We start from the raw sequence: 56,181 nt of genomic DNA, 5'->3' as shown, positions 1-56,181 counted from the left end.
AGCTTTGCCGGTCAAAAGGATAAGCATGCCGTGACCGAACAGTGGCTTTGCGCCCGCGTGCCCGGCAATGCCATGCCCGATTTAAGCAAATTTGAGCTTGAGGGCTGTAAGGTACTGGAGTATGCCCGCCACAAACGCAAATTGCGTCCGGGAGCGTTGAAAGGCAACGATTTCACGCTGGTGCTGCGTGAAGTGACCGACCGCGATGACGTTGAAAAACGCCTGAAGGCCATTACCGAACGCGGCGTGCCAAACTATTTTGGCGCACAGCGCTTTGGCATTGGTGGCAGCAACCTGCTGGGCGCGCTGCGCTGGGCGCAAAGCAGCGCGCCGGTGCGCGACAGGAATAAACGCAGTTTTTGGTTGTCGGCAGCCCGCAGTGCGTTGTTTAATCAGATTGTGAGCGAACGGCTGAAAAAACCGGACGCGAATCAAGTTGTTGTCGGCGATGCGCTACAATTAGCGGGACGCGGAAGCTGGTTTGTGGCAACGGCCGATGAGATGGCCGATGCCCAGTCGCGCGTGGACGCTAAATCGCTGATGATTACCGCCGCCTTGCCGGGCTCAGGCGACTGGGGAACTCAGGGCGAGGCGCTGGCCGCTGAGCAGTCAGCGGTGGCGGATGCGCCAGAATTACAATCATTGCTGGTGCGGGAAAAAGTCGAGGCGGCGCGCCGTGCGATGCTCCTCTACCCGCAACAGCTGAGCTGGAACTGGTGGGATGACGTAACCGTCGAGTTACGCTTCTGGCTGCCGGCAGGTAGCTTTGCCACCAGTGTTGTCAGGGAACTTATCAACACGTCGGGTGATTATGCGAATATTGCTGAGTAACGATGACGGGATCCATGCGCCAGGTATTCAGACGCTGGCGAAACACCTCCGCGAATTTGCGGATGTGCAGGTCGTGGCTCCCGATCGTAACCGCAGTGGCGCGTCTAACTCATTGACGCTGGAGTCTTCACTTCGAACCTTTACCTTTGAGAATGGCGATATTGCCGTCCAGATGGGGACGCCGACCGACTGCGTGTTTCTGGGCGTAAATGCGCTGATGCGCCCGCGGCCGGATGTTGTGGTCTCCGGCATCAATGCCGGGCCGAATCTTGGCGATGATGTGATTTACTCCGGCACCGTGGCCGCGGCGATGGAGGGGCGTCACCTGGGGTTCCCGGCGCTGGCGGTCTCGTTAAACGGCCACACCCACTATGACACTGCCGCCGCGGTAACCTGCTCTATTCTCCGTGCGCTTGGCCGCGAGCCGCTGCGTACCGGACGTATCCTCAATATTAACGTGCCGGATCTCCCGCTGGACGAGATCAAAGGGATCCGCGTGACGCGCTGCGGCAGTCGCCATCCGGCCGATCAGGTTATTCCCCAGCAGGATCCGCGCGGCAATACCCTGTACTGGATCGGCCCGCCGGGAGATAAATGCGATGCCGGGCCAGACACCGACTTCGCTGCGGTGGATGAGGGTTACGTTTCCGTTACGCCGTTGCACGTAGATTTAACCGCTTATAGCGCGCATGATGTGGTGTCGGACTGGTTAGATCGGGTCGGAGTGAACGCGCAATGGTAAGTAAACGTGTACAAACTCTTCTGGAACAATTACGCGCACAGGGGATCGCCAACGAGCAGGTGCTGGATGCGCTTGCCCAGGTTCCCCGTGAGAAGTTTGTAGATGAGGCGTTTGAACACAAAGCGTGGGAAAACGTGGCGCTGCCCATCGGGCAAGGCCAGACGATTTCGCAGCCTTACATGGTGGCGCGTATGACGGAGCTTCTGGAGTTAACGCCAGACTCCCGGGTGCTGGAAATTGGCACCGGTTCAGGGTATCAGACCGCGATCCTGGCCCACCTTGTGCACCATGTCTGTTCCGTGGAACGGATTAAAGGCTTGCAGTGGCAGGCGCGCCGTCGCCTGAAACAGCTTGATTTACATAATGTATCGACACGCCACGGCGATGGATGGCAGGGTTGGCAGGCTCGCGCCCCGTTTGACGCCATAATAGTCACGGCCGCGCCACCTGAAATTCCCGCTGCACTTCTCTCGCAGCTGGACGAGGGCGGCATTCTAGTTTTGCCCGTCGGCGATGAGCAGCAGCTTTTAAAGCGCGTTCGTCGACGCGGCGGCGAGTTTATTATCGATACCGTGGAAGCCGTGCGCTTTGTGCCCCTGGTTAAGGGCGAGCTGGCCTGAGACTCGGATTTTTCCAGGGTTATTGAGGCAAATTCAGCGTATGGTGTGGCGCGATAGGTTCGTGCCATCACGGTTATTTTTAAGTCACTGGTAGTTAACACATTCCTGGGGGATAAATGAGCGCGGGAAGCCCAAAATTCACCATCAGCCGTGTTGCGGCATTATCACTGGTTTCGCTCTGGCTGGCAGGCTGTACAAGTTCTGACAATGCACCTGCGCCCGTCAGTTCCGTCAATGGAACCAGCGGCTCGGGTAACACGTCCAGCGGAATGTTGATTACCCCTCCGCCTAAAATGGGCACGTCCACGGCGCAGCAAACTCCGCAGATCCAGCCGGTTCAGCGTCCAGTTACGCAGCCTTCGCAGATTCAGCCAGTGGATCAGCCTGTTCAGACCGAAAATGGCCGCATAGTGTATAACCGCAAGTATGGGAACATTCCGAAAGGTAGCTATACCGGCGGCAGCACCTATACCGTGAAGCGCGGCGATACGCTGTTCTATATTGCCTGGATCACCGGGAACGATTTCCGCGATCTGGCACAGCGAAACAACGTCCAGGCCCCGTACGCTCTGGAAGTCGGGCAAACGCTTCAGGTTGGCAACGCGACGGGGACACCGCTTACGCCAGGCAACACCGTTTCAGCGGCCGACGTAACTGCGCAAAATAACAGCGTCACCCCTGCACAAAAAACCACCACGGTGGTTGCTTCACAACCTGTAATTACGTATTCTGAGGATTCAGGTGATCAGAGTGCTAACAAAATGTTGCCGAATAATAAAGGTACTGCGACTGTTGTCACAGCACCGACTACGGCACCTGTGGTTAGCTCTACTGTACCGACTGCAAGCAGTCAGAATGCCAGCTCGTCAATCACCACCTGGCGCTGGCCAACTGACGGCAAGATTATCGAGAACTTCGCTACCTCTGAGGGGGGCAACAAAGGGATCGATATCGCAGGCAGTAAAGGACAGGCAATCATCGCGACCGCAGACGGGCGCGTTGTCTATGCCGGTAACGCACTGCGCGGTTACGGTAATCTTATTATCATCAAACATAATGATGATTACCTGAGTGCCTACGCCCATAACGACACTATGCTGGTCCGGGAACAACAAGAAGTTAAGGCGGGGCAAAAAATCGCTACCATGGGTAGCACCGGAACCAGTTCTACACGCTTGCATTTTGAAATTCGTTACAAGGGGAAATCCGTAAACCCGCTGCAATATTTACCGCAGCGATAAATTGACGGGGCATGCCAGCCAGGGTGTCTCGTCCAGGGATCACGGGTAGGAGCCACCTTATGAGTCAGAATACGCTGAAAGTTCATGATTTAAATGAAGACGCGGAATTTGATGAGAACGGAGCAGAGGCTTTTGACGAAAAAGCCTTAGTAGAAGAGGAACCCAGTGATAACGATTTGGCTGAAGAAGAGCTGTTATCGCAGGGTGCCACACAGCGTGTGCTGGACGCGACTCAGCTTTACCTTGGGGAGATTGGTTACTCCCCACTGCTAACGGCCGAAGAAGAAGTCTATTTCGCACGTCGTGCTTTGCGTGGTGATGTTGCCTCGCGTCGTCGCATGATCGAAAGTAACCTGCGACTGGTCGTGAAAATTGCCCGCCGTTATGGCAATCGTGGTCTGGCTCTGCTGGATCTGATTGAAGAGGGCAACTTAGGTCTCATCCGCGCAGTTGAGAAGTTTGACCCGGAACGCGGGTTCCGTTTCTCAACCTACGCGACCTGGTGGATTCGTCAGACCATCGAACGGGCTATTATGAACCAGACCCGTACGATTCGACTGCCGATCCACATCGTCAAAGAGTTGAATGTTTATCTGCGTACCGCGCGCGAGTTGTCCCATAAACTGGACCACGAGCCAAGTGCGGAAGAGATTGCAGAGCAACTCGACAAACCGGTTGATGACGTAAGCCGTATGCTGCGTCTCAACGAGCGCATTACCTCGGTTGACACCCCGCTGGGTGGCGACTCCGAAAAAGCGCTGCTGGACATCCTGGCCGATGAAAAAGACAACGGCCCGGAAGACACCACGCAGGACGATGACATGAAACAGAGCATCGTCAAATGGCTGTTCGAACTGAACGCCAAACAGCGTGAAGTGCTGGCACGTCGTTTCGGTTTACTGGGGTATGAAGCTGCGACACTGGAAGACGTCGGCCGTGAGATTGGCCTGACCCGTGAACGTGTTCGTCAGATTCAGGTTGAAGGACTACGCCGCCTGCGTGAAATCCTGCAAGGGCAAGGTCTGAATATCGAAGCGCTGTTCCGCGAGTAAGCAACCATTCGTCAGAAAAGGCCCGTCGTGAGACGGGCCTTTTTTATGCCTTACGGCTGCGCCGTTTCGTGCAGCAAACGCCAGGTGATGTTATCCCCTTCCTGATTAAGCACTGCGGTTGACCAGCGCACGTTGACGGGCTGGCCTGGCCGGGTTTGCGTCTCCCGGTAATGGAGCACTGCGCCGTTGTCCCATGTCTGAAGCGTTGTTAACGCATCAATGTCGATCCTGAGCCCGGGTCGGGTTCCCCGCTGCGCATATAAAAATTGGGCAAGCGCGTGATGATCTAAAGGGTTGCCACTCGGTGGAACCATCAGAAAATCCGGACGGAAACGGGCGAGCAGGGCGTCCCGATCGCCTTCGCCTGCACCTAACCAGTTTTCAAGGGCGACGTGAATGTCGAGGATCTCTTGTTCGAAATGGGTCATGGTTGCTCCTGTTGCAGTTGCGCAAGTAACTGCGTGTTGTTAAGACGGTAGACGTACAGTACGGGCAGCAGGGTGATGACTGCGGCAAAAACAAACATCCCGTGCCAGGCGGCCAGCGGCGCGAGATAATCCTGCATGAAGCTCAGCGCCTGCGCCAGCAGCAGAGCGCCCGCAAAAAAGCTCAACTGACGATTCAGATTCCATAGCGCGCTGGCATCGGGCATATCTTCCGGTCGCATCGTCAAAAACGCGCTGCTCTGAGCCGTACTGCTGCAAAGGCTTCCCCCCGCGCCCATCAGCGCAAACGCAACGGCAGGTAGCAGCATTGCCGGGCCGACGTTAACTAAAAGCAGAATGCCCGTCGCCTGCAAAAGGCAACCGATGACCACCAGCGGCCGGGGGCCGATACGGTTGAAATAGCGTCCTGTCGCGGTGATAGCCAAAAACGAAGCCACAGACCACGGCAGCATAAGCATGCCCGTTGCGGCGGGTGTCATATTGGCCTCGCTCTGGAGGTAATACATGCCCGTTACGTTCACGCCGATAAAAATGCCGGGTACGCACACATAGATAAGCATGGATAAGCGCAACAGCGGATCCGTCAGCAAAGACAGGTTTACTGTCCTGGTGGTGTTTATCGGCGACGGTTCTGTTTTAAGCCACGCGCAGGCCAAAGCAAAGGTGACAATGGCGACGGGCAGGGTGGCAAAAAATATCCAGCGCCAGCTGAATGTCTGAACCAGCATACCGCCCACAGCCGGTGAGCACGCGGGGGCAAGCAGTGCGACCAGCATCACCGCCGAGGAGAGTCTGGCCCGCTCATGAGGCTTAAATTGTTGCCAGGTCAGAGCCTGACCAACCGGGATCAGTAAACCCCCTCCGGCGCCCTGTACGACTCGCCAGGCAATCAGACTTTCCAGCGAAGATGAGAGACCCGCCGCAACGGAGGCCGCGCTAAAGAGAAGCAGTGAGAGCAGGATAACGCGCTTCGGCCCGACGCGGCGCGTCAGGATACTGCTGAAAGGGATGACTAGCGTCAGCCCGGCAATGTATCCGTTACTTACCCAGGCAAGCGCGGAAGGTGTGGTATTGAAAGCACGAGCCATCGCCGGAAAGGCGATACTGGCAATAAACATGTTTATCAAATCAAGGAAAAAGCCGAGCAGAAAGACGACGGCGATTTTGCTGCGATACGTCATGGAAGTTCCTCCGGTGAGGTGGCGTATCGTATCGGCCCGCGCGTTACGGATAAACGCGACAAAGCACGATATACTGTCAACATTATTTTGACAGTTAACCAGGCAAGCGATGCTTAATTTACAGCGTACGGCGATGTTTATCGCCGTAGCGGACACCGGCAGTTTCACCGCCGCGGCGGAGGCGATGGGGCTGACAAAAGCGGTGGTCAGCTTTCATATTCGTCAGCTTGAAGAGGAGCTGGGCGTCACCCTGTTGCTGCGAACCACCCGACGCCTGACGCTGACCGAAGCGGGGAAGCTCTTTCATCAACGAAGCGTGATGCTGTTACGGGATGCAGAGCGATTGCAGGATGATGTTCGCGCCAACCACGCCGGGCTGACGGGAGAACTGCGGATCACCACCACGCCCGAATATGGCTCGCAGGTGGTGGTGCCTTTGCTGGCTGAATTTAGCCAGCTGCACCCGGACCTCCGCGTGCGGCATGTCTCGTCCTCTTTGCATGCCGATCTTATCGCCGAGCGCTTCGATGTCGCTATCCGGCTCGGCACGCTTGCAGATTCGCGCTACCACGCCGCGTTGATGACCTCCTTCACCATCCTTCCCGTGGCAACGCCAGGCTGGCTGGCAAACCATCCGGTTAACTCGCTGGAGCAGCTGGCGGAAGCGGACTGGATCATTCATGAGCGTTTAACGTCGCCGCTGCGCTGGCAGGTGAGAGGTGTTGATGAGCAGCCGGTTTCCTTTGAGATCAAGAAAGCGCCGCGCCTGTATGCAGACAGCGCCCAGGCGCTGATGGCTTTTGCCCTCGCGGGATGTGGAGTGGCGCTGCTGCCGGAGTGGCTGGTGCGAAACGCACTGGATGCAGGGGAACTGGTCTCGCTGTTACCGGCGTACACGTTCGCTCAGCAGGGCATCTATGCCGTTTATCCTGATGCCCGGCATGTGCCCGCGAAAGTGCGAACATTTATTGATTTTATGCGCGTCAGGGTTACTTAATCCTGCATCATCTTTTTAATGAGCGCTGAAAATTGCTCTCGTTCCGCGCCGTTAAGGCGCCCTAAAAACGCCTCATCCACCTCATTTCCAATCGGTTTACTGCTCTCAAGCAGGGCCTCACCTTCGGCCGTCAGAAAGACAAACCGACGGCGCTTGTCCGCCGGATCGTGCTCGCGCCTGACCAGGCCGCGTGCTTCCATGCGGCTCAGCATTTCTGCCAGCGTCGCTTTGGTGCTCACCGCGACTTCAGTCAGGGCAACCTGCTCAATGCCAGGATTTTCAGCAATTGACCGCATCACCGCATACTGTGGCTTTGTCAGTTCGGGCAATGCGTGCTGCCACTGGGCGGTATGCTGTTGAAAAAGCTGACGTAGCAGGTGGAAAGCTTCTTGTCTTAACTCCATGGACACTCCGACGGAAAAATACTCCCTCTATGATAGCCGCTCTCGGGCTGAATTTTAACGCGAGAGTTTTTTAGCGATTAGTGTGATCGTATACGAACGATCTTGTCAGCAGCAGGATCAAGGCGTAGTTTAATTAATATGTTCGTATACGAACAAACTTATTGAGGTGCTGAATGAGATTGATTGTGGGAATGACGGGCGCAACGGGTGCGCCATTAGGCGTGGCGTTGTTGCAGGCGCTGCGGGAAATGCCGGAGGTGGAAACGCATCTGGTGATGTCGAAGTGGGCAAAAACCACGATTGAGCTGGAAACGCCCTTCACTGCGCATGACGTTGCTGCCCTGGCGGATGTCGTCCATAGCCCGGCCGATCAGGCTGCCACCATCTCCTCCGGCTCGTTTCGCACCGACGGCATGATCGTCATCCCGTGCAGCATGAAAACGCTGGCGGGTATCCGCGCGGGCTACGCCGAAGGGCTGGTAGGGCGTGCGGCAGACGTGGTGCTGAAAGAGGGACGCAAGCTGGTGCTGGTTCCCCGTGAGACGCCGCTCAGCACCATCCATCTCGAGAACATGCTTGCCCTTTCCCGCATGGGCGTGGCGATGGTGCCGCCTATGCCTGCGTACTACAACCACCCGCAAACCGCCGATGACATTACCCAGCATATCGTGACCCGCGTTCTCGACCAGTTCGGTCTGGAGCATAAAAAAGCCCGACGCTGGGAAGGTTTGCAGGCAGCGAAACATTTTTCACAGGAGAATAAAGATGGCATTTGATGATTTGAGAAGCTTCTTGCAGGCGCTCGATGAGCAAGGGCAGCTGCTGAAAATTGAGGAAGAGGTAAACGCTGAGCCGGATTTAGCGGCGGCCGCCAACGCTACCGGGCGCATTGGCGATGGCGCGCCTGCGCTGTGGTTCGATAATATTCGCGGTTTCACCGATGCCCGTGTGGTGATGAACACTATCGGCTCGTGGCAAAACCACGCTATTTCGATGGGGCTGCCGGCGAATACCCCGGTGAAAAAACAGATCGACGAGTTTATTCGTCGCTGGGACAAATTTCCCGTCGCGCCAGAGCGTCGTGCAAACCCGGCCTGGGCGCAGAACACGGTGGACGGGGAAGACATTAACCTGTTCGACATTCTGCCGCTGTTCCGCCTGAACGACGGTGACGGGGGCTTTTATCTCGATAAAGCATGCGTTGTCTCCCGCGATCCGCTCGACCCCGATCACTTCGGCAAGCAGAACGTCGGGATCTATCGTATGGAAGTGAAGGGCAAGCGTAAGCTCGGCCTGCAACCGGTGCCGATGCACGATATTGCGTTGCATCTGCATAAGGCAGAAGAGCGCGGCGAAGACCTGCCAATTGCCATTACGCTGGGTAACGATCCGATCATCACCCTGATGGGCGCCACGCCGCTGAAATACGATCAATCCGAGTATGAAATGGCCGGTGCGCTACGTGAAAGCCCGTATCCGATTGCGACGGCTCCGCTGACCGGTTTCGATGTGCCGTGGGGGTCGGAAGTGATCCTGGAAGGGGTGATTGAAGGCCGGAAACGTGAAATTGAAGGGCCCTTCGGTGAGTTTACCGGTCACTACTCCGGCGGGCGCAACATGACGGTTGTGCGTATCGACAAAGTTTCTTACCGCACTAAACCGATTTTCGAATCTCTCTACCTGGGCATGCCGTGGACCGAAATTGATTATCTGATGGGGCCCGCCACCTGCGTACCGCTCTATCAGCAGCTGAAGGCGGAATTCCCGGAAGTGCAGGCGGTGAACGCCATGTACACCCACGGTCTGCTGGCGATTATCTCCACTAAAAAGCGTTACGGCGGTTTTGCCCGTGCGGTCGGGCTCCGCGCCATGACCATGCCACACGGTCTGGGTTACGTGAAGATGGTGATTATGGTGGATGAAGATGTCGATCCGTTTAACCTGCCGCAGGTGATGTGGGCGCTGTCATCGAAGGTCAATCCGGCAGGCGATCTGGTACAGCTACCGAATATGTCTGTGCTCGAGCTTGACCCCGGCTCCAGCCCGGCGGGGATCACTGACAAGCTGATCATTGATGCCACCACCCCTGTTGCCCCGGACAACCGTGGTCACTACAGCCAGCCGGTACAGGATCTCCCTGAAACCAAAGCCTGGGCCGAAAAACTGACCGCGATGCTGGCGGCACGTCAATAAGGAGGAAAAAATGATTTGTCCACGTTGTGCCGATGAACATATTGAAGTGATGGCAACATCACCGGTGAAAGGTGTCTGGACGGTATACCAGTGTCAGCACTGTCTGTATACCTGGCGCGATACCGAACCGCTGCGCCGTACCAGCCGCGAGCATTACCCGGAAGCGTTCCGCATGACGCAGAAGGATATTGATGAGGCGCCGCAGGTGCCGACGATCCCGCCGCTGCTGTAAAAAAAGCCCGGTGGCGGCTGCGCTTACCGGGCGATAATATTGTGCGGTCCTTTGCCCGGTGGCGCTACTGTATGACCGGATACATAGGTGACAGATCAGACCGGGAACATAGGTAACACTTTTCAGTCTATCCGGAGCACACTCTGGGTTTTTCGGTCGTAGTACGCAAGCGTTATTCCGTTAAAGATGATGGCCTCAAGGCCATCATCCTGTTCTTCCAGCATGATGTACTCATCAGTCAGCGCTTCACTCAGGAACACCGTCCCCTTTTTCCCCATATAGAGTGTCCCCCTTGATTTCACCCTGTAGACCGTACCTCCTTCCGGATAAGCATATTCAGGAACCCTGCCATCCCAGTGTCGGCCTGAGGGCTGCCATACCGTTCCGGGCGTTGCACCCGCCAGGGCTTCATGCGGCCTTTCGTAGTTAAACTCTTCCCGGTAGTCACTGAACCACCGCTGTTGTTCTTCCATCGTCATAAAGGTGTTGCCCTGTTTTACTGCACTTTTCAGCGAACGGTGCATTCTCTCATGACGGCCGTTTTCTTCCGGATGCCCCTTTCTGATACGTTCCGGTCTGATGCCCAGCTTTATCAGCCAGACTGCAAGGCGACTTAACCCGGCGATACCTGTTCCTGCGAAAGGCTGTCCATTATCCGTTCTCAGGACTTCCGGCAGACCGTACTCCAGGAACGCATCCGTCAGGCACTGCCTGACGAAGGGCTCGCTCTCCCGGTCCGTTCCCCGGCAGCTCAGAAGATACCGGCTGTGATTGTCGGTCAGGGTGAAGGGATGACAGTATTTCCGGCTCAGCAGCCTGAACTTGCCTTTAAAATCAGCGCTCCAGACCTGATTGTTCTCACTGATGATGGTCAGGGGCTGGCGATTGCCCGGGGTTCTGCGTTTTCGCTTTTTATCCGGAACCAGGCCTTCACGCTTGAGGATATCGCCGATAGTGCTGGCAGCGGGGACGGTAAAATCGACGTGATGATTGAGCAGCCACATCCGCAGTTTTTTGGGGCCCCAGTCAGGGTGTTTCTGCCTCAGGGCCGTAAGCTGCCCGGCGATATCATCAGGAACTGTACGGGAGTGGGAGTGCGGAGCACGCGACCGGTCAGAGAGAGATGACAGGTCAGAGGGGTCAAAACGCTGAAGCCATTTGTAACCGGTTTTTCGGCTGATGCCGAAGAGACGGCAGAGGGCTGAAAAAGAATCCGTACCTGCATGGCAGGCACGGATAAAATCAAGGCGTTGCATAGGTCGGGTCTCAGTCCAGGGCATAGCGAGTCTCCTCTTCTATGCCAGTTATAACTGTTACCCATGTATCCGGTCTAAAGTGTTACCCATGTTTCCGGTTCATACCCTACGCTTACCGGGCCTACGGGTTTTGTAGGCCGGGTAAGGCGAAGCCGCCACCCGGCAAAAAAGACCGCAGAGAACTAAACCAGACTCTTCAACCGATAAATCCACTCCAGCGCCTGTCGCGGCGTCAGGGTATCCGGGTCGAGATTTTCCAGCGCTTCCACGGCCGGAGAGGTCTCTTCCGGGACCGCCAGCAGTGACATCTGCGTACCATCTATCTGCGTCGCCGCCGCATTCGGTGACAAACTTTCCAGTTCACGCAGTTTCTGACGCGCGCGCTTGATCACCTCTTTTGGCACGCCCGCCAGCGCCGCGACGGCCAGGCCATAACTCTTGCTTGCCGCGCCGTCCTGCACCGTGTGCATAAAGGCGATGGTGTCGCCGTGCTCAAGCGCATCAAGGTGGACGTTAGCCACGCCTTCCATTTTCTCTGGCAGCTGTGTCAGTTCGAAATAGTGCGTTGCGAACAGCGTCAGCGCCTTGATTTTATTTGCCAGACTTTCCGCGCACGCCCAGGCCAGGGACAGGCCGTCATAGGTGGAGGTACCGCGTCCTACTTCGTCCATCAACACCAGACTGTTCTCTGTCGCGTTATGCAGAATGTTGGCGGTTTCGGTCATCTCGACCATAAAGGTAGAGCGACCGCTCGCCAGATCGTCCGCAGCACCCACACGGGTGAAGATACGGTCGATAGGGCCAATCTCAACCTTCTGCGCCGGAACGTAGCTGCCGATGTAGGCGAGCAGCGCGATAAGGGCTGTCTGGCGCATATAGGTACTTTTACCGCCCATGTTGGGACCGGTAATGATCAGCATTCTTCGCTGCGGTGACAGGTTCAACGGGTTGGCAATAAACGGCTCGTTCAGCACCTGCTCAACCACCGGGTGGCGGCCTTCGGTAATGCGAATGCCGGGTTTGTCAGTAAAGGTCGGACAGGTGTAGTTCAGCGTATCGGCGCGCTCGGCCAGGTTTACCAGGACATCCAGCTCGGCCAGCGCAGCGGCGCTCAGTTGCAGGTCAGCCAGGTGCGGCATCAGGATGTCAAACAGCTCGTCATACAGCTGTTTCTCCAGCGCCAGCGCTTTACCTTTCGACGTGAGCACTTTGTCTTCGTACTCTTTCAGCTCAGGAATAATGTAGCGCTCGGCATTTTTCAGCGTCTGGCGGCGAACGTAGTGAATCGGCGCCAGGTGACTCTGCCCACGGCTGATCTGGATATAGTAACCGTGTACCGCGTTGTAGCCGACTTTCAGGGTGTCGAGCCCCAGACGTTCACGCTCGCGGATTTCCAGCTTATCCAGATAATCCGTCGCGCCATCGGCCAGCGCACGCCATTCGTCCAGCTCTTCGTTATAACCTGGAGCAATAACCCCGCCATCCCGCACCAGAACAGGCGGCGCATCAATGATGGCGCGTTCCAGCAGTTCGCGAAGCTCGGTAAATTCGCCCATGGTTTCGCGCAGCTTCTGCACTGGCGCGCTGTCGATCTCTCCCAGCTGAGCACGCAGTTCCGGCAACTGCTGGAACGCGTGACGCATACGGGCAAGATCGCGTGGACGCGCGGTGCGCAGTGCCAGGCGCGCCAGGATACGCTCAAGATCACCCACCTGACGCAGCACCGGCTGCAAGTCGGTGTAACGATCCTGCAATGCGGCAATGGTTTGCTGGCGGCCGATCAGCGTGTCGGTATTGCGGATCGGCATATGCAGCCAGCGTTTGAGCATACGGCTGCCCATGGGGGTAACCGTGCTGTCGAGAACCGACGCCAGCGTATTTTCCATGCCGCCAGCGAGGTTCTGAGTGATCTCCAGGTTGCGGCGCGTGGCGGCATCCATGATGATGCTGTCCTGCTGACGCTCCATGGTAATGGAACGGATATGGGGCAGGGCGGTACGCTGCGTATCCTTAACGTACTGCAACAGGCAGCCTGCGGCACACAGCCCGCGCGGGGCGTTTTCTACGCCAAAGCCAATCAAATCTCGCGTGCCAAATTGCAGGTTCAGCTGCTGGCGCGCGGTATCAATTTCGAACTCCCACAGTGGACGACGACGCAGGCCGCGGCGACCTTCAATCAGCGCCGTCTCGGCGAAATCCTCTGCATAAAGCAGTTCTGCCGGATTGGTGCGCTGTAGTTCAGCCGCCATGGTTTCACGGTCAGCCGGTTCACTCAGGCGAAAACGACCGGAGCTGATATCCAGCGTGGCGTAGCCAAACCCTTTACCGTCCTGCCAGATCGCCGCCAGCAGGTTATCCTGGCGCTCCTGAAGCAGGGCCTCATCACTGATGGTTCCCGGCGTCACGATGCGTACGACTTTGCGCTCAACGGGGCCTTTCGACGTGGCCGGGTCGCCAATTTGTTCGCAGATAGCGACAGACTCACCCTGGTTCACCAGCTTCGCCAGATAGTTTTCAACCGCGTGATGCGGGATACCTGCCATCGGGATGGGCTCGCCTGCTGACGCGCCACGTTTCGTCAGGGAAATGTCGAGCAGCTGAGACGCACGTTTCGCATCGTCATAAAAAAGCTCGTAAAAATCGCCCATACGGTAAAACAGCAAAATTTCCGGATGCTGTGCCTTCAGCTTCAGGTACTGCTGCATCATTGGCGTATGCGCGTCGAAATTGTCGATTGTGCTCATGGAGTTATGATATCCATTTCTTTGAAAATATTACGCTTTGAGCGGCTCAATGGCCGATTGTTCCTTCTATTGTCGCATGAAAAAAAGGTGCGGCGCAGAAAAAAGTCACGACTTTACGAGGCATCTTCCACCATTAATTCAATGATGATTTTCCCGTGCTCGACGCCCACCCGAACCTGCGAGTTGGTGGTAAATCCCGCTTGCTCAAGCCAGTCGCCTTTCAGGCTCAGCGCTGCGTGTACGCTGTAGCGTTTTGGAATTTTCGTTTTACGGTCTTCATGACGTTTTCTGAAGTAACCCACTTTCAAGTGACGATAGGGTTTGGCGATCGCGATCTCTTGCATAAGCTCTCCGGTGAATGCGGTCAAAGGTGGTTATTTATGCCTGTATAAAATACCAGTAAAACGCAGCGGGGGGCGGGGTAATTCTGGAAGGGCGCTTCAGAAAATGGAATGCAATGACTGAAAATGTGCGGATAAAAGGGTATTATAAATGCACTTTATTGTTGAGGACGACGTTATGTCCGGTAAACGTATTTCACGAGAAAAAAAGACGATCGCCAGAATGATCGCCCTGTACGAAAACAGGTGTCCGCACGCCATAAAAGAAGAGGGGCACTATTCGGCGCTCAAGGCTTATGCCGATAAGCGGCTGGATAAATGCGTGTTTGGTGAGGAAAAACCTGCCTGCAAACAGTGCCCTGTGCACTGTTATCAGCCCGCCCGACGGGAAGAGATGAAGCAGGTGATGCGCTGGGCAGGGCCACGTATGTTATGGCGCCATCCGATTCTGACCATCCGTCATCTGATCGACGATCGCCGTCCGGTTCCGGAATTACCCGAAAAGTATCGGCCCAAAAAATAACCGGCTCCGCGCCGCAGTGGGCGACAAATTACGCGCAGGGCGACGTCGCCGGAATGACGGGTTAATTCAGGCTCTCTTTATCGATTCCCAGACGCTTCATGCGCGAGAGCAGGGTGGTACGCTTCAGACCCAGCCGTTGCGCCGCACCTTTCGGTCCGGCTACCACGCCGTTGGTCTCCTTCAGCACTCGCATAATGAGCTGATATTCATCTTCTCCCTCTTTCGCAAGCTCGGTTGCGGTCACGGTCGTTTCAGAAGGAGTAACCTCTGGCAGGGAGAGCTGGAGCACGTTCCCGCGGGTCAGCAGGACCGCGCGTTCAATGACGTTTTCCAGCTCGCGCACGTTCCCCGGCCACTCCATCGCCGAGAGTGTGCGTAGCGTTTCGGCAGGAATACTGTCGATATTTCGCCCCATCCGGCGGGCAATCTTCGCGGTAAAGGCTTTCACCAGCAGCGGAATATCTTCCGGGCGCTCGCGCAGCGGCGGCAGGCAGATCGGGAAGACGTTCAGGCGATAGTAAAGATCGCTGCGAAACTCGCGGTCGGCGACCATTTTTTTCAGATCGCGATTGGTGGCGGCAATCAGACGCACGTCGGTCTGGATCAGCTTGTTGCTGCCGAGGCGCTCGAACTCCTGCTCCTGCAAAACGCGCAGCAGCTTGGGCTGAAGCTCCAGCGGCATATCGCCCACTTCGTCGAGGAACAACGAGCTTTTATCCGCCAGTTCAAAACGGCCCAGCCGCTGGCTGCTGGCGCCGGTAAAGGCGCCGCGCTCGTGGCCGAACAGGTCGCTTTCCAGTAAGCCCGCAGGCATCGCCGCGCAGTTCATCTTCACCATCCGGCGGCTATTGCGGTTGCTCAGATTGTGGATCGCCCGGGCAATCAGCTCTTTCCCGGTACCGGTTTCACCGAGGATCAGCACCGTGCTGTCGCTCTGCGCCACCATTTCCACCTGCTTAAGGACGCTGTACATGGCATCGCTGCGCCCGATGATTTCGCCAAACTCGCTGTCCACGTTGTTGAGCTGCTCGGTCAGCGCCAGGTTTTCGTCCACCAGCCTCTCCTTCAGGCGGTGGATCTCCTGATAGGCGAGGGCGTTATCCAGCGCAATGGAGATACGCTCGGCGATCTGGCGCAGCAGCTTCAGGTTAGCGGTGGTAAATACGGCTTCATCGCACTGCGCCAGTTTAAGCACGCCGAGCATGGTGTTGCCGGACATCAGCGGCAGCAGGCACAGGGTCTGGATCTTGTTGCCCCAGGTGTTGAACAACATCCGCTCGTAGGGGGCTACCGGATCCTGTTCATTGAGATTGAGCAGCAGGATCTCTTTGCTTTTAAATACCCGCTCGGACAGCGTTCCCGCTTCGTCCACTTCGCTCTGCTCGTGCGCCGGGTTGGCTTCATCAAGGTAGTGGGTGGAGTAGATGTTGAGCTTGCCTTTCCGGTTGCCGCGTAGCGCAATGCTGATGGCATCGATTTTAAAATAGTGATGGATCTCTTTTGACACTTCGCTGACCAACTCATCCATGTCCAGGCGGGAGAGCACGGCGTTGGTGATGGCAACCAGAATGCGGAAGTTATCGCGCTCGCGGCTCAGCAGGTCGTAGTCCACATTATTGGTGACGCGGCTTTGGATCTGCTCCGCGACAACGGCCACAATCTGGGTAAAGGTGTGCAGGCGTTCGTACTCCGCCTCGCTCCAGGGCTGGTCGGTATCGCGGATAAACTCGCAGCCGCCAAAAATTTGCCCTTCCACCGCCAGCGGCAGCATGCTGTAGTGGCCGAATGGGTGGTAAAGATTGCTCTCTGCCAGCTTCGGCCAGGCCTGGCGAAACTGGTCAAAATTGCAGTGCAGCGCTTCCGGGCGGGAGAGGATACGCCGCACCGGGCCGTGGGCCAGAAACGTTTCATCTTCATATTCGAAGATTTTGCCGTTATCACGCGTTGAGAAATAGCTCGCGCGGTGGGTTGCGCTATGCCAGAGCACAATGGCGGCGCTGTCCGCCAGCGCTGATTGCCTGACCAGCCGCGTCAGGGCATCGCTCAGCGCGCCGAGATCGGGCTGTTGTAAAAGTGTGCGCGTGATGTCAAACAGGCCCTGCTGTCCAAGATCGCTCATCGGTGTATACGGCATTGTTGCTTTCCAATAGAAACTGGCAAAAAGAGAAATTCAGCGCTGACCGCTTTTGGCGCGGTCTAGCAAATTCGGGGTAACGGTTCAGCGTGCGGCAGATCCAGCGTGCGCTTCACGCCGTAAAGCCCGGTCAGGCGCACCCCTTTGCGCTCAACCACGTCGCCGATGATGGCCGCGTCTTTCCCTAAAGGATGCGTGCGCAGCTGTGCAAGTACGGCTTCCGCCGCCGCGCGTTCCACGCCGATCACCAGCTTGCCCTCATTGGCAAAGTTAAGCGGGTTTAGACCTAGTAGCTCGCACAGCCCGCGCACGGCGGGCTTAACGGGCAGGCCGCGCTCGGTCAGCTCAATCCCGCAGCCGCAGCTTGCCGCGAACTCGTGCACGACGGCATTCACGCCGCCCCGCGTGGCGTCGCGCAGGGCTTTTACGCCCGGCATGTCGCGCAGCGTCTGGATCAGCGGCGTGAGTACCGCGCAGTCACTGCGCAGCTCGCCATCCAGCCCCAGGCCTTCGCGCAGGTTCAGGATGGTTGCCCCGTGGCAGCCCAGCGTGCCGCTGACAATCAGCACGTCGCCTGCGCAAAGCTGCTGCGCGCCCCAGTGAATGTCGGCAGGGATCGCGCCCATCCCGGCTGTGTTGATGAAGAGCTTATCCGCCGCGCCGCGCTGCACCACCTTGGTATCCCCGGTGACGATGGCGATCCCCGCCTCGCGTGCGGTGTGCGCCATGCTGTTGACCACCGCCGTGAGCGTCTCCATCGGTAACCCTTCTTCGAGGATAAACCCGCAGGAGAGGTAGCGGGGGATCGCGCCGCTGACGGCGACGTCGTTTGCCGTGCCGCAGACGGCGAGCTTGCCGATATCGCCTCCCGGGAAGAACAGCGGGTCAATCACGTAGCTGTCGGTAGAGAACGCCAGCCTGTCACCGTGGGCGGTCAGGGCCGCGAGGTCAATACGCGCCTGATCTTCCTGCTCGGCGAGCCAGGGGTTATTAAAGGCTTCCATAAACAGCCGGTTAATCAGCTGCTGCATCGCCTGTCCACCGCTTCCGTGCGCCATTTCCACCGTGTTCATGCTTCACACTCCTGGTTGCGATAGTGATACCACGCGGCGCATGCCCCTTCGGAAGAGACCATCAGCGCGCCAAACGCGGTTTGCGGGTTACAGGCGTTGCCAAATAACGGGCAGTGATGAGGTTTGCATTTGCCGGTGAGTACGTCGCCACAGCGGGCGCGGGGATCGTCGCACACCTGCTGCGGCTGCGGGCGGAAATGCGCTTCGGCGTCGAAGGCGCGATACGCGGGCGTCAGGTGTACGCCGGATTCGGCAATCAGCCCCAGTCCGCGCCACTCGCTGTCGCCTTCGACGCTAAACACGTCGGCTATGGCCTGCTGTGCCCGTCTGTTACCTGCATCGGGCACCACGCGACGATACTGATTTTCCACCGCACTCAGGGCCGCTATTTTCTGCTCAACCAGCATGGTCACGCCTTGCAGTAGATCAAGTGGCTCGAAACCAGCCACCACTAACGGACGATTGTACTGTTCAGCGATAAAACCGTAGGCTTCTGTGCCGATCACCATGCTGACGTGGCCCGGCGCCAGAAACGCGTCGATACCGTTATCCGGCGCTTCAAGCAGGCTGCGCAGCGTGGGAATAAGCGTGATGTGCTGGCAGAAAAAGTAAAAGTTTGTGACGTTGCGGGCTTTAGCCTGCTGGAGGGTAATGGCGGTGGCGGGCATGGTGGTTTCAAAACCCAGCCCGAAAAAGACGACCTTACGCTCAGGATTAGCCATCGCCAGCGTCAGGGCATCCATCGGTGAGTAGACGATCCGCACGTCTGCGCCGCGCGCCTTCGCCTGGAGCAGCGAGCCATTTTTTCCCGGTACACGCATGGCGTCGCCAAAGGTGCAAAAAATCACACCGGGGCGGCTGGCGATGTCGATACAGCTGTCGATGCGCCCCATCGGCAGCACGCACACCGGGCAGCCGGGGCCGTGGATAAACTCGATGTTCTCCGGCAGCAGCTGGTCGAGGCCAAATTTAAAGATGGCGTGGGTGTGTCCGCCGCACACCTCCATGATCCGCAGCGGTTTTTCTTTCGTGTAGTCCAGCAGCGAGGCGCGGGTCTTCAGGCGATCGATAAGCTGCAACACCTGCTCAGGCGCGCGATATTCATCAACGTAACGCATGTGTTAACGTTCCTCCCCATACAACAGGGCGCCCACGTCCGGCTCGACATCGAACATATTCTGTAGCGCGTCCAGCGTGTCGCGGGCTTCTTCCTCATTAATCACGCTCATGGCAAAACCCACGTGGACCAGCACCCACTGGCCGAGACGCGATGCGCCGGTCTCATCGTGGCTGCCTACCAGCGTCAGGTCGACATCGCGCAGGATGCCGCAGACCTCCACTTTGGCCTGATTGCCGTCGAGGGAATGAATTTGTCCGGGGACGCCTATGCACATCGTTCGTTCTCCAGCCAGTTCAGCCAGGCGTCCATCCCGTCGCCACGCGTGGCGGAAACCAGCAGGATCTCAATGTCCGGGTTCACTTCCCGGGCGTAAGCCAGGCACTTATCCACGTCGAAATTCAGGTACGGCAGCAGGTCGACCTTGTTCAGCAGCATGACGGAGGCGGCGGCAAACATATGCGGATATTTAAGCGGCTTGTCTTCCCCTTCGGTCACGGAGAGCACCGCCACTTTATGCCGCTCGCCGAGGTCGAAGCTTGCCGGGCAAACCAGGTTGCCGACGTTTTCAATAAACAGGATACCGTTATCCGCCAGCGGCAGGCGCGGGGCGGCGTCGGCAATCATCTGCGCGTCCAGGTGGCACCCTTTCCCGGTGTTGACCTGAATCGCAGGCGTACCGGTTTCGCGGATGCGCGCGGCGTCGTTTACCGTTTGCTGGTCGCCTTCGATTACGGCGCAGGAGACGTGTTCGTTCAGCCGTTTGAGGGTTTCGGTCAGCAGCGTGGTTTTACCGGAGCCGGGGCTGGAGACCAGGTTCAGCACCAGCTGTTCGCGCGCGGCAAAGCGGGCGCGATTGCGGGCGGCGAGCTGGTTATTTTTGTCCAGCACGTTGATCTCCACCTCCAGCATCTGGCGCTGGCTGATGCCCGGCGCGTGCGTACCCGCTTCGCCGTGGCCGTAATGGAGGTCGCCCGCGTCGGAACGCTGCGGGGCAAAGGTGATGCCGGTCAGGGCCGCCGCGGGACGTGGGGCAGGAGAAAAGGGCGCGGAGCGAAACGCGGAGTGGGGACGGTGTTCATCCCCTTCTATATACAGGTTGCCTTCAGCGCAACCGCAGGTACTACACATACATTACTCCTTCTCGATTTCGAGGCGTTGGATCTGCATACCGTCATCCGCCACGATGCGCAGCCCGCTGCTCTGGCACTGCGGACAGCGCTGTACCTTCGATGACAGCAGCGTGACGTACTCCTGACACTGCTCGCACCAGCACTCTGCCTGCTGCTCTTCAATATGCAGGTCGCAGCCTTCCGCCAGCGTGCCGCTGCACACCAGCTCAAAACAGAAGGTGAGGGCGCTGGTCTCGACGCAGGAAAACGCCCCGACCTTCAGCCAGACGCCGGTGACGCGTTTCGCGTGGTTTTGCACTGCCTGCTGTTCGATAAGTTCCAGTGCCCGCTGGCAGAGGGTGATTTCGTGCATGACGCCTCCTTAATGAATTGCCCCTTCAATGCAATAACGGTGCCAGCTTGATTTGCGTTACGGCGTGACGATGTCAACACTGTCGAAATGACACGTCGACACCGCGGCGGTGACAGTGCGCATCTCTTTAAAATCCATTTAAATCAACAAATTAAAAACTGGCACGAAATCTGCTTAACAGCCGCTAACTCCATTAACCGGATACCTTTTATGACTATTTGGGAAATTAGCGAAAAAGCGGATTACATCGCACAACGTCATCAGCAGCTCCAGGAGCAATGGCACCTGTACTGCAATTCACTGATCCAGGGGATCACGCTGTCGAAGGCCCATCTGCATCACGCCATGAGCTGTGCGGCGCAGGGGGATATGCGTTTTGTACTGTTCGGTCACTTTACGATTTACGTCACCCTGGCGGAGACCTTCAACAGCCACACGATTGAGTACTACGTCGAGACGAAAGAGGGCGACAGGCACTGCATCGCCCGGGCGCAGCTGATGGCGGACGGCATGGTGGACGGTCACGTCAGCAACCGCGATCGCCAGCAGGTGCTGGAGCACTATCTGGAGAAAATCGCGCCGGTTTACAACGGCCTCTACGCCGCCGTTGAGCATGACAGGCCAGTCAACCTGAAACAGCTGATCGACGGAAAATCCTCCGCGAACGTGGCCTGAAAAACGAGTGTCGAGAAGTGTCGATAAGACAGTTTTTTTTCGTCAAAAATGACCATCACCAGAGGATGACCCGGTGAACCGTTTTGTAATTGCTGACTCGATGGTCTGTATTGGCTGTCGGACCTGTGAGGCGGCGTGTTCGGAAACGCACCGCCTGCACGGGCTACAGTCCATGCCGCGCCTGCGCGTCATGCGTAATGAGAAAGAGTCTGCCCCGCAGCTCTGTCACCACTGTGAAGACGCCCCGTGCGCGGGCGTCTGTCCTGTCAATGCCATCACCCGCGTTGACGGCGCGGTACAGCTGAACGAAAGCCTGTGCGTGAGCTGCAAGCTGTGCGGCATCGCCTGTCCGTTCGGCGCTATTGAGTTTTCCGGCAGCCGTCCGCTGCATATTCCGGCGAATGCCAATACCCCAAAAGCGCCGCCTGCGCCACCAGCTCCGGCACGCGTGAGTACGCTGCTGGACTGGGTGCCGGGCATTCGCGCCGTTGCGGTGAAGTGCGATCTGTGCAGCTTCGATGAGCAGGGTCCGGCCTGCGTGCGGACCTGCCCGACCCGGGCGCTGGTCCTGGTCAACATCCGCGACATCGCTCGCACCAGCAAACGCAAGCGCGAGCTGACCATCAATACCGACGTCGGCGATCTTTCGCTGCTGCGGGCGCTTAACGAGGGGGCGAAATGAACGCGATAGTTATGATGACCAGCGGTGTGGCCTGGTTTGCCGCCGCCGCTGTCCTGGCGCTGCTCCTCTCCTTCCATAAAACGCTGAGCGGGGCGATCGCCGGTATCGGTGGGGCGGTCGGCAGCCTGATGACGCTGGCGGCGGGCGGGGTTGTCCTGATCGACGGCCAGTCCGTCGACACCCTCATCCCGCTGATTCACCACGCCGTTGAGCTTACGCCGCTGAACGCCATCTGGCTGATAACCTTTGGCCTGTGCGGGCTGTTTATCAGCCTGTTTAATGTCGACTGGCACCGACATCAGCACACCAAAGCCAACGGCCTGCTGGTTAACCTGTTGATGGCCGCCGCGGTCTGTACCGTTATCGCCAGCAACCTCGGCGCGCTGGTGGTGATGGCAGAAATCATGGCCCTGTGCGGCGTGTTCCTGACCGGATGCAGCGCCTCCGGCAAGCTGTGGTTTGCGCTCGGACGTCTCGGTACGCTGCTGCTGGCGCTGGCCTGCTGGCTGGTGTGGCAGCGTTTCGGCACGCTGGATTTTGCCGCGCTTAACGGTCAGCCGCTGGGCAACGACGTCTGGCTGTTGGGCGTAGTCGGTTTTGGCCTGCTGGCCGGGATTATCCCGCTGCACGGCTGGGTGCCGCAGGCGCATGCCAATGCCTCAGCCCCGGCCGCTGCGCTGTTCTCCACCGTGGTGATGAAGGTCGGTCTGTTCGGCATCCTGATGATAACCCTGACGGGCGGTCAGCCGCCGCTGTGGTGGGGCGTGGCGCTGCTGATTGCAGGGATGATCACCGCGTTCGTCGGCGGGCTCTACGCGCTGATGGAGCACAACATCCAGCGTCTGCTGGCGTACCACACCCTGGAGAACATCGGGATTATCCTGCTCGGCATGGGCGCGGGCGTCACCGGGCTGGCGCTCAACCAGCCGGCGCTGATTGCCGCCGGGTTTATTGGCGGTCTGTATCACCTTATCAACCACAGTCTGTTTAAAAGCACCCTGTTCCTCGGTGCGGGCAGCGTCTGGTTCCGCACCGGGCACCGCGATATTGAAAAGCTCGGCGGGATTGGCAAAAAAATGCCCGTCATTTCGCTGGCGATGCTGGTCGGGCTGATGGCGATGGCTGCGCTGCCGCCGCTGAACGGCTTTGCCGGCGAGTGGGTGATTTATCAGTCCTTCTTCGCCCTCGGCCAGAGCGAGGCGTTTATCGGGCGTTTACTCGGCCCGCTGCTGGCGGTGGGCCTGGCGATCACCGGCGCGCTGGCGGTGATGTGTATGGCGAAGGTTTACGGCGTCACCTTCCTGGGCGCGCCGCGCACCCGCGAAGCGGAAAACGCCTGTTGCGCCCCGGTACTGATGGCCACCAGCGTGGTCGCACTGGCGCTGTGCTGCATCGCGGGCGGGGTTGCCGCGCCGTGGCTGCTGCCGCTGCTGGGCCACGCCATTCCGCTGCCGCTGGTCACGGCGCATACCGTCGTTTCCCAGCCGATGATGGCGCTGCTGCTGATTGCCGCGCCGCTCCTGCCGTTCGTGCTGATGCTGTTCTTCAGACGCGACCGTCTCGCCTCCCGCTCGCGCGGCGCGGCGTGGGCCTGCGGCTACGAACACGAGCAGTCGATGGTCATCACCGCCCACGGTTTCGCCATGCCGGTGAAGGAAAACTTTGCCGCCGTGCTGAAGCTGCGCCACTGGCTGAACCCGGTGGGCTGGGTGCCGGGCTGGCAGGGTGCCGCCGTGCCCGTGCTGTTCCGCCGCCTGGCGCTGATCGAGCTGGCGGTGCTGGTGGTGATTGTCATTTCACGAGGAGCCTGACATGAGTCTGTTACTGGCAATTCTTCAGGCGCTGGTGCTGTTCGCCGTCGCGCCGCTGCTGTCGGGCATCACGCGCGTGGCGCGCGCCCGGCTGCACAATCGTCGCGGACCTGGCGTGCTCCAGGAGTACCGCGATCTCTTCAAACTGCTCTCCCGTCAGAGCGTCGCGCCGGATGCCGCAGGCTGGGTGTTCCGCCTGACGCCGTTTGTGATGGTGGGCGTGATGCTGACCATCGCCACCGCGCTGCCGGTAGTGACGGTGGGCTCGCCGCTGCCGGTGCTGGGCGATCTGATTACGCTGATCTACCTCTTCGCCATCGCGCGTTTCTTCTTTGCGATTGCGGGTCTGGATACCGGCAGCCCGTTTACGGGTATCGGCGCCAGCCGCGAGGCGATGCTCGGCGTGCTGGTTGAGCCAATTCTGCTGCTGGGGCTGTGGGTTGCCGCACAGGTTGCAGGCTCGACCCATATCAGTTTTATCACCGACACCGTTTACCACTGGCCGGTTTCACGTTCTCTCCCGCTGGTGCTGGCGCTCTGCGCCTGCGCGTTCGCCACCTTTATCGAGATGGGCAAGTTGCCGTTCGATCTCGCGGAAGCGGAGCAGGAATTACAGGAGGGGCCGCTCACCGAATACAGCGGCTACGGCTTTGCGGTGCTGAAGTGGGGCATCAGCCTCAAGCAGCTGGTGGTGTTGCAGATGTTCGTCGGCGTTTTCTTCCCGTGGGGGCAGATGACGCACTTCTCTGCGGGCGGCCTGCTGCTGGCCGTGGTGGTGGCTGTGCTCAAGCTGCTTATCGGCGTGCTGGTGATTGCCCTGTTTGAAAACAGCATGGCGCGCCTGCGTTTTGTTGAAACGTCACGCATCACCTGGGCCGGTTTTGGTTTTGCATTTTTAGCGTTCGTCTCCTTGCTGGTGGCGTGATTAAAGAGAGTGTTTATGTCTGAAGAAAAGAAAGGTCAGCAGTATCTCGCCGCGTTGCATCAGGCTTTCCCGGGCGTGGTGCTGGAGGAGTCCTGGCAAACCAAAGACCAGATCACCGTCACCATTAAGGTGAACTATCTGCCGGAAGTGGTGGAGTTTCTCTATTACCAGCAGGGCGGCTGGCTGTCAGTGCTGTTCGGCAACGACGAGCGTCAGCTGTGTGGCAACTATGCGGTGTACTACGTGATGTCGATGGAGCAGGGGGAGAAGTGCTGGCTCACCGTGCGCGTAGAGGTCGATCCGGCTAAACCGGAATACCCCTCCGTCACGCCGCGCGTGCCTGCCGCCGTCTGGGGCGAGCGCGAAGTGCGCGACATGTATGGTCTGGTGCCGGTTGGCCTGCCTGACGAGCGTCGCCTGGTGCTGCCGGACGACTGGCCGGATGAACTCTATCCGCTGCGCAAGGACAGCATGGACTATCGCCAGCGCCCGGCCCCGACCACCGACAGCGAAACCTACGAGTTCATCAACGAGCTGGGCAGCAAGAAGAATAACGTGGTGCCGATTGGCCCGCTGCACGTTACCTCCGACGAACCGGGCCACTTCCGCCTGTTCGTCGACGGCGAGAACATTATCGACGCCGACTACCGCCTGTTCTACGTCCACCGCGGCATGGAGAAGCTGGCGGAGACCCGCATGGGCTACAACGAAGTCACGTTCCTCTCTGACCGCGTGTGCGGCATCTGCGGCTTTGCCCACAGCACCGCCTACACCACCTCGGTGGAAAACGGCATGGGGATCGTGGTGCCGGAACGCGCGCAGATGATCCGCGCCATTCTGCTGGAGGTGGAGCGCCTGCACTCGCACCTGCTTAACCTCGGCCTGGCCTGCCACTTCGTCGGCTTTGACTCCGGGTTTATGCAGTTCTTCCGCGTGCGCGAGGCGTCGATGAAGATGGCGGAGATCCTTACCGGGGCGCGTAAAACCTACGGCCTGAACCTGATCGGCGGGATCCGCCGCGACCTGCTGAAAGACGACATGATCCAGACCCGCCAGCTGGCGCAGCAGATGCGGCGGGACGTGCAGGAGCTGGTGGACATGCTGCTCAGCACGCCAAACATTGAGCAGCGCACCGTCGGGATTGGTCGTCTTGACCCGGAAATCGCCCGCGACTTCAGCAACGTCGGCCCGATGGTGCGCGCCAGCGGCCACGCCCGTGATACCCGCGCCGATCACCCGTTTGTCGGCTACGGCCTGCTGCCGATGACCGTGCACAGCGAGCAGGGCTGCGACGTCATCTCCCGTCTGAAGGTGCGCATCAACGAGGTATTCACCGCGCTGAACATGATCGACTACGGCCTCGATAATCTGCCGGGCGGCCCGCTGATGGTGGAAGGCTTCACCTACATTCCAAACCGCTTTGCCCTCGGCTTTGCCGAAGCGCCGCGCGGGGACGACATCCACTGGAGCATGACCGGCGACAACCAGAAGCTCTACCGCTGGCGCTGCCGTGCGGCGACCTACGCCAACTGGCCAACCCTGCGCTACATGCTGCGCGGTAACACCGTCTCTGACGCGCCGCTGATCATCGGCAGCCTCGACCCGTGCTACTCCTGCACCGACCGCATGACCGTCGTGGACGTGCGCAAGAAGAAAAGCCAGGTGGTGCCGTACAAAGAGCTTGAGCGCTACAGCATCGAGCGTAAGAACTCGCCGCTGAAATAAGGACTCGCCATGTTTACCTTTATCAAAAAAGTGATCAAAACCGGCGTGCAGACCAGCAGTTATCCGCTGGAGCCGATCCCGGTGGATAAAAACTTTCGCGGCAAGCCGGAGCACAATCCGCAGCAGTGCATCGGCTGCGCGGCCTGCGTCAACGCCTGCCCGTCGAATGCCTTAACGGTGGAAACGGACCTGAAAACCGGCGAGCTGGCCTGGCAGTTTAACCTCGGGCGCTGCATCTTCTGCGGCCGCTGCGAGGAGGTCTGCCCGACGGTCGCCATTCGCCTGTCTCAGGAGTACGAGCTGGCGGTGTGGAAAAAAGAGGATTTTCTCCAGCAGTCGCGCTTCGCGCTGTGCAACTGCCGCGTCTGCAAGCGTCCGTTCGCCGTGCAAAAAGAGATCGACTACGCCATCGCGCTGCTGAAGCACAACGGCGACGTCCGCGCGGAGCATCACCGTGAAAGCTTCGAAACCTGCCCGGAGTGCAAGCGTCAGAAATGCCTGCTGCCGTCTGACCGCATCGATTTAACCCGCCATATGAGAGAGGCCAGCTGATGGAAAACTTACTCGGCCCGCGCGACGCTAACGGCATTCCGGTGCCGATGACGGTGGACGAATCCATCGCCAGCATGAAGGCGTCGCTGCTGAAAAAAATCAAACGCTCGGCCTACGTCTACCGCGTGGACTGCGGCGGCTGCAACGGCTGCGAGATCGAGATCTTCGCCACGCTGTCACCGCTGTTTGACGCCGAGCGCTTCGGCATCAAAGTGGTGCCGTCTCCGCGCCATGCGGACATTCTGCTGTTTACCGGGGCCGTCACCCGCGCCATGCGATCCCCCGCGCTGCGCGCCTGGCAGTCCGCGCCGGACCCGAAAATCTGCATCTCGTACGGTGCCTGCGGCAACAGCGGCGGCATCTTCCACGACCTGTACTGCGTCTGGGGCGGCACCGACAAAATCGTGCCGGTGGACGTCTACATTCCGGGCTGCCCGCCGACGCCCGCCGCCACGCTGTACGGTTTTGCCATGGCGCTCGGCCTGCTGGAGCAGAAGATCCACGCTCGTGAGCCGGGCGAGCTGGACAACCAGCCAGCCACTCTCCTGCACCCGGATATGGTGCAGCCGCTGCGGGTGAAGATCGACCGCACGGCGCGCAGGCTGGCGGGCTACCGCTACGGACGCCAGATTGCCGACGATTATCTGCGCCTGCTGAGCCAGGGCGACCATCAGGTGGCGCGCTGGCTGGAGGCGGAAAACGATCCGCGACTCAATGAGATCGTGGCGAACCTGAACAGCATCGTGGATGAGGCGCGTATCCGATGAGTGAAACGGTGGTGTTCAGCCAGCTGAGCCGTAAGTTTATTGATGAGAACGATGCCACGCCGGCTGCGGCGCAGCAGGTGGTCTATTACAGCCTGGCGATTGGGCATCACCTCGGGGTGATCGACTGCCTGGAGGCGGCGCTGAGCTGCCCGTGGGCCGATTACCTGGCGTGGATCGCCACGCTGGAGGAGGGCAGCACGGCGCGGCGCAAAATGGAAGGCGTGCCGAAGTACGGCGAGATCGTGATCGACGCCAACCACATTGCGATGCTCGCCAACGCCTTTGACGAGGCGCTGAGCAGGCAAACCCCCGAGCAGCAGGCGTGGAGCAAAACGCTGCTTAGCATGCTGCACGATATTCATCAGGAGAGCGCCATCTACCTGATGGTGAGGAGATTACGTGACTGACGTTTTACTGTGTGTCGGCAACAGCATGATGGGCGACGACGGCGCGGGCCCGCTGCTGGCGGAAAAGTGCGCTGCGAACCCGCCGGGCAGTTGGGTGGTGATTGACGGCGGCAGCGCGCCGGAAAACGACGTGGTGGCCATTCGTGAACTGCGCCCGGACAGGCTGTTAATCGTTGATGCCACCGATATGGGGCTCAACCCCGGTGAGATCCGCCTGATTGACCCGGACGACATCGCCGAAATGTTTATGATGACGACGCACAATATGCCGCTGAACTACCTGGTCGATCAGATTAAAGACGACGTGGGTGAGGTGCTGTTTCTGGGGATTCAGCCGGACATTGTCGGGTTCTATTACCCGATGACGCAGCCGGTGAAAGAGGCGGTGGACGTGGTCTATTCACGGCTTGCCGGGTGGGTTGGGGATGGGGGATTTTCTCAGCTCTGAGCAGTGCCGGGTGGCGGCTTCGCCTTACCCGGCCTACCAAACCCATCTCCCTCTCCCTGTGGGAGAGGGCTGGGGTGAGGGCAACAGGCTACTCCAGATCCCCCCCGTTACTCGCAATCACCTTCTTATACCACCAGAATGATTTCTTGCGCTTGCGGTCCAGCGTGCCGTTCCCGGCGTCGTCCCGGTCGACGTACACAAACCCGTAGCGCTTGCTCATTTCCCCCGTTGAGGCCGAGACAAGGTCAATGCAGCCCCAGGTGGTGTAGCCCAGCAGCGGTACGCCGTCCTCAATCGCATCAGCCATTGCGCGAATATGCTCGCGCAGGTAGCTGATTCGGTAGTCGTCGTTGATCTCGCCGTTTTCATCAATGACGTCCTTCGCTCCAAGGCCGTTTTCCACCAGGAACAGCGGCTTCTGGTAGCGGTCGTACATCATGTTCATGGTGATGCGCAGGCCGAGCGGGTCAATGCCCCAGCCCCATTCGCTCACCTGAATATGCGGGTTGCGCAGGGACTTCACGATGTTCGCCGCGCTGGTGTTTCCCGCGTTCATGTCCGCCGACGCGCAGCGCGAGGCGTAATAGCTGAACGAGACAAAGTCGACGGTGTTTTTCAGCAGTTCATCGTCGCCCGGGTCTTTCACAATCACCACGCCTTTCTCGCGGAACACGCGGGCAGAGTAAGCCGGATAGCTGCCGCGCGCCTGCACGTCGATAAAGAACAGGTTCTCGCGGTCTTTCTCCAGCGCCATCCACACGTCTTCCGGCTTGCAGGAGTACGGGTAAAAATTGCCGCCCGCCAGCATACAACCGACCTGGTTTTCCGGGTTCACCTCGTGGGCAATTTTGGTCGCCAGCGCGCTCGCCACCAGCTCGTGGTGCGCGGCCTGGTACTTCACCTGGTCCTCGTTTTCACCTTCTTCAAATACCAGCCCCGCGCCGGAGAACGGGCTGTGCAGCATGATGTTGATTTCGTTGAAGGTCAGCCAGTATTTCACCAGCCCGTTAAACGCCTCGAAGCAGGTGCGGGCGTAGCGGGCGAAGAAATCCACCATCTTACGGTTGCGCCAGGAGCCGTACTCCGTGACCAGGTGCATCGGCACGTCGAAGTGGCAGAGCGTCACCAGCGGCTCGATGTTGTACTTTTTACACTCCTCGAACACCGCGCGGTAGAAGGCAATGCCTTCCTGATTCGGCAGCGGTTCGTCGCCGTTCGGGTAGAGGCGGCTCCAGGCAATCGAGGTGCGGAACACCGTAAAGCCCATCTCCGCCATCAGGGCGATGTCTTCTTTGTAGCGATGGTAAAAATCAATCGCCTCGTGGCTCGGGTAGAATTCGTCGTCCCGCAACGAAAACCGTTTTTCCTTGCCGACTTTTACCGCCAGACGGTTTGCGCCGTGGGGGATCATGTCGACCGTCGTCAGTCCTTTGCCGCCTTCACGGTAAGCCCCTTCACTCTGGTTGGCGGCAAGCGCGCCGCCCCATAAAAATCCTTGTGGAAAAACAGACATTCTTACCTCGCTTTCAGTTTATGCTTCTGCTGCTTTGTTCTGTACCGGTGCGGTTTGCAGGGCGCGTGCTTTTTCGGCTTCGTCTTCTACCGGGATATCCTCAAACCCTAACAGCAGGGTTAGCACAAACGACAGCACTACCGCCAGACCCATCACGCCAAACACCCAGACGATGGTCATCGGGTTGGCCGGGTCGAAGAACTGCACGCTGGTAAACAGCCCCGGCGCCGCCATCGAATGGCTGGCAAGGCCTGCCATGCCTGCCACCGCGCCGCAGATAAAGCCGCTGATCAGGCTCGCAATCAGCGGACGCTTCAGGCGTACCGCTACGCCGTACAGGGCCGGTTCAGAGATCCCCGCCATGATGGCGGAGGCCGCCGCGGCCAGCGCCGTCTGGCGCAGCTCCGGATTTTTGGTTTTCCACGCCACCGCCAGCGACGAACCGCCGAGCGACAGGTTGGCGCCGATCTCCGACGGCATCACCATCCCTTCTTTGCCCGTTTCGGCAATGGTCTGGATGATGGTCGGCGTAAACACGCGGTGCATCCCGGTCATCACCAGCAGCGGCCACAGCGCGCCCATAATGGCAACGGAGAGCCAGCCCAGATAGCCGTGAATGGTGTAGACCAGCGCGGAGATGGCGCTGCCGATCCAGATCCCGAGCGGGCCAATCAGTACGATGGCGAGCGGGGCGGCAATCAGCACGATCAGCATCGGCTTGAGGAAGTTTTTGGTCACCGCCGGGGTAATGCGATCCACCCAGCGTTCGATGTATGACAGGCACCAGGTCATCACCAGGGCGGGGATCACCGTGTAGGTGTATTTCACCGCCGTCACCGGAATGAAGGCGAACTCAACGTGCTCGCCCTGCGCGGCTTTCGCCATCAGCTCGATAAAGCTCGGGTGAACCAGAACGCCCGCGATGGCGATTGCCAGCGACATGTTGGTTTTGAACTTCACCGCCGCGGACGCCGCCACCATCAGCGGCAGGAAGAAGAACGCGCCATCGCCGATAACGGTCAGGATCGTCAGCGTCGGGTCGCCTTTGCCCAGCACGCCGGTCATCTCAAGGATCATCGCCAGCAGCTTGACCATCGACCCGCCGATGATTGCCGGGATCAGCGGAGACATGGTGCCGATCAGCGCGTCGAGGATCCCGGCGCCAATCCGGCGCAGCGTGAGCTTTTGTGGACCTTCCGCTACGGCAGGTTGCAGGTTAGCGGGCAGCAGGCTCACCACTTCACGGTATGCCTGGGACACGGTGTTGCCGATGATCACCTGACACTGGTTGTCGTTGCGCACCACGCCGAGCACGCCGCTGATGCTTTTCAGGCGTGCGGCGTCGGTGAGGCTTTCGTCTTTCAGGACGAAGCGCAGTCGCGTCATACAGTGGGTGACGGCGACGATGTTCTCTTTGCCGCCCAGCGCGCTAACGACGTCGGTCGCCAGCGCAGCGTAATTTTTTGCCATCGGATGTGATCCTGTTATCGTTGTGAGAAGTGTAGGAAACCGGTTTCACACAATCATCATGAGTTTCTTTTAATGACACAAGACTACTTTTTATGCATTTTTTCGTTTCGTGATGACGATCACTCGTGGCCGTAAAAAGCGTGATAACGCCGCTGCGACAATTTTTCTGCGGTGCAGTACACTGCGCCCATCAGGTTCAGACGGAATAATAATATGACCACGATGCTGGAAGTGGCGAAGCGGGCAGGCGTATCAAAAGCGACGGTCTCCCGGGTACTGTCGGGGAACGGTTACGTCAGCCAGGAGACGAAAGACCGCGTGTTTCAGGCCATCGAAGAGAGCGGGTATCGCCCCAATCTGCTGGCGCGAAACCTGGCGACCAAACGCACCCAGACCCTGGGGCTGGTGGTGACGAACACCCTGTACCATGGGGTCTACTTTAGCGAGCTGCTGTTTAACGCCGCGCGGATGACGGAAGAGAAGGGGCGTCAGCTGATCCTGGCGGACGGCAAGCACAGCGCCGAAGAGGAGCGCGAGGCGATCCAGTACCTGCTCGACATGCGCTGCGACGCGGTAATCATCTATCCGCGTTTTCTGAGCGTGGAAGCGCTGGACGAGATCATTGAGAAATGCGAGCAGCCGATCATGGTGCTCAACCGCCGTTTGCGGAAAAACAGCAGTCACAGCGTCTGGTCCGATCATAAAGCGTCGTGTCAGGACGCAGTATCGCAGCTGATTGCGAAAGGCCACCGGGAGATTGCGTTTATCACCGGTTCGCTGGATTCCCCCACCGGGGTGGAGCGTCTTTCCGGCTACAAGGACGCGCTGGCGCAGCACGGGATTGCAGTTCGCGACGCGCTGATCGCCGAAGGGAAGTGGAACCCGGCCAGCGGCGCGGCGGCGGTCTCTCAGTTGCTCACCCGCGGCGAAACGTTTACCGCGCTGGTGGCGAGTAACGACGACATGGCGATTGGCGCCATCAGGCAGCTGCACGAGAGCGGCGTCGCCACGCCGGGCGCAGTGTCCGTCATCGGCTTTGACGATGTGGCAATCGCGCCCTATATCGTGCCGTCCCTCTCCAGCGTGCGTATTCCAGTAACGGAGATGATTCAGGAGACCATCAGCCGTATGATTTTCATGCTCGACGGCGGTGAGTTTAAGCCTCAGCAAACCTTCTCCGGCGAGCTTATCCTGCGCGACTCCGTCATTGACGGCCCGCATCGCTGACGTCGACATCTGTCATCGTCACTAATGACGATGACAGATCCTTCTCTTTTAAATTTCCCTATAAAATCAATGCATTAAATATTGGCACGGTTTATGAATAGCTTCGCGCATAACAGTAATGCCGGAGAAGCAGATGAACCGTTTTATTATGGCCGATGCCAGCAAATGCATTGGTTGCCGTACCTGTGAAGTGGCGTGCGTGGTGTCCCATCAGGCAGAGCAGGATTGCGCCTCTCTCACCCCTGATACCTTCCTGCCGCGCATCCACGTCATTAAAGGCGTGAATATTTCTACCGCCGCTATCTGTCGCCAGTGCGAAGATGCGCCGTGCGCCAACGTCTGTCCGAACGGGGCGATTAAGCGCGAGAAAGGCTTCGTGCATGTGATGCAGGAGCGCTGCATCGGGTGCAAAACCTGTGTGGTGGCGTGTCCGTATGGCGCGATGGAGGTGGTGGTTCGCCCGGTGGTGCGCAACAGCGGTATCGGGCTGAGCGTGCGCGCGGAGAAAGCCGAAGCCAATAAATGTGACCTCTGCTACCACCGCGACGCCGGTCCGGCGTGTATGGAAGCCTGTCCGACACATGCGCTGGTCTGCGTCGATCGCGACAAGCTCGAACAGATGAGCGCCGAAAAACGCCGCCGCGCGGCGTTCGACACTTCGTCATCGCTGCTGTTTTAAATTGCGATGAGCGTTAACGGCGTACAGCTTCGGGTACGCGGCAAGGTGCAGGGGGTAGGATTTCGTCCTTTCGTCTGGCAGCTTGCGCAGCAGCTGGGGCTGGCAGGCGACGTCTGCAACGACGGAGAGGGTGTCCTGGTGCGTCTCGCGGGCAGTGGGGGTGACTTTACCGCGAGACTGCGCCAGGACTGCCCACCGCTGGCGCGCATCGATCGCGTTGAAACACAGCCGTTCAGCTGGACGACGCTGCCGGACGAGTTTGTCATCCGCCACAGCGAGAGCGGGGCGATGGACACGCAAATCGTCCCGGATGCCGCCACCTGTCCCGCATGCCTGGCGGAGATGCGCGATCCCCGCGAACGTCGCTACCGCTACCCCTTTATCAACTGCACCCACTGCGGGCCGCGGTTTACCATTATCCGCGCCATGCCCTATGACCGCCCGGCCACGTCAATGGCGCCATTCCCGCTCTGTGTGCCCTGTGAAACGGAGTACCGCAACCCGGCTGACCGGCGTTTTCACGCCCAGCCGGTGGCCTGCCCGGACTGTGGACCGCAGCTGGAGTGGCGAGCCGGAGACACTATTGCCACCCGCGAATCGGCGTTAAGCGCGGCGGTGGCGATGCTGAAAGGCGGCGGGATTGTGGCGGTGAAAGGGCTGGGGGGTTTTCACCTGGTCTGCGACGCGCTTAACCCGCAGGCGATTCGGAAATTACGGGCACGCAAGCAGCGCCCGACCAGGCCGCTGGCGGTGATGATCCCGCATGCGGACGATCTGCCGGGGGCCATCCAGACGCTGTTACGTTCACCCGCTGCGCCGATTGTGCTGACGCCAAAAGCCTGCCTTCCTGCGTTTCCTGAGGAGATTGCGCCGGGGCTGAATACGGTTGGCGTGATGCTGCCTGCGAACCCGCTCCAGCATTTGCTGATGCTGGACTGCCAGCGCCCGCTGGTGATGACCTCCGGCAACCTCAGCGGCCATCCACCCGCCATAAGCAACCAGCAGGCGCTGGAAGAACTCAGTGACATCGCTGACGGCTTCCTGCTGCACAACCGCGACATCCTGCAACGGATGGATGATTCAGTGATGGACCAGGAGGGCACGATGCTGCGTCGCGCACGCGGTTTTGTGCCGGATGCCATCACATTGCCCGCCGGATTCCGCGACATCCCGCCCATGTTATGCACCGGCGCGGAGATGAAAAACACCTTCTGCCTGGTGCGTGGCAACCAGGCGGTACTGAGCCAGCATTTTGGCGATCTGAGCGACGAGGGGGTAGAGGCGCAGTGGCGCAGTGCGCTCTCGACGATGCAGGACATCTACGCCTTTCAGCCTGAGCGCGTGGTGTGCGATGCCCATCCGGGATATCACGCCCGACAGTGGGCCCGGACGCAGGCGCTGCCCGTTGAGACCGTGCTGCATCATCATGCGCATGCGGCAGCGTGTCTGGCGGAGAATGGCTGGCCGCTCGACGGCGGGGATGTTATTGCCCTGACGCTGGACGGGATCGGCATGGGCGAGAACGGCGCGCTGTGGGGCGGCGAGTGCCTGCGGGTGAACTATCGCGACTGCGAACGGCTGGGCGGTCTGCCAGCCGTTGCGCTGCCGGGGGGCGATCTGGCGGCAAAACAGCCGTGGCGCAATTTGCTCGCCCACTGTCTGGCGTTCGTACCTGACTGGCAGCAGTACCCGGAAACAGAGGTGGTACAGCGTCAAAACTGGCCGCTGCTGGCAACGGCTGTGTCGCGCGGTATCAATGCGCCGCGGGCCTCCTCCTGTGGTCGTCTGTTCGACGCCGTGGCCTGTGCGCTGGGCATTGAAACGCAACGCTATGAGGGCGAAGCCGCGTGCCGGCTGGAGGCGCTGGCCGAACGCTGCGCAGGGGGTGATCATCCGGTGACGCTCCAGACGGATAACCTTGCGCTGTTCTGGCAACAGTGGCTTACCTGGCGGGCGGAACCCGGCGAGCGTGCCTGGGCTTTTCACGATGCGCTGGCAAAAGGGCTGAGCGAACTGGCGGCAACGCATGCCCGCCGACGGTCGCTCTCTACGGTGTGCTTCAGCGGCGGCGTCCTTCACAACCGCCTGCTGCGCGCGCGCCTTCGTCATTACCTTTCTGATTTCACGCTTCTTTTTCCTTCGCGCCTGCCCGCAGGCGACGGAGCGATCTCCTTCGGGCAGGCGGTGGTTGCTGCCGCCCGATCATGTTCACAAGGGATTTAAAATGTTACGACTTTTACGCAATGAACCTCGTGCAGCGTGCCTGCTGCTGGCTCTCGGGATGGCTAACCTGCTGGCCTGGTGGCTGGCGTGGCACACCTTTAGCGGCAGTACGGTGCTGATGGCGGCCAGCCTGCTGGCCTGGTGTTACGGACTGCGTCATGCGGTGGATGCCGACCATATCGCCGCGATTGATACCGTGACGCGTAAAATGATGCAGCAGGGCAAGCGCCCGTCCGGCGTGGGCGCATGGTTTTCCCTCGGACACTCCACCATCGTGGTGCTGGCCTCCATTGCTATCGCCGCTACCGCCACGGCGTTTCAGAAAAACATGGCATGGTTCCACGAAACCGGCAGCCTGATTGGCACCGCCGTCTCCGCCACCTTCCTGCTGGCGATGGCGCTGGTGAATATGGTGATCCTGCGCGGCGTCTGGCGCAGTTTTCAGGCGCTGAAACACGGCAATCCCGTGCAGGGCGACATCACGCTGCCTGCACAGGGCGGCGTCATGAACTGGCTGTTCGGCAAAACCTTCCGCCTCGTCAATAAAAGCTGGCAGATGTACCTGGTCGGTTTCCTGTTCGGCCTGGGGTTCGACACCGCCACCGAAATCGGCGTGCTGGGGATCTCCGCCGCCAGCGCCTCCAGCGGGATGTCGGTGTGGTCGATCATGATCTTCCCGGCGCTCTTCGCCAGCGGCATGGCGCTGGTGGATACGCTCGATAACCTGCTGATGGTGGGTGCCTACGGCTGGGCGTTTAACAAGCCGCAGCGCAAGCTCTACTACAACATGACCATCACCGGCACTTCGGTGGTGGTGGCGCTGTTTATCGGCGGCCTGGAAGCGCTGGGTCTGCTGATGGACAAGTTCGCCCTCAGCGGCGGCGTGTGGGATCTGATTGGCGCGGTAAACGATAACCTGGGCGATGCCGGATTTGTGGTGGTCGGGCTGTTTGTCGCCTGCTGGCTGATCTCGATGGCGAACTATCGCTGGCGCGGTTATGACGCGCTGGTGGTGCGCTCCTGACGCTGAAAGTGTAGCGATAAAAAAAGCCCCGGGACATCGGGGCGGTGGACAACAAAATCCAAAGGTTAAGTAAGCGTGGCAGTACTGTAGGCCGGGTAAGCGGAGCGCCACCCGGCATGACGAGGGTTAAGCTGGTAGCGATTTCAGCAGCGCGAAGGCCTCCTTCATTCTGTCTTCGCTGACGACAAAGGCGCGCATCTGACCGTCGGTATCGGTGCCGCGCGCCACCATGCCCTGAGGCGAAAGGACAATCTCCCAGTCCAGATCCTGACGCTGCGTTTCACCTGCGAGATGCAGCGGTAGTTCCGGCGTTTTTACCTTCACCAGCATGGCGGGTAATTTCACCGGGGCGTTGCCGCCGAGCAGATTTTTCGCCAGGAACATGGCGCTTAACTGAATCGGTTGCAGGAACGGCAGCACCTGGCCGTTAATTTCCGCGCAGTCGCCCAGGGCATAAATGTCCGGCTGGGTGGTTTGCAGGTAGCTGTCCACCTTCACGCCGCGATTGATCTCTGCGCCCGCGCGGTGCGCCAGCGCGGTTTCCGGGCGCAACCCCGTCGCCGCAATAACCACATCCACTTCAACGCTGCGGTTGCGGTCGAGCGTCGCACAAATGCCGGTTTCGGTTTTGCTCAGGCTCTGTAACTGCGATTTCAGCAGCAGATGCACGCCCATGTCGGTCAGACGATGCTGTAAGCGACTGCTTACTTCTGCTGGCATCAGCGCTGACAGAATGCTGGCCGCGTGGTCAACCAGGGTGACGGATTTTCCCGCCCGGCAGAAGTCCATCGCCAGCTCGGTGCCAATCAGTCCGCCGCCGACAATCATCACCCGCGTGGCGTCGCGTAACAGGGTCTCGCTGGCCTGATACTCCTGCTGGCTGTTGAGCGTGACCATCAGCTCGCGGCCCTCAACCGGCGGCACAAACGCCGATGCCCCCGTCGCCAGCACCAGCTTGTCGTACTGCCAGGTTTTATCTTTCGCGTTCACCACGTGGGCGTCGGCGTCGATATCGGTGACCCAGGTGTACGGAAACAGACGCAGGTTAAACTGTTCTGCGAACTCCCCCGCCGTCTGGCGGGTGAGATCGTCGGCGCGCTGATTCTGGCTAATGACGTGGCTTAAATCAGGCTTGTTGTACTCATCCATGCTGTCGGCGGCGATCACCGTCAACGGCACGTTAGCATCCTGTTTGCGGATATTTTTCACCAGCTGGCGGGCGGCAAAGCCCGAGCCGATAATGACGATGCCGTGGCTCATTTTGCCTCCGTTGCCAGTTCATCAAAGACGTCTTTCCCGAGGGAACATTCCGGGCAGAGGAAGTTGTCCGGCACCTCGCTCCACGGCGTACCCGGCGCGACATCCTGCAACGGCTCGCCCAGCTCAGGATCGTAAATCCACTGGCAGACGCTGCACTGCATGCAAGGGCCGAGGTCGGCAGCGGCAGGAGCGGCTTCTGCTACAGCTTTCGGCGTAACCGCCGCGGCGGGTGCGGTTTCCGGCAGCGGCGCAAGCGCCCACTGGCGGGCAATGTCGCGACCGTGCTGACGACAGATTTCCAGCGCGTCGAGATCCGGACGCCATTTCGCCTTCAGGCTCAGGGACATCTCAAAACCAGCATCCTGTAAACGGGTGGAGAGACGGTCTACCGCGCCGCCGCTCCAGCCGTGTGAACCAAAGGCGCTGGCGCGTTTGTTACGAAAGCGCAGGCCGGTCATCTCTTCCACCAGTCCGGCAATTTTCGGCATCATCACGTTATTCATGGTGGAGGTACCCACCAGCACGCCTTTGGAGCGGAAGACGTTGGTCAATACCTCATTCTTATCGCTGCGCGCCACGTTGAAGATTTTCACCGCCACGTTCGGGTCAACTTCGTTGATGCCCTGGGCAATGGCGTCCGCCATCATGCGGGTGTTGTTGGACATGGTGTCGTAGAAGATGGTGATGCGATCTTCCTGATAGTCCGCCGCCCACTTCAGGTACAGTTCGACAATCTGGGTTGGATTTTCACGCCATACCACGCCGTGGGAGGTGGCAATCATATCCACCGGCAGGTTGAAGCCGAGGATCTCGGTGATTTTTGGCGTGACCAGACGGCTGAACGGGGTCAGGATGTTGGCGTAGTAGCGCTGGCACTGTTCGAACAGCTCGGTCTGATCCACTTCGTCGTTGAACAGACGTTCGTCACAGTAGTGCTGGCCGAAGGCGTCGTTACTGAACAGCACCGCGTCACCGGTCATGTAGGTCATCATGCTGTCCGGCCAGTGCAGCATTGGGGTTTCCACGAAGATCAGCTGTTTGCCATTGCCGATATCCAGCGTGTCGCCGGTTTTCACGGTGTGGAAGTTCCACTCCGGATGGTGGTGGTGGCCGTTGATGGAGTCAATGGCGTTGGTGGTGCAGTAGATTGGGGTATCCGGAATGTGGGACATCAGCTCGGTCAGCGCCCCGGCATGATCCTCTTCCGCGTGGTTGATGATGATGTAGTCGATGTCGTTCAGATCGATTTCGCTGCGCAGGTTCTGCACGAACTCGCGGCTGAATTTGTGATCGACGGTATCGATCAGGACGTTTTTACCTTCACGAATGAGATAGCTGTTGTAGCTGCTGCCGCGCAGCGTTTTGTATTCCGTCCCGTGAAAATCACGTACTTCCCAGTCACGTTGACCCACCCAATGAATGTTATTTTTAACCAGAATAGACATAGCAACCTCAACTTAATACGGCGTTTTCAAATAAGATGACTGTCATATATCAAGTTGCGTGCCAACTTTTTAACTCATTGAAAATAATGTATTTATATTTTGATGCTCCCTAATGGGTAGTCATTTTGACTATCTTAAAAATTGTCAATATGACACTATGCATTGTCAAAATGACAGTGAGGCAGAGATGAGCTTTTCCGTAGATGTGCTGGCGAAGATCGCCATAGAACTGCAAACCGGTATTGGTCATCAGGACCGCTTTCAGCGGCTGATCTCCACGTTGCGCCACGTGCTGGATTGCGATGCGTCGGCGCTGCTGCGTTACGAAGGGCGGCAGTTTATTCCGCTGGCTATCGACGGTCTGGCGAAGGACGTACTCGGGCGGCGCTTTACCCTGGAGGGCCACCCGCGTCTGGAAACCATCGCCCGTGCGGGTGACGTGGTGCGTTTCCCGGCAGACAGCGATCTGCCCGATCCTTACGACGGCCTGATCCCCGGACAGGAGAGCCTGAAGGTGCACGCCTGTATCGGCCTGCCGCTGTTTGCCGGGCAGAACCTGATTGGCGCGTTAACCCTCGACGGCATGTCGCCTGATCAGTTCGATACCTTCAGCGATGAAGAGCTACGGCTGATTGCCGCGCTGGCGGCCGGGGCGCTGAACAACGCCCTGCTGATAGAACAGCTGGAGAGCCAGAATATTCTTCCGGGTAGCCCGACGGCGTTTGAGCAGGTGGCGCACACCGAAATGATCGGCCTTTCGCCGGGCATGGCGCAGCTCAAAAAAGAGATTGAGATTGTCGCCGCGTCTGATTTGAACGTGCTGATCTTCGGGGAGACCGGCACCGGTAAAGAGCTGGTGGCAAAAGCGATCCACGAAGCCTCGCCCCGTGCGGTGAATCCGCTGGTCTATCTCAACTGCGCGGCGTTGCCGGAAAGCGTGGCGGAAAGCGAGCTGTTCGGACACGTCAAAGGGGCCTTTACCGGGGCGATCAGCAACCGCAGCGGCAAGTTCGAAATGGCTGATAACGGCACGCTGTTCCTCGATGAAATTGGCGAACTCTCCCTTTCGCTTCAGGCCAAACTGCTGCGGGTGTTGCAGTATGGCGATATTCAACGCGTGGGAGACGATCGCAGCTTACGCGTGGATGTGCGCGTGCTGGCGGCGACGAACCGCGATCTGCGCGAAGAGGTGCTGGCGGGGAATTTCCGCGCCGATCTGTTCCACCGTCTGAGCGTGTTCCCGCTCACGGTGCCGCCGCTGCGCGAGCGGGGCGAGGATGTGGTTCTGCTGGCGGGCTTTTTCTGCGAACAGTGTCGGCTCAAAATGGGGCTTTCCCGCGTGGTGCTAAGTCCCGGCGCGAGGACGCACCTGCTGAGCTACGGCTGGCCGGGTAACGTGCGTGAACTGGAACATGCGATCCACCGCGCGGTGGTGCTGGCGCGGGCAACGCGTTCGGGGGATGAAGTGGTTATTCATGCGCGCCATTTCGCGCTGCATGAGGAAACGATGCCGCCCGTGAAGCCGGTGATACCTGAGAGCGTGAACGAAAACCTGCGCGAGGCGACGGATGCGTTCCAGCGTCAGATGATCGCCCGCGCGCTGGAGCAGAATAACCGCAGCTGGGCGGCGTGCGCGCGGGCGCTGGAGATGGACGTCGCCAACCTTCACAGGCTGGCGAAACGTCTGGGGCTGAAGGGTTAAATAATCCCCGCCTGGTAGAAGTCTTGCAGGTTGATCGCGCCGCACAGCCTGCCGTGCTCGTCCACCACCGGCGCGGCGGTGATTTTGCGCTTCATCAGCACCTCTTTGGCTTCAATCGCGCGGCTGTCGGCATTCAGCGTCAGCCCGCCCTGGGTCATTGCTTCGGATACCCGCGCCTCCAGCTTGCCGCCGCCCACCAGCCAGCGGCGCAGGTCGCCGTCGGTGAAGACGCCCTTCACCTGGCGGTCATTGTCGCATACCGCAACCAGCCCCAGCCCGGTGCGGCTCAGCTCCAGCATGGCGTCCATCACGCTGGTGTCGAGTTTGACCTGAGGAATGGCATCGTCCGTGCGCATCAGGTGGTGAACTTTGTTGAGCAGACGAGCCCCAAGCGCGCCCGCAGGATGGGAACGGGCGAAATCTTCCTCATTAAAACCGCGCGCCTGCATCACCGCCATCGCCAGGGCGTCACCCATCATCAGCGTGTTGACGGTGCTGGAGGTCGGTGCCAGGTGCATCGGACAGGCTTCGCGCTCAACGGAAATATCCAGCGTTGCTTTCGCGGCCAGCGCCAGCGGCGAACGGGATTTGCCGGTCATCGCTAACAGGGCCACCGATTTTTCTTGCAGGCGAGGGATGATGAGATCCAGCTCTTTGGCTGAACCGGAGTAGGAGATAAACAGCATCACGTCGCGGCTTTCGATCATCCCCAGATCGCCGTGCAGCGCTTCGGCAGGATGCACGAAGAACGCCGGGGTGCCGGTGCTGGCAAGCGTCGCGGCAATCTTCTTGCCGATATGACCGGATTTACCGATACCCGCCACGATCACTTTGCCCTCGCAGTGGATAATGGTGTTGGCTGCACGAACAAAATCCTCACCCAGACGTTCCGGCAGGCGGCTGGCTTCCTGTAGCTCCAGCAGCAGGGTCTGACGGCCTGCGTTTAACAGAAAATCACTCATTTTTCTCTCCGGTTACGATCACGTCGATGCCCTTCGCTTCCAGCGCTTTTTTAAATGCCGGATCGATACCTGCGTCGGTAATCAGCTTATCGACGCTTTCAAGGCTACAGACAATGTTGGGGCTTTTACGGCCAAACTTCGACGAGTCCGCCATCAAAATCACTTCCCGCGCGGCGTTGCACATCGCTTTGCTGACGCTGAACACCTCGTTGAAGGTGGTCACGCCCGCGTTGAGGTCGATGCCGTCCGTGCCCATAAACAGCTTATCGAAGCTGAAGTGGTCGAAGGCATTCTCCGCCAGCTGCCCGTGAAACGACGCCGATTTTTTACGAAAGGTGCCGCCGGGCATCAGGATGGTCTGCTCGCTGTCGAACTCTGACAGGGCATTGACGATGTGCAGGCTGTTGGTCATCACGGTGATGTTATTAAAGCGGCTGAGCAGCGGGATCATCTGTAGGACGGTACTGCCTGCGTCGAGGATAATGGAATCGCCGTCCTGGATAAATTTGACGGCGGCTTCGGCAATCAGCGCTTTCTGGTGAGTATTGATCAGCGTTTTGTGGTCGATAGGCGGGTCGGCTTCGTCTTTATTGAGCACCACGCCGCCGTAGGTACGAATGACGGCGCCGGAGTTTTCGAGCAACACCAGGTCCTTGCGTATTGTCGTGCCGGTGGTGTCAAAGTAGTGGGCCAGATCCTCTACCGAGCACTTTCCCTGCTTTTGCAGATGCTCAAGTATGGCCGCCTGCCGCTGACGTGGTTTCATAGGCGCTTCGTTCCTTACGTTGCGAAATGATAATTCCGCAAGTTTATAACTTTCACAACGAAATTATCCATGTTTCAGATTAAGCGCTAATGATAGTGCATTCTGACAGAGTGAATCATGGGGGAAGATCACATCAGGTTGTAATTCATGCAGCGAAATGCCGTCGATCGCCTGGATTTTGGTCGGACGGGCAAACACCGTTACGCCGCGCATGATGAGGGAATCGCAAACCATATTGTTTTCATCCAGCGCAACAGCGACGACAACCCGCGGTTTGAAGCGTCCCCCGGAACGCCCGACGCCCACGCGTCCCTTCTGACACAGGGCATCAAAGGCGCGGTTAAACTGACGGATTTGCCAGCCGCCAAACGCCATCTGGCAAAGCCAGGCGAGGGCGGCGACGGTGATGAGTGCAGTGACCATATCGGCTCCTTAACTGCCGGGTGCGTCTTACCCGGCCTACGGGGATTGTAACCCCGGTAAGCGCAGCGCCACCGGGGAATGAACTCAGAACATCACCTGCCCACCGGTAACGTTAATCGACTGCCCGGTGCAGTACGAGGCTTTCGGGCTGGCGTAAAACAGCAGCATGTTCAGCACGTCCTGATAATCGCACCCGCGCTTCAGCGGCACTTTGTCGATGTAGTACTGTTCGACGTCCTCTGCTTTGATGCCAAGTTTGGCGGCATACTGCGGCAGCAGGGACTGGAACATCGGGGATTTCAGCAGATTACCCAGCATCAGCGCGTGCACGGTTATGCCGTATTCGGCCAGATCCAGCGCCAGAGACTGCGTCAGCCCGACGCCGCCAAACTTCGCCGCGCTGTAGCCGGAGTTGTGCTTGCTGCCCACTTTCCCCGATTTTGAGTTGATCTGAATGATGCGACCCTGAATACCGTCGCGGATCATCAGACGGGAAAATTCGCGGGCGCAGAGGAAATAGCCCACCAGATTCACCTGCAACGAGCGATCAAAATCCCCCAGTTCGAAATCGCTGATAAAGGCCGCTTTCGCAATCCCCGCGCTGTAGACCAGCAGATCGGTGCGACCAAAAATCTCATCCACGCCGCGGGCCAGCGCCATCACGCTCTGCTCGCTGGTGGCGTCGGCGCCAAATCCATACGCCATCCCTTCGCCAAATTCGGTGTTGATGGCGTCCGCTACGCGGGCGGCTTTCTCACTCTGAATATCCACGACCGCCACGCGGTAGCCCTCTGCGGCAAGCCCATGGCAGAGGAACTCGCCTAAGGTTTGTCCCCCACCAATGACAACGGCAACCTGACTCATGTGTCTCTCCTTTATTACGAAATAAATTTTAACGTGCAGCCTGGGGTGACAGCCTGCGGAACCGGCCCCTCAACGTGAACCGTGCCGGGATACTCCGCCCGCGGCTGGCCGTCGAAACGCAAGGTGATGTGCCCCAGCTCGCGCAGGTTTTGCTCGGCGACGTCACCGACGGCGGTTACGGCATAGCGCGCCTTGCCCAGCTCCAGCTGGCCACCGGCCTTCAGCTCGCCGTTTAACTCGCCGTGGCAGTGGATAAAGCAAAACTCTTCGATATCTGCCGGGGCGCCTTCGCGGAAGGTGATCAGCATCTGGTCGCTCAGCGCATCGGCCGCGCTCTGGCCGATGCGGGTAATGGTGGTCTGGTAAATCACGGTCATGGCAGGAACCTCTTATTGATAAATAAAGCCGGAGACAAACCAGGCAATTAGCACCGTTGGCGCGCCCGTCAGGAAGCGGCTCACCAGCACGGAGGGGACGCCCACGCGCACGGTCTCCTGGCGCGCTTCCGCCAGCGACAGCCCGACGGGGATGAAGTCGCACGCCGCCTGAGCGTTAATGGCAAACAGGGCGGGCAGGGCGAGGTGCGGGGGAATATTCCCCAGACCAATCTGCACGCCAATCAGCACGCCGATGACCTGGGCAATCACCGCGCCCGGGCCAAGAAACGGCGACAGCAGCGGGAAGGAGCAGATCAGCGCCAGCGTCACCAGGCCGAGCGGGTGGCTGGCGAGCGGGGCGAGGCCGTGGGCAATCCAGTCGCCGAGGCCGGAGGCCATGATGATGCCGATCAGCGCCGAGACGAACGCCATAAACGGCAGAATGGTTTTCAGCACCGTGTCGATGGTGTCGCGCCCGGACTGAAACAGCACCGCCACGGCGGACCCCATCCCCATCCCGACCTTCGCCAGCAGGCCGTCGCTCTGCTCGGTGATTTTTTTGCTGGTGTCGTAGTCGCGCGGGGATGCTTTTTGCGGCGCGGGTGTGCCATTCACCAGCGTGATGTTGTCCTCCTTCACGCCCGAGACATAAATGTCCTCAAGGATGTACTGCGCCAGCGGGCCTGATTTGCCCGTGGAGTGAATATTCACCGTCGGAATGCGGCGCTTCGGGTAGATGCCGCAGCGCAGGGTGCCGCCGCAGTCGATTACCGCCACGCCGATTTCCGCTTCCGGCGGCTCGCCTTCCTTGAAGCCGTCGACCGCTTCCCAGCCGGTCAGCTCGCGCAGCCTGTCGACGATCGCCGGGCGCGTGCCCGCGGTGATGTAGACGATCTTTTTGCCTTCGGTGGCGTCGAACTCCAGCGGGCCGCCCCAGCCGCCCGTGCCTTTATCTATGCGGATCCGGTTCATACTGTGGCTCCCGAAAGCTGGACTTTCTCATCAAGCTGAATGCCCATTTTTTTCTCAAAAATGGCGGTAGTGAGGTCCGTTACCCAGCCGCGGAAGAAGTTGGTCACCAGGCCGACCAGCAGATAGCTCACCGCCAGCGGGCCGAGCGGCAGTCCCAGCGTAGTGAGACCGCTGGCAATCCCGAGGTAAACAAACAGCTCGCCGGGGTTAATGTGCGGGAACAGGCCGTTCATTGAATGGCAGCTGTAGGAGGCGGCGGCGTAATAACTCGGCTTGTACTTCTCTGGCATAAAGCGGCCGAGGCTTAAGGTCATCGGGTTGCAGAACACAAAGGTGCCGATGAAGGGCAGGATCAGGTAGCGGGACAGCGGATTGCCGGCACAGCGCTGGGCGAAGCGTTCAATACGCTGCTGGCCGATAAAGTTAATCAGGGCGTTCATGATCACCAGCAGGCTGATCAGCAGGGGCAGGATCCCGGTCACCATGCCGGTGAATACCTCGCCGCCTTTCTGAAACAGCCCGATGAACCACTCGGCGCCGTGGGTGATGGTTTCTATCATTCTTCTCTCCTGTAGGGCGTTTGTTTTTGTCTATCTGCGGCTAATAATAATCACTTTGAAAGGTTTTAAAGTGTTAATCAGATCTCACAATGAAAGAAAAATGTATTATTTTGAAAGTTTATTGGTGAGGTGAATAATTTTTGGTGGAAAAAAGCGCGGATTTGCGTCGGGGAGGTGCGTACCGCTTCCTTGAGGAGTTGGGGATGCTTTACCATACTGGGTTCTTACCGAACTCGTTAAATGGATGCCACATGTTCAAGCGTCGTTATGCAGCGCTGTTGCCTGCGCTTATTCTCCTGTCCGCCTGTAGTAGCAAACCCAAGACCGAAGCCGCTCAGCCAACGGCGGGCGCGCCTTCCGGAGGATTCCTGCTGGAGCCGCAGCACAATATGATGCAGATGGGCGGCGACTTCGCGAATAACCCTGCGGCCGAACAGTTCATCGATAAAATGGTGAGCAAGCACGGTTTTGACCGCCAGCAGCTGCATGCCATTTTGTCTCAGGCGAAGCGTCTGGACTACGTGCTGCGCCTGATGGACAGGCAGGCGCCGACAGCCCAGGTGCCGACCGGGCCAAACGGCGCGTGGCTGCGCTATCGCAAACAGTTTATTACCCCGGACAACGTGCAGAATGGCGTGGTGTTCTGGAATCAGTATGAAGACGCCCTGAACCGTGCGTGGCAGGTCTATGGCGTGCCGCCGGAGATCATCGTCGGTATTATTGGGGTCGAGACCCGCTGGGGACGCATTATGGGTAAAACCCGCATCCTTGATGCGCTGGCGACGCTCTCCTTCAACTACCCGCGCCGCGCCGAGTATTTCTCTTCCGAGCTGGAAACCTTCCTGCTGATGGCGCGAGACGAACAGGACGATCCGCTCGATCTGAAAGGGTCGTTCGCCGGGGCAATGGGCTACGGCCAGTTTATGCCCTCCTCCTATAAGCAGTACGCGGTAGATTTTAACGGGGATGGTCACATCAACCTGTGGGATCCCGAAGACGCCATTGGCAGCGTGGCCAACTACTTCAAAGCGCATGGCTGGACGCCGGGCGGCCAGGTGGCGGTGCAGGCGAACGGCGAGGCGTTTGGTCTGGAAAACGGATTTAAAACCAAATACAGCGTGGCGCAGCTGGCAGCGGCAGGCTTAACGCCGTCGCAGCCGCTGGGCAATGTTGACCAGGTGAGCCTGCTGCGCCTGGATGTCGGAACCGGTTATCAGTACTGGTTCGGGCTGCCGAACTTCTACACCATTACCCGCTACAACCACAGCACGCACTATGCGATGGCGGTGTGGCAGCTGGGGCTGGCGGTGTCTCAGGCGCGTGTGCCGGCAGCGTCACCGTTTAGCCAGTAAGTTACCCTGACGGGTAGGCCGGTTAAGGCAACGCCGCCACCCGGCATGGCTGCCCGCACCCTGACCCTCTCCCACGGGAGAGGGAAGTTTGCAGAAACATTTCGCCACACTCCCATTTCACTCCCACCGTTTACATCTTAATCGACTTTCATTATTGTTATGTTATAACATTATTTTTGAATTGAGATATCCATGTCCCTGTTTTCTCTCTCATCCCCGGTTCGGCTGCTGCTGGCGCTGGTGCTCATTCTGTTTCTCGGCCTGGCCGTGCGCTGGGCGGTGGCGTTGCCATGATCGTGATGAATGACCTGGTGGCGGGTTACGATCGCCAGCCCGTTACGCGCGCGCTGTCCGGCGTGATTGAACGCGGGAGCATGACCGCTATCGTCGGGGCCAACGGCTGCGGCAAATCCACGCTGCTGAAAACGCTCGCCGGCTTTATTCCGCCCGTCAGCGGTACGTTTCGCTGGCAGGGGAGACGTCCGGTGGTGGGCTGGCTGGCGCAGCGTCACGCGCTGGAGGCGCAATTTCCTCTGACCGTGCAGGACGTGGTGAGTATGGGCTGCTGGCCAGCAATCTCACTGTTTGCCGGTTTTCGTCGGGATACCCGCATGCGCATTGCCGGCGCGCTGGAGCGCGTGGGGCTGGAGTCCATGGCGTTCTCTACCATAGATGAACTTTCCGGCGGCCAGTTTCAGCGCATGCTGTTTGCCCGCGTTTTGGTGCAGCAGGCGCCCCTGGTGATGCTGGATGAGCCTTTCACCGGCGTCGATGAAGCGACCTGCAACGTGCTGATGGATCTGATGCTGGAGATGTATATGCAGGGGCAGACCCTGCTGGCGGTACTGCACGACAGCGAACGCGTCTCGCGCCACTTCCCACAAACGCTGCGGCTGGATGCTGATACGCCGCACTGGAAAACCGAGCGGGTGAGGGTGGCATGATCTGGCATCTCTTCTTCCAGCCGTTTATTGAGTACGGCTTTATGCGGCGCGCGCTGGTGGTTTGCCTGGCGCTCTCCGTCAGCACCACTGCGCTGGGCGTATTTCTTCAACTGCGTCGGATGAGCCTGATGGGGGACGCCCTTTCTCACGCCATTTTGCCGGGTGTCGCGGTGGGCTATCTGCTCAGCGGGATGTCGCTGCTGGCAATGACTGTCGGCGGGTTTATTGCCGGGATCGCCGTTGCGCTGGTGGCCGGGCTGGTCAGCCGCCGCACGCCGCTTAAAGAGGATGCCAGCTTCGCGGGGTTTTACCTGGGCTCGCTGGCGCTGGGCGTCACGCTGGTGTCGCTGCGCGGTTCAAATGTCGATCTGCTTCATCTTCTGTTTGGCTCCATTCTCGCCGTGGATAGCGCGTCAGCCCTGTTCGTGACGGGCGTTTGCATGTTCACGCTCCTCACGCTGGCGATTTTTTATCGGGGGCTGGTCAGCGAAGCGTTTGATACCGCGTGGTTGCAGGTGAACGCGCGCTGGCTGCCCGGGATGTTACACGGTCTGTTTCTGGCGCTGCTGGTGCTCAACCTGGTAGCCGGTTTTCAGGTGCTCGGCACGCTGATGGCCGTCGGGCTGATGATGTTACCCGCCGTGGCGGCACGCTGCTGGGTGCGCACACTGCCAGGGTTACTTTTGATGGCGGGTATCAGCGGTATTTTTTGCGCGTGGCTGGGCTTAAGCCTTTCCTGGGCAGTGAGTCTGCCCGCCGGGCCCTCCATTGTGCTGACCGCCAGCGCATTGTTCTTTATTTCAGTTTTATTTGGCACGCGCAGCAGGCTGGCGGATAGCCTGCGGGCGCTTTTTTAACGCAAGGGGAAACGATGAAACGTACAGGATTAGCCGTGGCGCTCGCGCTCGGCATGATGACGCACGGCGTAATGGCGAAAACGCTTAATGTGGTGACCAGCTTTTCCATCCTGGGAGACATCACGCAGCAGGTTGGCGGCGATCGTGTGAAGGTGACGACGCTGGTGGGGCCGGACGGTGATCCCCATACTTTCGAACCTTCGCCCAAAGACAGCGCGGCGCTGAGTAAAGCTGACGTGGTGGTGGTCAATGGGCTGGGGCTGGAGGGCTGGCTCGACCGTCTGGTGAAAGCCTCCGGATTCAAAGGCCAACTGGTGGTTGCTTCGGACGGCGTGAAAACGCACACGCTGGAAGAGGACGGTAAAACCGTGACCGATCCGCACGCGTGGAACAGCGCGGCGAACGGCGCGCTGTATGCGCAAAATATTCTCTCAGGGCTGGTGAAGGCCGATCCTGAAGATACGGCGGCGCTTGAAGCTACCGGTAAACCCTATATTGCGCAGCTCTCTCAACTGGACGGTTGGGCTAAAAAGCGTTTCAGCGACATCCCACAGGCGAAGCGCAAAGTGCTGACCAGCCACGACGCCTTCGGCTATTTCAGCCGCGCCTACGGCGTGACGTTTATGGCGCCGCAGGGGCTGTCGTCTGAGAGTGAAGCCAGCGCGGCGCAGGTAGCGGAGATCATCAATCAGATTAAAGCTGACGGCGTGAAAACCTGGTTTATGGAAAACCAGCTTGACCCACGCCTGGTGAAGCAGATTGCGACCGCCACGGGCGCCCAGCCGGGTGGTGAACTTTACCCGGAAGCGCTGTCCGCGAAGGGCGGCGTGGCGGACACCTACGTCAAGGCGTTTCGCCACAATGTGGACACCCTCGCTAACAGCATGAAATAAGCGTCTCTCTGGCCGATGCGTCCGCATCGGCTTTTTTCTGAAGCCCCCTCGTAAAACCCGACGCGCATCCCCATATTTGATGAGAAAGTGCTATCTTGTGCTGCATGTTTTTCTAAGGCCTGGAGCGAGAATGACTGACCATGAATTGATGCAGCTAAGCGAAGTGGTGGGGCTGGCGCTGAAACAGCGCGGCGCGACTCTCACGACCGCAGAATCCTGCACCGGCGGCTGGGTGGCGAAAGCAATTACTGATATTGCTGGCAGTTCCGCTTGGTTTGAACGCGGCTTTGTGACCTACAGTAACGAGGCGAAAGCGCAGATGATCGGCGTGCGTGAAGCCACGCTTGAGCAGCATGGCGCGGTCAGCGAGCCGGTGGTGATCGAGATGGCGATTGGCGCGCTGAAAGAGGCGCGCGCAGATTACGCTATCTCCATCAGCGGTATCGCGGGGCCGGACGGCGGCAGCGACGTGAAGCCTGTCGGCACCGTCTGGTTTGGCTTTGCCACCTCAAAAGGTGAAGGGATCACCCGCCGGGAATGCTTCAGCGGCGACCGCGAAAGCGTGCGTCGTCAGGCAACGGAATACGCGTTAAAAACGCTCTGGCAACAATTTCTACAAAATACTTGATACTGTATGACTATACAGTATAATTGCCTCAACAGAACAGAAGTCCATGGTGAAGCGCAGTTGCTTCTCCCGGCATGACAGGAGTAATAATGGCTATCGACGAAAACAAACAGAAAGCGTTGGCGGCAGCACTGGGCCAGATCGAAAAGCAATTCGGTAAAGGCTCCATCATGCGCCTGGGTGAAGACCGTTCCATGGATGTGGAAACTATCTCCACTGGTTCGCTTTCTCTTGATATCGCACTGGGCGCTGGCGGTTTGCCGATGGGCCGTATCGTAGAAATCTACGGTCCGGAATCCTCGGGTAAAACTACCCTGACGTTGCAGGTTGTTGCGGCGGCACAGCGCGAAGGTAAAACCTGTGCGTTTATCGATGCCGAGCACGCGCTGGACCCGGTCTATGCCCGTAAACTGGGCGTTGATATCGACAACCTGCTGTGCTCCCAGCCGGACACCGGCGAGCAGGCACTGGAAATTTGTGACGCGCTGGCGCGCTCAGGTGCGGTTGACGTGATCATCGTCGACTCCGTTGCGGCGCTGACGCCAAAAGCGGAAATTGAAGGTGAAATCGGTGACTCTCACATGGGCCTCGCGGCACGTATGATGAGCCAGGCGATGCGTAAGCTGGCGGGTAACCTGAAGCAGTCCAATACGCTGCTGATCTTCATCAACCAGATCCGTATGAAAATTGGTGTAATGTTCGGTAACCCGGAAACCACCACCGGCGGTAACGCTCTGAAATTCTACGCTTCTGTCCGTCTGGATATCCGCCGTATCGGCGCGGTGAAAGAGGGGGACAACGTAGTCGGTAGCGAAACCCGCGTGAAGGTTGTGAAGAACAAAATCGCAGCACCGTTCAAACAGGCTGAGTTCCAGATCCTCTACGGCGAAGGTATCAACTTCCTCGGCGAGCTGGTTGACCTGGGCGTGAAAGAGAAGCTGATTGAAAAAGCGGGCGCATGGTACAGCTACAACGGTGACAAGATTGGTCAGGGTAAAGCGAATGCTATCTCCTGGCTGAAAGAGAACCCGGCGGCGGCGAAAGAGATTGAGAAGAAGGTGCGTGAACTCCTGCTGAACAACCAGGACTCTAAACCTGATTTCGTGGTCGACGGCGCGGATGCTGAAGAAACCAACGAAGACTTTTAATCCTCTCGGATAAAAATGAAGGGCTGCTGATGCGGCCCTTTTTGCATTTCTGAATCGACAGGTTTTTTATGAGTGAACCGACATCACGCCGACCAGCCTACTCACGCTTGCTGGATCGGGCCGTGCGTATTCTTGCCGTGCGTGACCATAGCGAACAGGAGCTGCGGCGGAAACTGTCAGCGCCCGTCATGAGCAAAAACGGTCCGGAAGACATTGATGCCACCGCGGAAGATTATGACCGCGTGGTTGCCTGGTGCTACGAGCATCACTATCTGGATGACGGCCGTTTTGCCGCTCGCTTTCTTGCCAGCCGTGGTCGTAAAGGCTATGGGCCAGCGCGTATCCGCCAGGAGCTGAACCAGAAAGGCGTAGCCCGTGAATCGATTGAAAAAGCCATGCGCGAAAGTGAAATTGACTGGTGCGAACTGGCGCGTGAGCAGGCGGTACGAAAGTACGGTGAGCCGCTGCCGCGTGAATTTTCAGAAAAAGTTAAAATCCAGCGCTTTTTGCTCTACCGCGGCTTCCTGATGGAAGATATTCAGGATATCTGGCGTAATTTTACCGATTGAACGCATGCGGGATTTTACTTCCCACTAAAGAAAACTTATCTTATTCCCACTTTTTCCAGTAGCTGGTCCGTCCAACTGTTTACAGATACAGATCTGCTGCGACATTTCGTTAGCTTGATTTCAGGATAATTATGAGCAAGAGCACCGCTGAGATCCGTCAGGCGTTTCTCGATTTTTTCCATAGTAAGGGACACCAGGTTGTTGCCAGCAGCTCCCTGGTACCGAACAATGACCCGACTCTGCTGTTTACCAACGCCGGGATGAACCAGTTCAAGGATGTGTTCCTTGGTCTCGACAAGCGTAATTATTCCCGCGCCACAACCTCACAGCGTTGCGTACGTGCGGGCGGTAAACACAACGATCTGGAAAACGTCGGTTACACCGCGCGCCACCACACCTTCTTCGAAATGCTGGGTAACTTCAGCTTCGGCGACTATTTCAAACACGACGCCATTCAATACGCGTGGGAACTACTGACCGGTGAAAACTGGTTCAATCTGCCGAAAGAGCGTCTGTGGGTGACCGTGTATGAGACCGATGACGAAGCGTTCGACATCTGGGAAAAAGAAGTGGGTATCCCGCGCGAACGTATCATCCGTATCGGTGACAACAAAGGCGCGCCTTACGCGTCTGATAACTTCTGGCAGATGGGCGACACCGGCCCTTGTGGTCCGTGCACCGAGATCTTCTACGATCATGGCGACCACATCTGGGGCGGCCCTCCGGGAAGCGCGGAAGAAGATGGCGATCGCTACATTGAGATCTGGAACATCGTCTTCATGCAGTTCAACCGTCAGGCCGACGGCACCATGGAGCCGCTGCCAAAACCGTCCGTAGATACCGGTATGGGCCTTGAGCGTATCGCGGCCGTTCTGCAACACGTTAACTCCAACTATGAGATTGACCTGTTCAGCACCCTGATCAAAGCCGTTGCTGAGGTAACGGGCGCAACCGATCTGAGCAACAAATCACTGCGCGTTATCGCAGACCATATTCGTTCCTGTGCGTTCCTGATTGCTGACGGCGTTATCCCGTCGAATGAAAACCGTGGCTATGTGCTGCGTCGTATCATTCGTCGTGCGATCCGCCATGGCAACATGCTGGGCGCGAAGGACACCTTCTTCTATAAACTCGTTGGGCCACTGATTGGCGTGATGGGCTCTGCCGGCGATGAGCTGAAACGCCAGCAGGCGCAGGTTGAACAGGTTCTGAAAACCGAAGAAGAGCAGTTTGCCCGTACGCTGGAGCGCGGTCTGGCGCTGCTGGACGACGAGCTGGCGAAACTCAAGGGCGACACGCTGGATGGCGAAACCGCTTTCCGCCTGTACGACACCTACGGCTTCCCGGTTGACCTGACCGCGGACGTTTGCCGCGAGCGCAACATCAAAGTTGACGAAGCAGGCTTTGAAGCCGCAATGGAAGAGCAGCGTCGTCGTGCGCGTGAATCCAGCGGTTTTGGCGCGGACTACAACGCGATGATCCGCGTTGATAGCGCGTCTGAATTTAAAGGCTACGAAGAGCTGGCCCTGACCAGCAACGTAACCGCGCTGTTTGTTGACGGTAAAGCCGTAGACAGCATTAGCGTGGGCCAGGAAGCGGTTGTTATCCTGGATAAAACGCCGTTCTATGCGGAATCGGGCGGCCAGGTTGGCGATAAAGGCGAACTGAAAGGCAATGGCTTCAGCTTCAGCGTAAGCGATACCCAGAAATACGGTCAGGCAATTGGTCACCAGGGCAAACTGGTTTCCGGCTCTCTGAAAGTGGGCGAGGGCGTTCAGGCCAACGTTGACGAAGCTCGCCGCGCGCGCATTCGTCTGAACCACTCGGCAACCCACCTGATGCACGCCGCCCTGCGCGAAGTGCTGGGTACGCACGTTGCACAGAAAGGTTCTCTGGTTAATGACAAAGTGCTGCGTTTCGACTTCTCGCATTTTGAAGCGATGAAGCCGTCTGAAATTCGTGCGGTGGAAGACCTGGTGAATGCCCAGATCCGCCGTAACCTGCCAATCGAAACCCACATCATGGATCTCGAGGCAGCGAAGAAGAAAGGTGCGATGGCGCTGTTTGGCGAGAAATATGACGACCGCGTTCGCGTGCTGAGCATGGGCGACTTCTCTACCGAACTGTGTGGCGGTACTCACGCATCCCGCACCGGTGACATCGGCTTGTTCCGCATCGTTTCCGAGTCGGGGACGGCGGCAGGCGTGCGTCGTATTGAGGCGGTGACCGGGGAAGGCGCGATTGCCAGCCTGCATGCGCAGAGCGACCAGCTGCACGAGATCGCGCAGCTGCTGAAAGGCGATAGTCAGAACCTGGGCGAAAAAGTGCGTGTCGCGCTGGATCGTACCCGTCAGCTGGAAAAAGAACTTCAGCAGCTGAAAGAACAGGCTGCGGCGCAGGAGAGCGCAAACCTCTCCAGCAAAGCGGTAGACATTAAGGGCGTCAAACTGCTGGTCAGCGATCTGGCGGGCGTTGAGCCTAAGATGCTGCGTACCATGGTCGACGATCTGAAGAACCAGCTTGGTTCGACGGTTATCGTGCTGGCAACGGTCGCAGAGGGTAAGGTTTCTCTGATTGCGGGCGTCTCTAAGGATGTGACGGATCGTGTTAAAGCAGGGGAACTGATTGGCATGGTCGCCCAGCAGGTGGGTGGCAAAGGTGGCGGTCGTCCGGACATGGCGCAAGCCGGTGGTACGGATGCGGCGGCGCTTCCCGCGGCATTAGCCAGCGTTGAAAGCTGGGTAAGCGCGAAACTGTAATAACTACAAAGCACAAGCAGACGCCATAGCGGTAACGTTATGGCGTCTTGCTCACTGCGCTATCGATAACGATAAAGTCAGGTTGAGTTTGTGTATATCGGCTAAACTTACGTTTAACAGAATGTGATGCCGTGACTGCTTACACTTTACGTGTTTGTCATCGCTTACTTTTTGGCGTTATATGATGGATAATGCCGGGATACAAGAGACCCGACTCTTTTAATCTTTCAAGGAGCAAAGAATGCTGATTCTGACTCGTCGAGTTGGTGAGACCCTCATGATTGGGGATGAGGTCACCGTGACAGTTTTAGGGGTAAAGGGTAACCAGGTACGTATTGGTGTTAACGCTCCTAAAGAAGTATCTGTCCACCGTGAAGAGATCTACCAGCGTATCCAGGCTGAAAAATCCCAGCAGTCCAGTTACTGATATTGTCGCGTCTCGCTGTCGGGCGAGACGCAACCCTCCTGCTATTTTTCCTGCATAAAGTTACCGTTCTATTTCAAACGCTTCGTTTTTGACCACTCTCATAATCTTATCTCATCCAAAAGACGCGCTTCTCTCAACACAATTCTGTGAAGATGCCTGCAAAATCCGCTTATAAAACACTCTCTTTGCGGCTTTTACATGCGAATTGGGTGCGAATTGTGCAAACGAAAAAAGCATGTGGAAAATTGTTTGACTTATAAGTCCCAGAAAGTAATATATGCGCCACGCAGCGACGAGAAGCTCTTAACGAGTTGCTCGAAGCACTCGAAAGAGGCGTTGTGTGGTGAGGTGGCCGAGAGGCTGAAGGCGCTCCCCTGCTAAGGGAGTATGCGGTCAAAAGCTGCATCCGGGGTTCGAATCCCCGCCTCACCGCCATTTTGCATCCGTAGCTCAGCTGGATAGAGTACTCGGCTACGAACCGAGCGGTCGGAGGTTCGAATCCTCCCGGATGCACCATCTATTACTTCATATTG

The 56,181-nt window shown here is 58.6% G+C and carries 57 protein-coding genes and 2 tRNA genes (1 of these 59 cut by a window edge); 35 read left to right on the top strand and 24 right to left on the bottom strand.

The annotated features are described in order from the left end of the window. The 3 genes in view from truD to L463_RS01670 are tightly spaced (each overlapping or abutting the next) and all read left to right on the top strand, a layout consistent with a single transcriptional unit that may run on beyond the window. Positions 1-831: the 3' portion of a tRNA pseudouridine(13) synthase TruD gene (truD, locus tag L463_RS01660; RefSeq protein WP_032102897.1), read on the top strand. It extends 219 nt beyond the left edge of the window; the window shows 831 of its 1,050 coding nt (coding positions 220-1,050); the start codon falls outside the window, past its left edge; the stop codon is at positions 829-831. Further along, on the top strand, positions 812-1,573 hold the full coding sequence (surE, locus tag L463_RS01665; RefSeq protein ID WP_017382816.1) for a 5'/3'-nucleotidase SurE: 762 nt from the start codon (positions 812-814) through the stop codon (positions 1,571-1,573). The genes truD and surE overlap by 20 nt, the downstream gene beginning before the upstream one ends. Continuing rightward, positions 1,567-2,193, top strand: coding sequence for a protein-L-isoaspartate(D-aspartate) O-methyltransferase (locus L463_RS01670; RefSeq protein ID WP_015571709.1), 627 nt, complete (start codon positions 1,567-1,569; stop codon positions 2,191-2,193). The genes surE and L463_RS01670 overlap by 7 nt, the downstream gene beginning before the upstream one ends. A 94-nt stretch (positions 2,194-2,287) precedes the next feature. Here L463_RS01670 and L463_RS24655 read toward each other — a convergent pair whose 3' ends face one another. Beyond that, on the bottom strand, positions 2,288-2,428 hold the full coding sequence (locus L463_RS24655; protein WP_223230135.1) for a peptidase: 141 nt from the start codon (positions 2,426-2,428) through the stop codon (positions 2,288-2,290). Here L463_RS24655 and nlpD point away from each other — a divergent pair. Then, on the top strand, positions 2,361-3,434 hold the full coding sequence (gene nlpD, locus L463_RS01675) for a murein hydrolase activator NlpD (RefSeq protein WP_223259309.1): 1,074 nt from the start codon (positions 2,361-2,363) through the stop codon (positions 3,432-3,434). The two genes, L463_RS24655 and nlpD, sit on opposite strands and share 68 nt — an antisense overlap. Before the next feature lie 59 nt (positions 3,435-3,493). After that, on the top strand, positions 3,494-4,486 hold the full coding sequence (gene rpoS / locus L463_RS01680) for an RNA polymerase sigma factor RpoS (protein ID WP_013098493.1): 993 nt from the start codon (positions 3,494-3,496) through the stop codon (positions 4,484-4,486). Between the two features lie 50 nt (positions 4,487-4,536). Here rpoS and L463_RS01685 read toward each other — a convergent pair whose 3' ends face one another. Both L463_RS01685 and L463_RS01690 read right to left on the bottom strand, forming a co-directional pair. Continuing rightward, positions 4,537-4,914 carry a DUF4440 domain-containing protein gene (locus tag L463_RS01685; protein ID WP_015571707.1) on the bottom strand — a complete coding sequence of 126 codons (378 nt, stop codon included), beginning with the start codon at positions 4,912-4,914 and terminating at the stop codon, positions 4,537-4,539. Then, complete coding sequence (locus tag L463_RS01690; RefSeq protein WP_032102895.1) at positions 4,911-6,113, bottom strand: MFS transporter; 1,203 nt, start codon at positions 6,111-6,113, stop codon at positions 4,911-4,913. Before L463_RS01690 ends, L463_RS01685 begins: the two co-directional genes overlap by 4 nt. Before the next feature lie 109 nt (positions 6,114-6,222). Between L463_RS01690 and L463_RS01695 the strand changes: the two genes are divergently transcribed. Then, positions 6,223-7,110 (top strand): LysR family transcriptional regulator, encoded by an 888-nt coding sequence (locus L463_RS01695; protein ID WP_032102894.1) that lies wholly within the window; start codon positions 6,223-6,225, stop codon positions 7,108-7,110. Here the strand turns inward: L463_RS01695 and L463_RS01700 are convergent. Next, positions 7,107-7,514: a MarR family winged helix-turn-helix transcriptional regulator gene (locus L463_RS01700; RefSeq protein ID WP_015571704.1), complete on the bottom strand. Its 408-nt coding sequence runs from the start codon at positions 7,512-7,514 to the stop codon at positions 7,107-7,109. The genes L463_RS01695 and L463_RS01700 overlap by 4 nt on opposite strands. Before the next feature lie 173 nt (positions 7,515-7,687). On the opposite strand from L463_RS01700, the gene L463_RS01705 reads away from it, so the two are divergent. From L463_RS01705 to L463_RS01715, 3 genes are read left to right on the top strand one after another with little or no spacing between them, the layout of a single operon-like run. After that, on the top strand, positions 7,688-8,290 hold the full coding sequence (locus L463_RS01705; protein WP_003862111.1) for a non-oxidative hydroxyarylic acid decarboxylases subunit B: 603 nt from the start codon (positions 7,688-7,690) through the stop codon (positions 8,288-8,290). Continuing rightward, a complete protein-coding gene (locus tag L463_RS01710; RefSeq protein ID WP_032102893.1) occupies positions 8,280-9,707 on the top strand; it encodes a non-oxidative hydroxyarylic acid decarboxylases subunit C in 1,428 nt (475 codons plus the stop codon). Before L463_RS01705 ends, L463_RS01710 begins: the two co-directional genes overlap by 11 nt. A gap of 10 nt (positions 9,708-9,717) precedes the next feature. Next, positions 9,718-9,939 carry a non-oxidative hydroxyarylic acid decarboxylases subunit D gene (locus L463_RS01715; RefSeq protein ID WP_003862116.1) on the top strand — a complete coding sequence of 74 codons (222 nt, stop codon included), beginning with the start codon at positions 9,718-9,720 and terminating at the stop codon, positions 9,937-9,939. A gap of 122 nt (positions 9,940-10,061) precedes the next feature. Here the strand turns inward: L463_RS01715 and L463_RS01720 are convergent, their stop codons facing one another. From L463_RS01720 to L463_RS01730, 3 genes are all read right to left on the bottom strand, one after another. After that, the gene (locus tag L463_RS01720) at positions 10,062-11,219 is read right to left on the bottom strand and encodes a DDE-type integrase/transposase/recombinase (protein ID WP_023295456.1); all 1,158 of its coding nucleotides are present in this window, start codon (positions 11,217-11,219) and stop codon (positions 10,062-10,064) included. A 158-nt stretch (positions 11,220-11,377) separates the two neighbouring features. After that, on the bottom strand, positions 11,378-13,939 hold the full coding sequence (mutS, locus tag L463_RS01725; protein ID WP_032673308.1) for a DNA mismatch repair protein MutS: 2,562 nt from the start codon (positions 13,937-13,939) through the stop codon (positions 11,378-11,380). 113 nt (positions 13,940-14,052) lie between these two features. Beyond that, complete coding sequence (locus tag L463_RS01730) at positions 14,053-14,283, bottom strand: SymE family type I addiction module toxin (RefSeq protein WP_017692767.1); 231 nt, start codon at positions 14,281-14,283, stop codon at positions 14,053-14,055. Positions 14,284-14,458: 175 nt separating this feature from the next. Here L463_RS01730 and L463_RS01735 point away from each other — a divergent pair, with 175 nt between their 5' ends. Further along, positions 14,459-14,803, top strand: coding sequence for a nitrous oxide-stimulated promoter family protein (locus L463_RS01735; RefSeq protein ID WP_022649174.1), 345 nt, complete (start codon positions 14,459-14,461; stop codon positions 14,801-14,803). A gap of 61 nt (positions 14,804-14,864) precedes the next feature. On the opposite strand, the gene flhA is transcribed toward L463_RS01735, so the two are convergent. From flhA to hypA, 6 genes are all read right to left on the bottom strand, one after another. Then, on the bottom strand, positions 14,865-16,937 hold the full coding sequence (gene flhA / locus L463_RS01740; protein ID WP_017382808.1) for a formate hydrogenlyase transcriptional activator FlhA: 2,073 nt from the start codon (positions 16,935-16,937) through the stop codon (positions 14,865-14,867). Positions 16,938-16,999: 62 nt separating this feature from the next. Next, positions 17,000-18,010: a hydrogenase expression/formation protein HypE gene (hypE, locus tag L463_RS01745; protein ID WP_017692768.1), complete on the bottom strand. Its 1,011-nt coding sequence runs from the start codon at positions 18,008-18,010 to the stop codon at positions 17,000-17,002. Beyond that, positions 18,007-19,128, bottom strand: a complete 1,122-nt coding sequence (hypD, locus tag L463_RS01750) for a hydrogenase formation protein HypD (RefSeq protein ID WP_017692769.1) — start codon at positions 19,126-19,128, stop codon at positions 18,007-18,009. The genes hypE and hypD overlap by 4 nt, the downstream gene beginning before the upstream one ends. 3 nt (positions 19,129-19,131) lie before the next feature. Next, positions 19,132-19,404 carry a HypC/HybG/HupF family hydrogenase formation chaperone gene (locus tag L463_RS01755; protein WP_023295333.1) on the bottom strand — a complete coding sequence of 91 codons (273 nt, stop codon included), beginning with the start codon at positions 19,402-19,404 and terminating at the stop codon, positions 19,132-19,134. After that, complete coding sequence (hypB, locus tag L463_RS01760) at positions 19,395-20,258, bottom strand: hydrogenase nickel incorporation protein HypB (protein WP_023304320.1); 864 nt, start codon at positions 20,256-20,258, stop codon at positions 19,395-19,397. Before hypB ends, L463_RS01755 begins: the two co-directional genes overlap by 10 nt. Positions 20,259-20,261: 3 nt before the next feature. Beyond that, entirely contained in the window at positions 20,262-20,612 is a 351-nt protein-coding gene (gene hypA / locus L463_RS01765) for a hydrogenase maturation nickel metallochaperone HypA (protein ID WP_032104344.1), read from the bottom strand. 210 nt (positions 20,613-20,822) lie between these two features. Between hypA and hycA the strand changes: the two genes are divergently transcribed. The 9 genes from hycA to hycI all read left to right on the top strand — a co-directional run bounded on the left by hycA (position 20,823) and on the right by hycI (position 28,604). Continuing rightward, entirely contained in the window at positions 20,823-21,287 is a 465-nt protein-coding gene (gene hycA / locus L463_RS01770) for a formate hydrogenlyase regulator HycA (RefSeq protein WP_017382804.1), read from the top strand. 73 nt (positions 21,288-21,360) lie between these two features. Then, the gene (locus L463_RS01775; RefSeq protein ID WP_032104345.1) at positions 21,361-21,969 is read left to right on the top strand and encodes a 4Fe-4S dicluster domain-containing protein; all 609 of its coding nucleotides are present in this window, start codon (positions 21,361-21,363) and stop codon (positions 21,967-21,969) included. Beyond that, entirely contained in the window at positions 21,966-23,780 is a 1,815-nt protein-coding gene (gene hycC / locus L463_RS01780; protein WP_032104347.1) for a formate hydrogenlyase subunit 3, read from the top strand. The genes L463_RS01775 and hycC overlap by 4 nt, the downstream gene beginning before the upstream one ends. Before the next feature lies 1 nt (position 23,781). Beyond that, positions 23,782-24,705 carry a respiratory chain complex I subunit 1 family protein gene (locus tag L463_RS01785; protein ID WP_032104348.1) on the top strand — a complete coding sequence of 308 codons (924 nt, stop codon included), beginning with the start codon at positions 23,782-23,784 and terminating at the stop codon, positions 24,703-24,705. A gap of 15 nt (positions 24,706-24,720) precedes the next feature. Continuing rightward, positions 24,721-26,430: a formate hydrogenlyase subunit HycE gene (hycE, locus tag L463_RS01790; RefSeq protein ID WP_015571690.1), complete on the top strand. Its 1,710-nt coding sequence runs from the start codon at positions 24,721-24,723 to the stop codon at positions 26,428-26,430. Positions 26,431-26,439: 9 nt separating this feature from the next. Then, complete coding sequence (locus L463_RS01795; RefSeq protein WP_032104349.1) at positions 26,440-26,982, top strand: formate hydrogenlyase complex iron-sulfur subunit; 543 nt, start codon at positions 26,440-26,442, stop codon at positions 26,980-26,982. Continuing rightward, positions 26,982-27,749, top strand: coding sequence for an NADH-quinone oxidoreductase subunit B family protein (locus L463_RS01800; protein ID WP_032104350.1), 768 nt, complete (start codon positions 26,982-26,984; stop codon positions 27,747-27,749). Before L463_RS01795 ends, L463_RS01800 begins: the two co-directional genes overlap by 1 nt. Further along, the gene (locus tag L463_RS01805) at positions 27,746-28,156 is read left to right on the top strand and encodes a formate hydrogenlyase maturation HycH family protein (protein ID WP_017382798.1); all 411 of its coding nucleotides are present in this window, start codon (positions 27,746-27,748) and stop codon (positions 28,154-28,156) included. The genes L463_RS01800 and L463_RS01805 overlap by 4 nt, the downstream gene beginning before the upstream one ends. Next, positions 28,149-28,604 (top strand): hydrogenase maturation peptidase HycI, encoded by a 456-nt coding sequence (hycI, locus tag L463_RS01810; RefSeq protein WP_032104351.1) that lies wholly within the window; start codon positions 28,149-28,151, stop codon positions 28,602-28,604. The genes L463_RS01805 and hycI overlap by 8 nt, the downstream gene beginning before the upstream one ends. A gap of 88 nt (positions 28,605-28,692) precedes the next feature. Here hycI and L463_RS01815 read toward each other — a convergent pair whose 3' ends face one another. Further along, on the bottom strand, positions 28,693-30,117 hold the full coding sequence (locus L463_RS01815; protein ID WP_017382796.1) for a 6-phospho-beta-glucosidase: 1,425 nt from the start codon (positions 30,115-30,117) through the stop codon (positions 28,693-28,695). An 18-nt stretch (positions 30,118-30,135) separates the two neighbouring features. After that, positions 30,136-31,587: a PTS cellobiose/arbutin/salicin transporter subunit IIBC gene (gene ascF, locus L463_RS01820; RefSeq protein WP_017382795.1), complete on the bottom strand. Its 1,452-nt coding sequence runs from the start codon at positions 31,585-31,587 to the stop codon at positions 30,136-30,138. Between the two features lie 189 nt (positions 31,588-31,776). Here ascF and L463_RS01825 point away from each other — a divergent pair, with 189 nt between their 5' ends. From L463_RS01825 to L463_RS01840, 4 genes are all read left to right on the top strand, one after another. Then, positions 31,777-32,814, top strand: coding sequence for a LacI family DNA-binding transcriptional regulator (locus tag L463_RS01825; RefSeq protein WP_322934345.1), 1,038 nt, complete (start codon positions 31,777-31,779; stop codon positions 32,812-32,814). 133 nt (positions 32,815-32,947) lie between these two features. Further along, complete coding sequence (hydN, locus tag L463_RS01830; protein ID WP_017382793.1) at positions 32,948-33,493, top strand: electron transport protein HydN; 546 nt, start codon at positions 32,948-32,950, stop codon at positions 33,491-33,493. A gap of 6 nt (positions 33,494-33,499) precedes the next feature. Beyond that, positions 33,500-35,716, top strand: coding sequence for a carbamoyltransferase HypF (gene hypF / locus L463_RS01835; RefSeq protein WP_032104352.1), 2,217 nt, complete (start codon positions 33,500-33,502; stop codon positions 35,714-35,716). A 1-nt stretch (position 35,717) separates the two neighbouring features. After that, positions 35,718-36,740 (top strand): HoxN/HupN/NixA family nickel/cobalt transporter, encoded by a 1,023-nt coding sequence (locus tag L463_RS01840; protein WP_032104353.1) that lies wholly within the window; start codon positions 35,718-35,720, stop codon positions 36,738-36,740. A gap of 126 nt (positions 36,741-36,866) precedes the next feature. Here the strand turns inward: L463_RS01840 and norW are convergent, their stop codons facing one another. Together norW and norV are read right to left on the bottom strand one after the other, a co-directional pair. Then, on the bottom strand, positions 36,867-38,000 hold the full coding sequence (gene norW / locus L463_RS01845) for an NADH:flavorubredoxin reductase NorW (RefSeq protein ID WP_015571680.1): 1,134 nt from the start codon (positions 37,998-38,000) through the stop codon (positions 36,867-36,869). After that, on the bottom strand, positions 37,997-39,445 hold the full coding sequence (norV, locus tag L463_RS01850) for an anaerobic nitric oxide reductase flavorubredoxin (protein WP_015571679.1): 1,449 nt from the start codon (positions 39,443-39,445) through the stop codon (positions 37,997-37,999). The genes norW and norV overlap by 4 nt, the downstream gene beginning before the upstream one ends. Positions 39,446-39,632: 187 nt before the next feature. Between norV and norR the strand changes: the two genes are divergently transcribed. Next, entirely contained in the window at positions 39,633-41,147 is a 1,515-nt protein-coding gene (gene norR / locus L463_RS01855; RefSeq protein WP_017382788.1) for a nitric oxide reductase transcriptional regulator NorR, read from the top strand. Here the strand turns inward: norR and gutQ are convergent. The 7 genes from gutQ to srlA all read right to left on the bottom strand — a co-directional run bounded on the left by gutQ (position 41,144) and on the right by srlA (position 46,071). Beyond that, positions 41,144-42,109 carry an arabinose-5-phosphate isomerase GutQ gene (gene gutQ, locus L463_RS01860; protein WP_015571677.1) on the bottom strand — a complete coding sequence of 322 codons (966 nt, stop codon included), beginning with the start codon at positions 42,107-42,109 and terminating at the stop codon, positions 41,144-41,146. The two genes, norR and gutQ, sit on opposite strands and share 4 nt — an antisense overlap. Beyond that, entirely contained in the window at positions 42,102-42,875 is a 774-nt protein-coding gene (locus L463_RS01865) for a glucitol operon DNA-binding transcriptional repressor SrlR (protein ID WP_015571676.1), read from the bottom strand. Before L463_RS01865 ends, gutQ begins: the two co-directional genes overlap by 8 nt. 63 nt (positions 42,876-42,938) lie before the next feature. Continuing rightward, positions 42,939-43,298 (bottom strand): transcriptional regulator GutM, encoded by a 360-nt coding sequence (gene gutM, locus L463_RS01870; protein ID WP_015571675.1) that lies wholly within the window; start codon positions 43,296-43,298, stop codon positions 42,939-42,941. A gap of 84 nt (positions 43,299-43,382) precedes the next feature. After that, complete coding sequence (gene srlD / locus L463_RS01875) at positions 43,383-44,162, bottom strand: sorbitol-6-phosphate dehydrogenase (protein WP_017382786.1); 780 nt, start codon at positions 44,160-44,162, stop codon at positions 43,383-43,385. A gap of 14 nt (positions 44,163-44,176) precedes the next feature. Then, complete coding sequence (srlB, locus tag L463_RS01880; RefSeq protein WP_017692786.1) at positions 44,177-44,539, bottom strand: PTS glucitol/sorbitol transporter subunit IIA; 363 nt, start codon at positions 44,537-44,539, stop codon at positions 44,177-44,179. Positions 44,540-44,551: 12 nt separating this feature from the next. After that, entirely contained in the window at positions 44,552-45,511 is a 960-nt protein-coding gene (locus L463_RS01885) for a PTS glucitol/sorbitol transporter subunit IIB (protein ID WP_023304307.1), read from the bottom strand. After that, entirely contained in the window at positions 45,508-46,071 is a 564-nt protein-coding gene (gene srlA / locus L463_RS01890; RefSeq protein WP_015571673.1) for a PTS glucitol/sorbitol transporter subunit IIC, read from the bottom strand. Before srlA ends, L463_RS01885 begins: the two co-directional genes overlap by 4 nt. A 251-nt stretch (positions 46,072-46,322) precedes the next feature. Between srlA and mltB the strand changes: the two genes are divergently transcribed. The 11 genes from mltB to L463_RS01945 all read left to right on the top strand — a co-directional run bounded on the left by mltB (position 46,323) and on the right by L463_RS01945 (position 56,164). After that, the gene (gene mltB / locus L463_RS01895) at positions 46,323-47,423 is read left to right on the top strand and encodes a lytic murein transglycosylase B (RefSeq protein ID WP_015571672.1); all 1,101 of its coding nucleotides are present in this window, start codon (positions 46,323-46,325) and stop codon (positions 47,421-47,423) included. A gap of 290 nt (positions 47,424-47,713) precedes the next feature. Continuing rightward, a complete protein-coding gene (locus tag L463_RS01900) occupies positions 47,714-48,367 on the top strand; it encodes a metal ABC transporter ATP-binding protein (protein ID WP_017382783.1) in 654 nt (217 codons plus the stop codon). Further along, entirely contained in the window at positions 48,364-49,224 is an 861-nt protein-coding gene (locus L463_RS01905) for a metal ABC transporter permease (RefSeq protein WP_015571669.1), read from the top strand. The genes L463_RS01900 and L463_RS01905 overlap by 4 nt, the downstream gene beginning before the upstream one ends. A 14-nt stretch (positions 49,225-49,238) precedes the next feature. Then, positions 49,239-50,117, top strand: coding sequence for a metal ABC transporter substrate-binding protein (locus L463_RS01910; RefSeq protein ID WP_022649141.1), 879 nt, complete (start codon positions 49,239-49,241; stop codon positions 50,115-50,117). A 130-nt stretch (positions 50,118-50,247) separates the two neighbouring features. Further along, positions 50,248-50,745, top strand: a complete 498-nt coding sequence (pncC, locus tag L463_RS01915) for a nicotinamide-nucleotide amidase (RefSeq protein WP_003862172.1) — start codon at positions 50,248-50,250, stop codon at positions 50,743-50,745. Between the two features lie 89 nt (positions 50,746-50,834). Further along, positions 50,835-51,893, top strand: a complete 1,059-nt coding sequence (recA, locus tag L463_RS01920) for a recombinase RecA (RefSeq protein ID WP_015571667.1) — start codon at positions 50,835-50,837, stop codon at positions 51,891-51,893. A 68-nt stretch (positions 51,894-51,961) separates the two neighbouring features. Further along, positions 51,962-52,462, top strand: coding sequence for a recombination regulator RecX (recX, locus tag L463_RS01925; protein WP_017382782.1), 501 nt, complete (start codon positions 51,962-51,964; stop codon positions 52,460-52,462). A gap of 131 nt (positions 52,463-52,593) precedes the next feature. Beyond that, a complete protein-coding gene (gene alaS / locus L463_RS01930; protein ID WP_032104726.1) occupies positions 52,594-55,221 on the top strand; it encodes an alanine--tRNA ligase in 2,628 nt (875 codons plus the stop codon). A 241-nt stretch (positions 55,222-55,462) separates the two neighbouring features. Beyond that, positions 55,463-55,648 (top strand): carbon storage regulator CsrA, encoded by a 186-nt coding sequence (gene csrA, locus L463_RS01935; protein ID WP_000906486.1) that lies wholly within the window; start codon positions 55,463-55,465, stop codon positions 55,646-55,648. Positions 55,649-55,990: 342 nt separating this feature from the next. Beyond that, positions 55,991-56,083 (top strand) — tRNA-Ser (locus L463_RS01940). A 4-nt stretch (positions 56,084-56,087) separates the two neighbouring features. Then, positions 56,088-56,164 (top strand) — tRNA-Arg (locus L463_RS01945). The last annotated feature ends 17 nt before the right edge of the window (positions 56,165-56,181 follow it).

This window comes from Enterobacter sp. BIDMC 27 (assembly GCF_000534415.1).
In the GTDB taxonomy this organism is placed as follows: Bacteria; Pseudomonadota; Gammaproteobacteria; order Enterobacterales; family Enterobacteriaceae; genus Enterobacter; species Enterobacter hormaechei_C.
The sequence above is the reverse complement of the archived record's forward strand: the minus strand, read 5'-3'. Positions and strand labels throughout refer to the sequence as shown.

Coding starts and splice junctions, on each gene's coding strand:
- surE (WP_017382816.1), top strand. CDS start 812: ATGCGAATATTGCTGAGTAACGATGACGGGATCCATGCGCCAGGTATT.
- L463_RS01670 (WP_015571709.1), top strand. CDS start 1,567: ATGGTAAGTAAACGTGTACAAACTCTTCTGGAACAATTACGCGCACAG.
- rpoS (WP_013098493.1), top strand. CDS start 3,494: ATGAGTCAGAATACGCTGAAAGTTCATGATTTAAATGAAGACGCGGAA.
- L463_RS01685 (WP_015571707.1), bottom strand. CDS start 4,914: ATGACCCATTTCGAACAAGAGATCCTCGACATTCACGTCGCCCTTGAA.
- L463_RS01690 (WP_032102895.1), bottom strand. CDS start 6,113: ATGACGTATCGCAGCAAAATCGCCGTCGTCTTTCTGCTCGGCTTTTTC.
- L463_RS01695 (WP_032102894.1), top strand. CDS start 6,223: ATGCTTAATTTACAGCGTACGGCGATGTTTATCGCCGTAGCGGACACC.
- L463_RS01700 (WP_015571704.1), bottom strand. CDS start 7,514: ATGGAGTTAAGACAAGAAGCTTTCCACCTGCTACGTCAGCTTTTTCAA.
- L463_RS01705 (WP_003862111.1), top strand. CDS start 7,688: ATGAGATTGATTGTGGGAATGACGGGCGCAACGGGTGCGCCATTAGGC.
- L463_RS01710 (WP_032102893.1), top strand. CDS start 8,280: ATGGCATTTGATGATTTGAGAAGCTTCTTGCAGGCGCTCGATGAGCAA.
- L463_RS01715 (WP_003862116.1), top strand. CDS start 9,718: ATGATTTGTCCACGTTGTGCCGATGAACATATTGAAGTGATGGCAACA.
- L463_RS01720 (WP_023295456.1), bottom strand. CDS start 11,219: ATGCCCTGGACTGAGACCCGACCTATGCAACGCCTTGATTTTATCCGT.
- mutS (WP_032673308.1), bottom strand. CDS start 13,939: ATGAGCACAATCGACAATTTCGACGCGCATACGCCAATGATGCAGCAG.
- L463_RS01730 (WP_017692767.1), bottom strand. CDS start 14,283: ATGCAAGAGATCGCGATCGCCAAACCCTATCGTCACTTGAAAGTGGGT.
- L463_RS01735 (WP_022649174.1), top strand. CDS start 14,459: ATGTCCGGTAAACGTATTTCACGAGAAAAAAAGACGATCGCCAGAATG.
- flhA (WP_017382808.1), bottom strand. CDS start 16,937: ATGCCGTATACACCGATGAGCGATCTTGGACAGCAGGGCCTGTTTGAC.
- hypE (WP_017692768.1), bottom strand. CDS start 18,010: ATGAACACGGTGGAAATGGCGCACGGAAGCGGTGGACAGGCGATGCAG.
- hypD (WP_017692769.1), bottom strand. CDS start 19,128: ATGCGTTACGTTGATGAATATCGCGCGCCTGAGCAGGTGTTGCAGCTT.
- L463_RS01755 (WP_023295333.1), bottom strand. CDS start 19,404: ATGTGCATAGGCGTCCCCGGACAAATTCATTCCCTCGACGGCAATCAG.
- hypB (WP_023304320.1), bottom strand. CDS start 20,258: ATGTGTAGTACCTGCGGTTGCGCTGAAGGCAACCTGTATATAGAAGGG.
- hypA (WP_032104344.1), bottom strand. CDS start 20,612: ATGCACGAAATCACCCTCTGCCAGCGGGCACTGGAACTTATCGAACAG.
- hycA (WP_017382804.1), top strand. CDS start 20,823: ATGACTATTTGGGAAATTAGCGAAAAAGCGGATTACATCGCACAACGT.
- hycC (WP_032104347.1), top strand. CDS start 21,966: ATGAACGCGATAGTTATGATGACCAGCGGTGTGGCCTGGTTTGCCGCC.
- L463_RS01785 (WP_032104348.1), top strand. CDS start 23,782: ATGAGTCTGTTACTGGCAATTCTTCAGGCGCTGGTGCTGTTCGCCGTC.
- hycE (WP_015571690.1), top strand. CDS start 24,721: ATGTCTGAAGAAAAGAAAGGTCAGCAGTATCTCGCCGCGTTGCATCAG.
- L463_RS01795 (WP_032104349.1), top strand. CDS start 26,440: ATGTTTACCTTTATCAAAAAAGTGATCAAAACCGGCGTGCAGACCAGC.
- L463_RS01800 (WP_032104350.1), top strand. CDS start 26,982: ATGGAAAACTTACTCGGCCCGCGCGACGCTAACGGCATTCCGGTGCCG.
- L463_RS01805 (WP_017382798.1), top strand. CDS start 27,746: ATGAGTGAAACGGTGGTGTTCAGCCAGCTGAGCCGTAAGTTTATTGAT.
- L463_RS01815 (WP_017382796.1), bottom strand. CDS start 30,117: ATGTCTGTTTTTCCACAAGGATTTTTATGGGGCGGCGCGCTTGCCGCC.
- ascF (WP_017382795.1), bottom strand. CDS start 31,587: ATGGCAAAAAATTACGCTGCGCTGGCGACCGACGTCGTTAGCGCGCTG.
- hydN (WP_017382793.1), top strand. CDS start 32,948: ATGAACCGTTTTATTATGGCCGATGCCAGCAAATGCATTGGTTGCCGT.
- hypF (WP_032104352.1), top strand. CDS start 33,500: ATGAGCGTTAACGGCGTACAGCTTCGGGTACGCGGCAAGGTGCAGGGG.
- L463_RS01840 (WP_032104353.1), top strand. CDS start 35,718: ATGTTACGACTTTTACGCAATGAACCTCGTGCAGCGTGCCTGCTGCTG.
- norW (WP_015571680.1), bottom strand. CDS start 38,000: ATGAGCCACGGCATCGTCATTATCGGCTCGGGCTTTGCCGCCCGCCAG.
- norV (WP_015571679.1), bottom strand. CDS start 39,445: ATGTCTATTCTGGTTAAAAATAACATTCATTGGGTGGGTCAACGTGAC.
- norR (WP_017382788.1), top strand. CDS start 39,633: ATGAGCTTTTCCGTAGATGTGCTGGCGAAGATCGCCATAGAACTGCAA.
- gutQ (WP_015571677.1), bottom strand. CDS start 42,109: ATGAGTGATTTTCTGTTAAACGCAGGCCGTCAGACCCTGCTGCTGGAG.
- L463_RS01865 (WP_015571676.1), bottom strand. CDS start 42,875: ATGAAACCACGTCAGCGGCAGGCGGCCATACTTGAGCATCTGCAAAAG.
- gutM (WP_015571675.1), bottom strand. CDS start 43,298: ATGGTCACTGCACTCATCACCGTCGCCGCCCTCGCCTGGCTTTGCCAG.
- srlD (WP_017382786.1), bottom strand. CDS start 44,162: ATGAGTCAGGTTGCCGTTGTCATTGGTGGGGGACAAACCTTAGGCGAG.
- srlB (WP_017692786.1), bottom strand. CDS start 44,539: ATGACCGTGATTTACCAGACCACCATTACCCGCATCGGCCAGAGCGCG.
- L463_RS01885 (WP_023304307.1), bottom strand. CDS start 45,511: ATGAACCGGATCCGCATAGATAAAGGCACGGGCGGCTGGGGCGGCCCG.
- srlA (WP_015571673.1), bottom strand. CDS start 46,071: ATGATAGAAACCATCACCCACGGCGCCGAGTGGTTCATCGGGCTGTTT.
- mltB (WP_015571672.1), top strand. CDS start 46,323: ATGTTCAAGCGTCGTTATGCAGCGCTGTTGCCTGCGCTTATTCTCCTG.
- L463_RS01900 (WP_017382783.1), top strand. CDS start 47,714: ATGATCGTGATGAATGACCTGGTGGCGGGTTACGATCGCCAGCCCGTT.
- L463_RS01905 (WP_015571669.1), top strand. CDS start 48,364: ATGATCTGGCATCTCTTCTTCCAGCCGTTTATTGAGTACGGCTTTATG.
- L463_RS01910 (WP_022649141.1), top strand. CDS start 49,239: ATGAAACGTACAGGATTAGCCGTGGCGCTCGCGCTCGGCATGATGACG.
- pncC (WP_003862172.1), top strand. CDS start 50,248: ATGACTGACCATGAATTGATGCAGCTAAGCGAAGTGGTGGGGCTGGCG.
- recA (WP_015571667.1), top strand. CDS start 50,835: ATGGCTATCGACGAAAACAAACAGAAAGCGTTGGCGGCAGCACTGGGC.
- recX (WP_017382782.1), top strand. CDS start 51,962: ATGAGTGAACCGACATCACGCCGACCAGCCTACTCACGCTTGCTGGAT.
- alaS (WP_032104726.1), top strand. CDS start 52,594: ATGAGCAAGAGCACCGCTGAGATCCGTCAGGCGTTTCTCGATTTTTTC.
- csrA (WP_000906486.1), top strand. CDS start 55,463: ATGCTGATTCTGACTCGTCGAGTTGGTGAGACCCTCATGATTGGGGAT.